Origin of the sequence: Pyxidicoccus caerfyrddinensis, assembly GCF_010894405.1 — a bacterium.
GTDB lineage: Bacteria > Myxococcota > Myxococcia > Myxococcales > Myxococcaceae > Myxococcus > Myxococcus caerfyrddinensis.
Genome location: NZ_JAAIYA010000009.1, coordinates 401,142 through 457,169, shown reverse-complemented (window position 1 = coordinate 457,169; position 56,028 = coordinate 401,142). Strand labels below are relative to the sequence as shown.

The window sequence follows — 56,028 nt, the reverse complement described above, 5'->3', positions numbered from 1 at the left end:
AGCAGAACCCACCCCGCCGCTGGAGGACGACCTTCTCGAAGAGGGCGTCCTCGTCGAGCCGGATGGGGCGCTCGAGATGGATGTCGAGGTTCTCGAAGGGAACGGCCTCGAGGTGGGCCCGGTGCAGCCGTGCGAGCGGTGCGCCCGCTTCCGCGCCGAAGCGCTCCAGGTAGCGAGTGGCGTCGAACATCGTACTCACCGCATACGGGTGGGGGCGGGCACCGTGGGGGGCGCGCGCAGGAAGGTCTTCACGCCCTCGCGGTGGAGGCGGTCTGCCTCGGCGCACAGGCGGATGGACTCCTCGGCCCGGGCCAGCGCGCGCGGCGCGTTCTCCAGGCGGGGGACGCGTGGCGCGAGGAACGCCTGCACCTCCGCGTGACGCTCGGAGTCGCAGAGGTTGCCCACCAGGCTGACGAGCCAGCCCAGCTCGTCCGAGCGCAGCCGCTCCGCGAGCGCGTCGAAGTTCTCACGGTAGAAGGCCCAGGCCAGCTCGCGTGTGTCGGCCGTCATGAAGGCGCCGGTGAGGATGACCTTCGTGTCCCGCAGGTCCATCTCGGTGCTCGTCACCAGGGGCAGCGCCTGCTTCACGAGCGCCGGGTCGCGGAAGCTGGCAATCGTGGTGAGCAGCTGGCTGCGCTCGTTCCGGTCCTCCGTCTTGCGGGCCCGGGCGAGGAGGGTGTCGAACAGGGCCTTGTCCCCATGTTGTGCGGCCACCGCCAGCACCAGGGGCACTGCCTCCGGGTCGAGGGACTTCCGGTCCGCCAGCCATCCCCTGGCGAGCTGACCTGCCTCCTTGCTCAGCACGGGGTCCTCTCCCTGCATCGTCGCCAGCTCCAGCAGCCGCGCGCGCTCCTGCTTCACGTCGTCGCTGTCGCCCGGCTTCGGCTCCCAGCCCAGCTTGCGGGCGCGAGGGCCATAGACTCCGCCCACCCAGGCGCGGAAGCGGGCACGGTCCTCCGTGGACAGTCCGTCCTCGTTGACGAGCTGGAGGAGCCGCGCGCCGCGCTGGACGATGAGGCGGTCCTCGTCATGCGCGGTGGCGGGGACGAGCCGCAGCGCCTCGCCGAGCGGCAAGTCCCCCCGGCTCACCGAGCCCTCCACGTCCGCCAGCAGCGCCAGTCGCTCCTCCACGGTGAGGCTCTTCGGAGGCGCGGCCAGCACCTGGGCGAGCTGCTCGCGCGTGTAGCTGGCGCGGTAGTAGCCCATGCCGCCCGCGTTGAGCAGCACCCACTTCGGGCAGTCGCGCATGGGCAGCGACAGCTCGCCCGTGGCCTCGCTGAGCATCGTGCAGACCCGGTGTGAGCCGCCGCCCGTCCCCGCGCGCACGCACACGGGCACGGACCACGTCTGCTTCGTGCTGCCGGTGGAGCCGGCCGGCAGGAAGCGCTCCTGCGACAGCTTCAGCCGCGTGGGCGTGCCCGGCTTGCACTGCAACTCGGCGGAGATGCGCGGGGCGCCGGGCTGGTCGATGAAGCTCCGGAACGAGCGGGCGAGGTCGGGGCTCGCGGCCTCGGACAGTGTGGTCGCGAAGTCCTCGGACGTGGCCACGCCCCAGGCGTGCTTGCGGATGTGGACGCGCAAGAGGTCCCGCATCTTCTCCGGGCCGAGCCACGCCTCGAACATGGCGATGACGGCCGAGCCCTTGGCGTAGGTGGTGCCATTGTCGAACGCGCCGAGCACGTCGTCATGCGTGTCCGCCGGCTTGCGCACGGGGAGCGCGGCCGAGAGCGTGTCCGCGTCGAGCGCGAAGGACAGCGCGTGCATGCTCGCCTCGCGCGAGAAGCCCCAGCCCGGGTCGAACCCGTCCATCTGCTTCCTGTCCAGCCACGAGGTGAGGGACTCGTTGAGCCAGATGTCGTCCCACCACTTGCAGGTGACGATGTCGCCGAACCAGTAGTGGCCCAGCTCGTGGCCCGCGATGGTGACGTACCACTTGCGGCGCGCGAGCGTCTCTTCGCCGGGGCGGATGAGCGTGAGGGGCTGACCGAGCGCGACGATGCCCGGGTGCTCCATGGTGCCCCAGTAGCGGGGCACCACCGCCACGTCGAGCTTCTCGTACGGGTACGCCTGGTCGAAGAAGTCCTCCAGGCTCTTCACGATGCGCGGGGTGGCGCTGGCCGCATAGGCCGTCTCCGGGCCGCGGCCCTTCGGGACGATGAAGCGCAGCGGCGCGGCGTTGCGGCCCACGGTGCCCGCGTCCACAACGTCGAAGGGGCCCACCATGAAGGCCACGAGGTAGCTGGGCATGGGGCGGCTCTCCGCGAAGGTGACGCGCTCGAGGCCCTCCGGCAGCGGCTCGCGGGAGACGACGGGGTGGTTGGCGAGCGCCACGTGCCCGGCCTTCACGGTGAAGCGCAGGCGCCAGGGCACCTTGAAGCCCGGCTCGTCGAAGCAGGGGAAGGCGCGGCGCGCGTCCACCGGCTCGAAGAAGGTGTAGAGGTAGGGCTCGCCGCGCTCCTCCACGCCGTAGATGCCGCGGCTGCGCTCACGGTCGATGTGGCCGGTGAAGGACAGGTGGATGACGGCCTTGCCCGCCGGGAGGGGCTCGGGAAGCAGCAGCCCGAGGCGTCCGTCGCTGGCGGTGGTGGTGCGGGCCTCCAGCGTGCGCGAGCCCGTCTCCACGCGGGCCTGCGTTATCTCCAGGTCCTGGCCGTGCAGCCACACCTGGCGCACGGGCTCGCGGACCTCCACGTCGATGGCGACGGCGCCGGAGAAGGTCGGCTCGGCGGGGAGGAGCTTCAGGTCCAGCGCGTAGTGGGTGGGCCGGACGGTGTCGGGGAGCCGCAGCGCGGGCGGTTGCGGCTCGGGATACGAGGGCGCCGCCGCCACGGGAGCGGGAGCGGGCGTCGCCGGCTCGGGCGCGTGGGCGCAGCGGAGGGCGACGAATGCGAGGAGGAGGGGGAGGGGCCAGCGCATGCCGCGAAACTAGCGCGCCTCCCCGGTGGATGGGGGATTGGGAAGCGGGAGGCGGGCTGTGTCATCCCGCCTCCCTGCAACCTCCTGGAGCGTGCGCGCGGGCGCCGGTGCTCCAGCCCGGCCTCAGAACCGGATGAGGAAGGCGTCGTAGCTGCCCGCGCTGGTGTTGCCGCCGAGGCCGCCGTACGTGAAGCCCGTCATGTACGTGTTGCCGCTGGCGTCCACGGCCACGCCGCGGCCCTGGTCGGGGCGGGAGGTGCCCACCACGCGCGTGCCGAGCTTGGTGCCCAGGGCGTCATAGCGCGCGAGGAACGCATCGCTCAGCCCGGCGGAGGGGTTTCCGTCGAACACGCCGCTGGTGTAGCCCGTCACCTGCACGGTGCCATCCGCGGCCACGGCCACGCTCTGGGCGTAGTCCGGCTGGGTGCCGCCCAGCAGGCGGCTCCACTGGCGGTTGCCCTGGTTGTCATAGCGCGCGAGCAGCGCGTCGTAGGTGCCGGCCTGGGGATTTCCGTCCAGCGTGCCGAAGGTGTAGCCCGCCAGGTACACGCCGCCGTCCGGGCTCACCGCCACGCTGGTGGCGTAGTCGAGGTCGGACGCGCCCACCTGCCGCACCCACTGCTGGGTGCCGAGGATGTCCAGCCGCATCAGGAAGATGTCGGTGCCCACCGGGGTGGTGGTGCCGTCGAGGCTGCCGAAGGTGTAGCCGGTCACGTAGACCTCGTGCGTGGGCGTCACCGCGATGCCCTGCGCCACGTCGCTCTGGCTGGAGCCGAGCTGCTGCAGCCAGTAGGGGTTGCCGGCCGTGTCGTACAGGGCCACCACCACGTCGTAGTTGTTGGGGTTGCCGCCGTTCGCGTAGCTGCCCCCGGTGTAGCCCGCGACGTACAGCGTGTCGTCCGTGCCCACGGCCACGCCCGTGGCGAAGTCATCCATGACGGTGCCGCGCTGGCTCAGCCACAGGCGGTTGCCCTGCGCGTCGTACTTCGTGACGAAGAAGTCGAGGCCGCCCGCATTCACGTAGAAGTCGAAGCCGCCGAAGGTGTGGCCGACCACGTACACGTTGCCGTCCGCGTCGGTGGCCACCGCCGTGGCGCGGTCGTCCTCGCTGGTGCCGAGCTGATGCACCCACTGCAGCGCGCCGGCGGTGTCGTACTTCGAGATGAAGACGTCCTGGCCGCCCGCTCGCGGCTCCGGCCCGAGCTGGCCCGTGGTGTTTCCCACCACGTACACGCTGCTGCCCGAGACGGCCACCGCCTGGGCCTGCTCGTCCAGGTTCGACCCGAGCTGCCGCACCCAGGCGGGCGCGGGAACCTGCGCCGAGGCGGGAAGTGGTGCGCCCAGGGCCGTCACGACGCCCGCCAGACCGAACATGCTCCACAGGGACTGCTTCATCACGCGACTCCATTCACGGAAGAGGAAGAGCAGCGCCGTGGATGTCGCGCACGCGACGCACAACGGCCCACGCGGGGACGGCGTGTCCCACGGCAGTTGTTGCAAGAGCACACCAGTGGCGCGGACGGAAGTGGGTAAAACGAGACTTCACCGGACAGACAAATAAGGCTGAAGGCCCGCGCTATCGTCAGCACCTCCACCCGCACGGCGCCGGCTCCCAACCCGCTTCAGGTAGGTCGGTGAACCCGCTCACCGCGCAGGCAACTCGCGGAAGGTGATGCCGGGCAGTTCCAGGTGGTGCACGGCCTCCATGAACCGCTCCGTGCCGACAATCACCGTGGCGAAATTGCCGACCCGGAAGAGGTCGAGGTCCATGGGCAGGGAGGCAACGTCCAGGGTAGCGACCTCTGGCAGCCGGAACCCGACCCGGCCGCAGGTGACGCACGGTGGAGGCAGGTCGGGAGGCATACAGTCCGGGTGCAGCCGGCCGTGCGGCTCTATCTGCAGCTCCAGCAACTCCGGCGCGTCCTTCTTGCGGAATCGCAGCTCCGTGCGACAGCCGAGGAGACCGCGCACACCTTCCGCCTGGAGGCGCTCCAGCGCATCCCGGTGCGCCAGCCACAGGATGTCACCCTGCGATGTGAACGGGCCGAACTTCCCGGAGGCCGTGCCAACCAGCGGCCCAAAGCTTGTGCCGGGGGGCAGCTTCGCGTTTGGAGGGGCCAGAGGACGCACCAGCTCCCGAAGTCGCTCGAACTCCGCGACAGGGACCGGCCTCGAGCGGAAACTCTCCTGCTCCGAAAGTTGCGACAGGTCCACTCCCGGATACTGGTGTCCTGCACTCCCCCACGTAACTCCGCATGTGTCGCACTTCACGCCGGGCAGGTGCCACTTATGTGCGGCGTCGAAGTCTCCTTTGAAGCGCGCCCACATCGTCCTGTCCCGCGTGAGTTCAAAAAAACGGGTCATCTGCTCTGGGGTCCTCAGGCGCCTGGACGGGAGTAGTAGGGCTGAATGGGGCCGCCGCTGAGCTCGAAACGATGGATGAGCTCCCCTGCGTGTTTGTAGATCTCCGCTGGTGAGGGAGTCTCGTTCTTTCGCCTGAACTCGCGCCAGGCTTCGTTCCAGAGACCTCCCGAGGGTCCTCCGTCATGAATCCGCCTGTGCATGTCGCGCGGAATCGGCATGGTGTAGTCGTGGATTTTGACCCCCCTCGCCTCGAACCACTCCGCCAGGTCCCGAGCCTGGGGGAAGATGTGGTGCTTCTCCCAGCGTCCGGGAGTGAGCTGGCGTGACGGCGGAATGAGCCTGTCAGGGGCGCCATTCCAGTTGGGGAAGACCATGACGGCCCCCCGGGGGAGGTTCTGCGCGCCTCCCCAGTTCCTTCGGGGACCACTCCCCGGCGCCGCAGCTACGGGAGGGCGTGCAGGAGGGAAGCGCGCCAACTCGACTTCACCGGGCGCGTCCTCGCAGCGGTAGAAGCCGCAGGCGTCACCCAGGCACAGCATGGTGACGCACTGGTCGTCTTGAAGCTCATCGCACTCCACCGCCGCCAAGTGAGCATCCGGAGTCGTGGAGCAGCCCAACGACGCGGCCAGCAGCGAAAGCCACAAAGCGAGAATAGTTCGCATAGATGGTGAAACCTAACATCGCGGCAGCTACTTCGCGCTGAGGGCCGCTGCGCGAGGTGCCGCACGTCGGCGGCGGCCCGTGCGCGGCCTCGCCTTCAGCCCGTGCGTGTTGTCGGGCAGCATCTGCATTGAGACGTGCCCCTGCCGCCAACCGCGTGTCAGGGCACGTCCGTTGTCCCGGAGGACTCTGGGAACTGGACGTTGCCCAGGATGACCGGGCGCTTGCCGTCCGTGGCCCAGATGGTCAGCGTGTACGGCCCCGGGCTGGTGGTGTTCGTGGCTTCGGCCTCCACCACCACCTTGCCCTTTTTGCCCGGCTGATGCGGCGCCGTTTGCCACACCCTCAGCACCCGGAGCGCGGTGCCATCCTTCGCCTGCAAGGCCGCGCCCTCCGCCCGCCATGTCTCGGTTCCGCGCGCGCCTTCCAACCGCACCGCGAGCGCGAAGCTCCTGGCGGCTCGGTAGGTGACCACATTCGTCGCTGTCAGCGCGCTTCGCCGGTGAAGAACGAAATCACGCGCCGACAAGCGCACCTGGACGCCTTTGTCGTCCATGTGCTCGGCGGCGAGCAGGCCGGTGAGGCCTTCTGGCCGGGACTGGGCCGCCTGCAACCGGGCGACCTCCTCTTTCAGACGCCGCACTTCCGCCTCTTTCTCCTCCAGCTCCGCCTGGAGGTTGGCGGCAGGACGCGGGTGGCGGAACACCTCCACCTGCCGCTCGGCCAGTGTGGCGTGCACCACCAGGAGGAAGTCCGCGCTCGTGGGCACCGCGTCGTCCTCGAAGTGAACGGTGAGCTGCAGTTCCTCCTCCGCCTCGAGGTTGGAAGCGGGCAGCAGCGTGAGCGTGTCCTCATTCAGCCGCACCCGCCCGAAGCGCTCACGCTCCTGCAGCTCCACGCGCGCCACCGCCGTGTCGAAGACCAGGACCGTCCCCACGCCCGGGCTGATGCGCACCTTCGGAGGCGGGCTTGCGCGCCTCGGCCCGAGGGTGATGCGGCGCGTGCCCGGCGTCCACGGGTCGACTTCCGGCTGAGCGGTGGCAGGGGGCACGACAAGCAGGGCACATGTCAGCAGGACCGCGCCAAAGGGACTCAGCACGAAGGCGTACCTCCAGAGTGGGGACTCAGCGAATGGGCCGTGCCGCCGCCACTCCATGCGCCTGTGTCATGAGAACAGTCACGGCATCACTCGAAGTGGTCCACCGCTCTCAACGCCACGGTGGAAATGATGCGCGCGGAGTCCACGGCGGTACTGCCTGGCTCGCGTCGCACGCCCCGGACCCTCTCTTCAAAGTCACGCAGCTCCAGGCAGACGGGGAAGACGTCCCCCTGCTCCGTCCGGCCCTCGGTGAAGCGGCCGTAGACACGCTCACCCACGATGAGCCGCCCGCTCACGGTTCCATTGTCCAACTGCCCAAGCTCGCCCACTTCGACGCGGATCCAGCCGTCGCGCACGGGGACCACGTCCACTCCCTTGTCGGGATGGCGCCCGGGCAAGATTCCGGAACCCGAATCGCCTACGTAGATGCCCAGCTTCTTCATGGACTCCACGGCCCCCACGGGGCACGGCTCGGCGGGAGGTTTCTCGCGAAACTGCGGTCCCCCGGGGCAGGCCAGGGCGGTGCAGGCGGCCGCGGCGGCGGCAACGCGCGCCAGGGAGCCGGAGAGGCGGGCCGGGCGGGGCTGCGCGGGAGTGGCGGGAGGAGGAGTTGCAGGCTGCTTCACGGGTGACTCTTCTTTCTGCACGTGCGCCGCCGGCGGGGCGACGACCGCGGGAGTGGAGGCCGCCAACAAGGGGGCGGCTGCGGCCCGCTCAGCTTCTGGCGGCGCGGCGGACGGCGCCATTTCCCTACCGGAAGACAGAGATGGAGGCGCGTGTGCCCGCATCATCAGCGTCGCTCCCGCGACGAGGCTGGCCACAAGGCCCATGAGGACAGCCCACTTGAAGCTGCTCCGCGTCCCCACGGGCGGCTCGGCGGAAGGAGCGGGCGGTGCCACCGTGCCAGCCGCGGCGGGGACGGGCCCATCGGGCACGATTCCGTCAGGCAGCCGGCCCCGGCGTGGCACGTCCCCTCCGGCCTCGCCCTCCAGCATCCATGCTTCCTCGTCGTCCTCCGGCATCTCGGGTGGCGCGGCGGGAGCGGAGGCCTTGCTCTCGCAGAGCGGCACGTCCCAGGCGTCGTCCGCTTCGGCCAGCTCCGCCTCCAACGACTCGGCCAGTGCGCCCGCGCTGGAGAAGCGTGCTTCCGGCTGTTTCTCCAGCAGCCGCATGCAGAGCGTCCCCAGCGTTGGGGGCACGCGCGGGTTCGCCGCGTGCGGAGCCGCGGGCGTCCTCGAGATGACGGCTTCCACCTCCGTCGCGGACGAGGGCGCGGCGAAGGGGTGCCTGTCCGTGAGCACCCAGTAGAGGAGGACACCCAGGGCATACAGGTCGTCCGCCGCCGTGGAGACGTAGTGCGCGTCGGCGCCTTCCCCGTGTGCCCGGCGGAAGGCCAGCGCCTCTGGGCTGCGGTACTGCGGCGTGCCGGGAGGCAGCACCTCCCGTGTCAGGCGCGGCGCCCCCGGATACGAGCCCACGCCGAAGTCCACCAGCACCGCCTGTCCGGTGGCGTCGCGCACCACCACATTGCTCTCCTTCACGTCCCGGTGCAGCACGCCACTGTCGTGGGCCGCCGCGAGTCCAAGCGCCAGATCCAGCACGAGGCTTCCCGCGCGGCGTGCGCTGGGGTTCTCCTCCGCCACCCAGTCGTTCAGCGTCCGCCCCTCCACCAACTCCATGGCGATGTAGAACCACTGGGGCGCCCTGTCGGGCCAGAGCCCGCAGGCATGGAAGCGGACCACGTTGGGGTGGCCCAGCCGCGTGAGGATGGCCACCTCGCGTTGCGCCCATCCACCCAGCGCGGAGAGCGACTGCAACTTGAGCGCGAAGGAGTGGCCCCCACGGCGCGCGCGGAAGACGGCGCCGCAGCCGCCCCGTCCCAGTAGCCCCTCCACCGAGAAGCCACCCACATCCGCGCCAGGCTCCACGTCCGCGAAGAGTGGGTCTCTCATGGGGCCGTCTCCCGGCGGCCGGCGACACCCTTGCCTTCCTCATGAATACCGGCGCCGACAAGGCGCATCAGGACTTCCTCCAGGAGTGGATGGGCGGCAGCAAGCCCAGGAGCGAGGCTGCGCACGACCCCAGGCAGCCGCACCACGGGGCGGCAGCGGGCGGCGCTACCAAACGGGAAGTCTATCACGCGCTATACCTCGCTGATATAGCTCGCGCCCCAAGAAAAGAATGCCCGGCGGATGAAGTCACGCGGGTGGCAGTGCGCTACCTTCACTCGCACGCATGGACGAACAACTGGGAATGATGGTGGGCAAGGCGATGCGCGAAGCGCGGGCGCGCCTGGGGCTGACACAGGTGGAGGTCGCCGCCATGGTGGACATGCACCCCATGGTCTACAGCCGCGTAGAGCGCGGGAAGATGGTGCCCAGCACGGGCATGATGCGCCGTCTGAGCATGGCCCTGCGCACCCCCACGGACGAGCTGCTGGGGCTGGCCCGTCCCGACAAGGAGGCCCGGCGCGGCGCGCAGAAGGAACCGCCGCTGCTGCGCCGGCTGGTGACACTGGCGCGCGAGCTGGATGAAGAGCAACTGGAAGCGCTCGTCGTCATGGCCCGCGCGCTGTCACGCTAGCCGTCGCCCCAAGCGCCTCCAGAGAGCCACTGGAGCGCAGCGAGCGTGGCGGCCCGCTAGGTCCGGCGCTTCCTGCCTCCCGCGGAAACGTCCGGCTCATGTGACTCCAGCCCCGCGGGGAACAGGCGCTCATCCTCCAGGTCCACCTCGCCCCGCGCGGCGCTGGCCTCGCTGATGAGCTGCGCGAGTTCCGCAGCCGCTTCCTGGCGCCCGTAGGGGCTGGCCTGCCATTCGCGCGCGAGACATGCGCGCAACGCGTCCCGCATCTGTCCGGCCGTGGCGTAACGGCCAGTGGGCTCACGTCGCAGGACACGTTGGAGGACGGCCTGGAAGTCCTGGGGCAGACCGGCCACCGCCCGGACGACTGCGTCTGGCTTGCAGGCCGCCATGAGCGCGAGAAGCCGGGTCAGTGGCAGCGAGGGTTGCTCTTCCACATCCACCTTCGCCAGCGCGCCTTCCGGTGCTTCGGCAATCTCCTCCATGGCTTCCTGGAAGAGGTGGCGCCCTGTAGCCAATTCCAGCAGCACCAGCCCCAGCGAGAAGAGGTCGGCGGCGGGCGTCAGTCTCCGCAGGCTCAGATACTCCGGTGAGGAATAGGCGACGTCCCCTTTGCGGAGGGCCCCTTGCGTTACTTCGCGCCCCACCAGACGCGAGTAGGCGACCCCGAAGTGCGTCAGCTTCACGGCCCCGTTCCTGCTGATGCTGACGTTGCGAGGGCTGACGTCCCTGTGCACCAGGCCCAGCGGACGGCCCGCGTCGTCGGTGAGCTGGTGGGCATGGTGAAGCGCGTCGGCAATCTCCGCGCCGACGTGCAGCGCGAAGGGAATGGAGACAGGCCGGTGCCGCATCGCCATGAGGCACAGGACGCCATCCAGGGTGGGGCCGTCCACGTACTCCATGATGACGTACGGCTTGCGCTCATGAATCTTGAAGTGGTGCACCTGGGCAATGGCCGGGTGATTGAGCCGGTAGGCCAGTTGCACCTCCTCCACCAGTCGCTGCCGCCGCTCGAAGGTGGAAGGGCTGCGCACCCGCCGGATGACGACGGGGCCCGCCAGCCCGTGTTTCTCGTGACGCTCGGCCAGCATCAGCACCTCGCCGTCATCCCGCCGCTCCAGGACCCGGACGAAGTCGTAGCGCGTGTCATTCACGTGGAAGAGCGTATGGCGCCCGCCCGGCGCTTCCAGTGCTTCCTCTTCCTCGGTGATGAAGGTGGGCGCAGTGAGCGGCGCAGCTACAGGCGTCACAGGGGGCTTCATGCAGACTCCGGAAGCGGGGTGTACTTCCGGAGTCTATCTACAGCTAAGTCTATGGGATACGCATTTGCGGCATCACGGCTGCGGATGTCCGGCCACTCCACCGGTCTCAGGACGTCTCAGGCCAGGCTGAAGGCCCGCGCCACGGTCAGCACCTCGACTCTGACGGCGCCGGCTTCCCGAAGTGCCGTGGCAGCGGCACGCGCGGTGGCGCCCGTGGTGAAGACGTCATCCACGAGCAGCACCTCGCGGCCCTTCACGATGGGGGACGCGGTGAATGCATCGGCCACGTTGTGCGCGCGCTCGGACTCCGTCAGCCCCACCTGTCGCTGTGTCTCCCGGGTGCGCGTGAGCCAGCCCACCGGTGCCTCACGCCCCGTGGCCTTCGCCAGCGTTCCCGCGAGAAGCTGTGCCTGGTCGTACTTGCGTGAGTGATAGCGGCGCGTGTGCAGCGGCAGCGCCACCACGAACTCCGGTGCCCCACCCAGGAACGTCCGGGCCTCACCCGCCAGCAATTCCCCCAGCGGCGCGGCCAGCTCCGGATGGTCCTCGTACTTGAACCGATGGATGGCCCTCGCCACGGGCCCTTCGTGGGCGAACGGAGCCCACCCCCGGGAGAACGGAGGTGGCACCGCGCGGCACCGGGGACAGGCTCCCCCGGGAAACGTCCCGGGCTCCGCGCAGGTGCGGCAGCACGCGGGCGGCAGTCGCTCCAGCGCGGTGTCGCACGGCTCGCAGAAGAATGCCCCCGGGCCCGGCAACACCTTCGCGCAGGCGATGCACGAAGGTGGGTAGAGCAAATCCAGCAGCGCCTTCAGCACCGGCACGCCTCCGGCGCGCTGCTCAAGGGAACAGCCCCATCCGGTTCATCTCCTTCGACTGCGGCAGCCCCATCACCTTGCACAGCGTGGGGGCGATGTCCGCGAGGATGCCGGGGCGCAGCTTCTGCCCCCGGAAGTCCGGGTGGATGAGGTGGAAGGGCACCGGGTTGAGCGTGTGCGCGGTGTGCGGCTCGCCCGTCACCGGGTCCACCATCTGCTCGCAGTTGCCGTGGTCGGCGGAGATGGCCATCACCCAGCCGTTGCGCTCGCACGCCTTGCCCAGCACGCCCAGGCACTCGTCCACCACGCGCACCGCCTTCATCGTCGCTTCCAGTTGGCCGCTGTGGCCCACCATGTCCGGGTTGGCGAAGTTCACCAGCGCGAAGTCGTACGTCCCCGCGTCGAGCCGCCGCACCAATTCCGCCGTCAGCTCGCGCGCGGACATCTCCGGCTTCAAGTCATATGTCTTCACGTCGCGCGGGCTGGGCACCATGTGCCGGTCCTCGCCCGGGTACACCACCTCGCGGCCGCCGTTGAAGAAGAACGTCACGTGCGCGTACTTCTCCGTCTCCGCCGTGCGCAATTGCCGCAGTCCCTTCTGCGACAGCAGCTCCGGGAAGATGTCCTGCGGCTGGTCGGGCGCGAAGGCAACCGGGAGGTCGAACGTCTCGTCGTACTGGGTCATGCACACGTAGCGCCCCAGCCGCAGCCCGCCCCGGTCGAACTCCTTGAAGTCCGGGTATGCGAGCGCCTTCGTCAGCTCCCTCGCCCGGTCCGCGCGGAAGTTGAAGAAGACCACCGTGTCGCCGTCCTGGATGCGGCCCACCGGCGTGCCGTCGCCGCTGGCCAGCACCGTGGGCTTCACGAACTCGTCCGTCACCTTCTCCGCGTAGGACGCGCGGATGGCGCTCAGCGCGTCCGGCGCCTTGGGGCCGCGGCCGTACACCAGCGCCTCGTAGGCGAGCTGCACCCGGTCCCACCGCTTGTCGCGGTCCATGGCGTAGTAGCGCCCGCTCACCGTGGCGATGCGGCCCGCGTGCGTCTCGTGGAGGAAGCGCTCCAATTCCTCCACGTAGCCCAGCGCGCTCTGCGGCGGCGTGTCGCGCCCGTCCAGGAAGGCGTGCACGTAGACGTGGGGGACACCCCGCTCGCGCGCGGCACGCAGCAGCGCGTACAGGTGCTCCATGGACGAGTGCACGCCACCCGGAGACACCAGCCCCAGCAGGTGCAGCGCCTTGCCGTCCGCCTTCACGCCGTCCATGGCCGCGCGCAGCACGGGATTCTGTCCCAGCTCACCGGACTCGGCCGCGCGATTGATGCGCACCAGGTCCTGGTAGACGATGCGGCCGGCGCCGATGTTGGTGTGGCCCACCTCCGAGTTGCCCATCTGCCCCTCGGGCAGGCCCACGGCCAGTCCGGCCGTCTGCAGCTCGGTGAAGGGGTAGGGGCTCGCCAGCTTGTCGAGGTGGGGCGTGCCGGCCAGGAGGATGGCGTTCGCATCTCGCTCCTGGCGGATGCCCCAGCCGTCCAGGATGCAGAGCAGGACCTTGTGCGCGGGAGTCATGCCCGAACCCTAACCATGGGGGCGGCGGGCGGAGAGGACAAAAAGCGGCTGCCCCTCAACCTGGCGGGCAGGAAGCCGTCACTCCCCCCGGGCGCGCGTCTTGTACGTCAGCACCGGGGCCAGCGTGGCCACCACCCGCACCAGGCCCGCCTCCACCAGGTCCGTCACCACCCGGTCGATGGCCTTGTACGCGTGGGGCGCCTCCTCGAAGAGGAGGTCCTTGTTCTCACACACCACGTGGCTCTTGAACGACGTGCGCGTGAGGGACTCCGCGGTGAAGCGCTCCTTGATGCGCTCTCGGGCGGCGGTGCGCGTCCACTTGCGGCCGGCGCCGTGCGCCAGGCTGTGCGCGCTGACCGTCCCGTCTCCCACCGGCGCCACCAGGTAGCTCAGCGCGCCGCGACTGCCGGGAATCACCACCGGGCCCTCGTCCGACGGCGCCGCGCCCTTGCGGTGCAGCCACTGCGTGCGCCCGTCGACCTTCAGCGGGGTGACGCTGTTGTGGCAGACATCCAACACCCGCCGACCCAGCGCGCCAATCCCGTCCAGCATCCGCCTTGCCACCAGCGCCCGGTTGGCCCGGGCCCACTCCACCGCGTGGTCATGCCGCGCCAGGTACGCCCGCGCCTCCGCCGAGTCATCCCCCAGCCCGCCCGCGGCGTGCCGGTCCACGTGAGAGCGGAGAATCGCCTCGCCCAGGCCGCGCGAGCCGGAGTGCACCAGCAGGAGCAACCGGTCCGCCGCCAGCCCCAGCGCCGCGAAGGCCTCCGCGTCGTGCACCGCGTCCACCCGCTGCACCTCCGCGAAGTGGTTGCCACCGCCCACCGTGCCCAGGGCCGCCTCGAAGCCGGTGGCCTTCACCCCCTGCTCCGAGAGAAAGCCCTCCGCGTCACCGCTCCACGGCCCCTCCAAATCCAGCTTCGACGCCCACCGCTCCGCCTTCGCCTTGCGTGCCAGGAGGTCCACGTCGAAGAGCCCCATGCCACAGCCGATGTCGTTGCCGACGAGGTAGGGATAGAGGAAGCCCTCGGAGGTGAAGGCGGCGCCCACCGGTGCGCCCTTGCCGGGGTGCAGGTCCGGAAGCCCCACCGCCAGGCGCATGCCGGGCAGGCGCGCCATGGCTTCGAGTTGTCGCACCGCCTCGCCCTCCACCCACGACTGGGGCGAGGCGATGATGCGGACGTGCGCCGTGGGCGCGGAGGAAGGGGTTGCGGAGGCGGCGGTGCTCATGAGCCCGCAGACGCCACGCCCGGCGCCGCCCTGACGGGCAGGCTCGCTGTCCCCGAGCCTGCCCGGCTGCCTACTTGTGGTAGGGCTCGCCCTTGAGGATGGTGAAGGCGCGGTAGAGCTGCTCGATGAGCACCACCCGCGCCAGCCGGTGCGGCAGCGTCATCTTCGACAGCGACAGCGTGAGGTTCGCCGCTTCACGCACCCGCGTGTCCAGCCCCTCGTCGCCGCCGATGATGAAGAGCAAATCCTTCGCGCCCGTCTGCGCCTTGGCCACGTAGCGGCTCAGCTCCACCGAGTCGAGCAGCGAGCCGCGCTCGTCCAGCGCAATCAGCCAGTCCTGCGGCTTGCGCCTGGCGAGAATCGCGTCGGCCTCGGCGGTCTTCGCCTCGCCCGGCTTGAGCTTCTTGCCGCTGGCCTCGGGCAGCTCCACCAGCTCGAAGCGGGTGTAGTGCCCCAGGCGTTTGGCGTACTCCTGGACCGCGGGCTCATACAGGCCCGAGCGGTCCTTGCCGATGGAGAGGAGCCTGACTTTCAGGCCACCTTCTCCCGCGCCGCGTCGGCCCAGAGGCCCTCGAGGTCATAGTGCGCGCGCAGGTCCGAGAGGAACAGGTGCGCCACCACCTCGCCGTAGTCCAGCAGCACCCACTGGCCCGTCTCCAGGCCCTCGGTGCCGATGGGACGGTGGCCGCCCTCTTCGGCCGTCTTGAGCTGCACCTGGACGTTCTCCGCCATGGCGCTCACCTGACGGTCGCTCTCGCCGGAGGCGATGATGAAGTAGTCCGCGTAGGACGTCATGCCCCGCACGTCGAGGATGACGACGTCCAGCGCCTTCTTGTCCACGAGGAGCTGGGCGATGCGCTGGGCCAGCGCCTTCGCCTGGGGGTTCTCCGCGGGGCCCGCCTTCTGCTGCGGGGCGGGTGGCAGCCTCGCCTTCTTGCTGCGCAACGGGGCCCGGCCCGCCGTCTTCTTGCGCGCGGGGGCCTTCTTGCCGGCAGGCCCCCTGCCCGCGGGAGCCTTGCCCGCCGTCTTCTTCTTCGCCGGTGTCTTGCCGGCGCTCTTTTTCGCGCTCGTCTTCTTCTTTGTGGCCATGTGCCGCGCACCCTACCGCACCCTTGGCAAGGGGACAGCGGTCCTCTATCTCCTGTTGTCCATGAGCGACGCCCGGCTGGAGCAGTTCAAGAAGATGGTGGCCAACTTCCCAGACTCCCCCATGAGCCATTTCTCACTGGGGAAGCTGTACCTGGAGCGTCGGGAATACGCCGAGGCGGCCCGGGCCCTGGAGTCCGCCGTCAGGCTGGACCCGGGGTACGCCGCCGCCCTCGTGGCCCTGGGCGACGCCTGGGCCGGGGCGGGGGAGACGGCGAAGGCCCGGGAGGTGCTCGGCCGGGCGAAGGCGCACGCCCTGTCCCAGGGACACCCCGGTCTCGCCGAGGAAATCGACGAGCGCATCGCCGACCTGGACTGAAGTCACCCCGTCAGTCGCGCCAGGTGAAGCCCACGCCGAAGACCTGGCGCGTGTAGGTGAGGCCATTGCGGGGCAGCCGCGTGCTCCACAGGCCCCAGGACACCTCCGCGTCCACCTTCTCCGTCACGGGGCGGGCCAGCTTCAGGGAGAGCGAGTTCTGCCCCTCGTCCTCCTCCACGAGGATGATTTCGGGGGAGAGGAAGATGCCGTCCGGGTAGGTGCTGAAGCCCAGCGAGCCCTGGGCCAGCAGCGTCATCCGCCAGGGCAGGCGCAGCCCGGCGTTGCCCGTGACGCGGTGCCGCAGCACCGTCTCCCCGAAGCTGTTGGAGGAGGACTCCTGGTAGGCGTACGTCAGGCCCAGCGCCACGGGGCCCCGGTAGTTGTACGAGGCGCCGGCGGTGAGGGCCCCGTCCTCGCGCCGGCCCGGGGAAGGAACCGTCGTTCCGGGCCGCGTCCGCGCCTGGGTGCCGTAGCCCCGCGAGCCCCAGTCTCCGAAGAGGGACATGCTGTGCCGGCGGTCGAAGCGGTAGCGGCCCAGCACGCCCACCTCCGCGCCGCCGAAGTTGGCGGTGGCGTCCGGCCGGTACACGAAGCGCCGGGCCCCCGCGCGCAGCCGCAGCGCCAGGCGCACGTCGGGTGCGTATTCGACGAAGGCGCTCGTCCCCAAATCGGAGTACGCCCGCGAGCCACCGCGCCTGTCCTTCGCGTGGCCCTCCAGGCCGACGCCGAACTCGGAGCCCAGCGCGAGCGAGCCCTCCAGGGCGCCGGCCTGCACCAGCGTGTCCTCGTCCGTGAAGCCCAGGTACTTGCGCACGCCCAATTCGTAGCGGCCCACCAGCTGCGAGCGCTCGAAGGTGCCGCGGCCCTCCGCGGAGCCGAGCAGGCTGAAGGCCCCGTCCAGGCCGTTGTTGGCCCCGGTGGCGGCGTCGGAGAAGTCGCGGGACGCGTTGGTGTCCACCAGCATCCGGCTGGTGGCCTTCAGCGCGCCCTCCCACTCGGCCGCGGGCGCGGGGCCGGCGGCGAGCACGCAGAGGGCAAGCAGGAGGTGTGGGCGGGAGCGGGCCACGACGCGCGCACCATAACCGGCCCGGCGCCTGCACGCCCCACTCGCGGGAGGGCGCGCCCGTCCGGCAGGTCGGCCTCGACGGTGACGGGCCCCCCTGCGGCCCGATACACTCGAGACATGCGCCTCGTGTCCCTCCTGGCGGCGGCGGGCCTCGGGCTCGCCGCCTGTGCCCCCTCTTCCTTCATCACCGAGCTGAAGGGCGAGTCCACCGTGCCCGCGGGGCCCCCCGGCGCCACCACCGACCTCAATGCCTTCCCCAGCATCAGCAGCTTCGCGGGGCTGGACTTCGACAAGAACCAGGACTTCAAGAACCAGGGCATCAGCAAGGGCGACGTGACGTCCGCGAAGGTGAAGTCCCTGACGCTCAAAGTCCTCAGCCCCAATGACCAGGACCTCACCTTCCTGGACTCGGTGGAGTTCTTCGCGCGGGCCGGAGACCGCGAGGAGCGCATCGCCCGGAGGCAGGACATCTCCCGGCTGAACCTCCGGCCGCCCAACCCCGTCCTCACGCTGGACGTGGACGACACGGAGCTGCAGCCCTTCGTGTCCGCGCCCACCATGAGCATCATCGTCCGCGGTCGCGGGCGCATGCCGGAGCGTGACGTGCGTCTGCAGGCGGTGGTGACGCTCGAGGTGGAGGGCGGGCTGCTGTAGCAGCGGCCCGCTTCAGCGCTTCTCCAGCTCCTGGGCGCGGTGCTCCAGCGTGGAGGCACGGCCGTCCAGCTCGCGGGCCAGGGCCTCCAGCTTCGCGGCCTCGGCCTCCAGGGAGGCCAGGTCCACCGGCCCGCCCGCGGCCAGCGCCTGGGCGCGTACCGACTCCACCTGCGGCCGGCGGTCGCTCGCGCGCGCCGAGCTGGCGGGCGAGATGGGGCCGGGGCCACTGACGTCATCGGGCGTGCTGATTTCCGGAGGCGGCGCGGGGTCCCCGACGGGAACGGGGGCGCCCGCCGAGTCCTCCTGGAAGGTGGGGCTGCCACCCCGGCTCCCGCTGCGGTCCACCTGCACGCGGTCGCCGGACAGGCGCACGCGGAGCCGGCGGTCCTGCTCGTCGAACATCGACTCCTCGCCGAGGAAGTCGTTCATGCGCCGGTCCAGGTCGCGCTCCTCGCGCACCTCGGTGATGCGCCCGCGCAGGGCCTTGAGCCGCTCGCGCACCTTGTCCTCGGTGTCGCGCAGCGTGTCCGCCTGCTCCAGCAAATCCTCGGGGTCATCCCCTCCGGAGGTCGCCCCGTCCAGCGCCGGCACCCGCGAGGCAGGCAGCGCCGCGCGCACGGCCTCGCGCTCGGCGCGCGCGGTGCGCATGGCCTCCAGCAGCTTCGCGCGCTGGCCCCGGTCCGTCGTCGCGTCCCAGGCCGAGCGCAGCCGCGAGAGCTCCTCCGACAGCGCGGTGTGCAGCGCCAGGTGCGCGCGCTCCGACTCGCCCTCCGCCGCCGCCACCGACTGCGCCAGCCCGGTGAGCGAGCCGCTCAGCTCCTGCGAGCGCCGCAGCGCCGCCTCCAGCTCAGTGCCCGCCGTCAGCCGCCCCTGGCGCGCCGACTTCAGCGCCTCGATTCGCGCCGCCAGCCCGTTGAGCTCCTCGCGCAGCGACTGCTGCTGGCCGCGCAGCGAGCGCACCTCCGTGCGCGCCGTCTGCGCCCGCCCGCGCACCGCCTCCAGCCCGGACGCGCCCCATGCGGGCACGCCAAGCAGCAGGCACAGCAGGAGGGCGGAGAGGCGGGGGTTCATCGACGGGGCTTCCTGAGCAAGGCGGATGCCAGACCACCCCTGTCCTCCGGTACGAGTCCGGCGGGAAAAGCCGGGCGATTCCAGGGGCTTGGAGCCACCGGGAGGGAGTGGGAGGGGGTGGGACGGCGGTGGAAAGTCATGGTTGCGGGTCGGGGTGTCACGGATTTTCGAGGCTCAACCCTCCTCGGGGGGCGTGCCTTTCGGGAGGAAGCCGTACTTCTCCAGCTTGTAGTACAGCGCGGACGTCTTGATGCCGAGCAGGCGCGCGGTCTCCGTCTTCACGCGGCCGGCCTTCTCGTACGCGCGGGCGATGAGCTGCCGCTCCAGGTCCTCGAGGATGTCGGGGAGGGGCCGGTCTCCATGGGGCACGGGCAGGCCCGCGTCCATGCGCGGCGTGCCGCCGGTGAGGTGCGAGGGCAGGTCCACGTCGGTGAGCACCTCGCCCTCGGCGAAGACGAGCGCCTGCTCGATGACGTTCTCCAATTCGCGCACGTTGCCGGGCCACGCGTGGCGGGCGAGCGCGCGCAGGGCGCTGTCATCCAGCCCGGTGATGCGGCGATTCACGCGGGCGGCGTGCTTGGCCACGAAGTGGCGGGCGAGCACGGCGATGTCCTCGGGCCGCTCGCGCAGGGGCGGCAGTATCAGCGGGACGATGTGCAGGCGGTAGTAGAGGTCCTCGCGGAAGCGGCCCGCCTTCACCTCGGCCTGCAAGTCCCGGTGGGTGGCGCTCACCACGCGCACGTCCACCTTGAGCGTCTCCTCGCCGCCCACGCGCTGGATTTCCTTCTCCTGCAGCACGCGCAGGAGCTTCGTCTGCACGGAGGCGGGAATCTCGCCAATCTCGTCGAGGAAGAGGGTGCCGCCGTCGGCGAGCTCGAAGCGGCCCAGCTTGCGCTTCACCGCGCCGGTGAAGGCGCCGCGCTCGTGGCCGAACAGCTCGCTCTCCAGCAGCGTCTCCGCGAGCGCCGCGCAGTGCACGACGACGAAGGGTCCGTCCTTGCGCGGGGACATCTGGTGGACCATGCGGGCGACCAATTCCTTGCCGGTGCCGCTCTCACCGCGCACCAGCACGGTGGCCTCGCTCGCCGCCACCTTGCGCACCTGGGCGACGAGCCGATGCATGGGCTCGCTGTCGCCCACGAGGCTGCCGTGGGTGAGGGCCGCGTCCGCGTCGTGCGCGGCGGTGCGCGCGGTGAGCTTCTCCACCTGCCGGCGCGTGGTGGACAACTCCAGGCCCTTGTCCACCTTGGCGCGCAGCACCTCGGGCGGGAAGGGCTTGGTGATGAAGTCGTAGGCGCCCTCCTGCATGGCGCGCACGGCGGTCTCGATGGTGCCGAAGGCCGTCACCACCATGACGACGGCGGCGGGGTCCAGCGCCTTGAGCGCCTTCGTCACCTCGATGCCGTCCATGCCGTCCATCTTCAAGTCGGTGACGACGAGGTCGAAGGGCGTCTTGCGCCAGGCGGCGAGCCCATCCGCGCCGCTGCGGACCGCGGAGACGGTGTGCCCGGCGCGGGTGAGCGTGACGGCCATGCCCTCGCGCAGGGTGTCGTGGTCATCGATGACGAGGATGCGCGCCATGGCGTTGCTCGAATTCTCCATGCACTGCCGGGGACCGGCCGCCCCGGGTGCGCCTGCATGAGAACACACCCGGGCGGCACCCTACACCGGCTCGTGCCGCCTGCACGCCTGCCGTGCGAAGGCACTGGCGCGTGCCGTCGCGGGACGGTACGTGAATGGCATGGATTCCCAGGCCCCCACTCCCTTGCAGGCCCTGCTCGCGCGCCATGTCGCCACGGACGACAAGGAGCGCGACGACCTGGAGCGCATGCGCCACTTCGCCGTCACGCTGGAGCAGCCCTTCTCCCGCTCGCAGGCCACCGCCCACTTCACCGGCAGCGCGGTGGTGGTGGACCCGGAAGGCGCACGCGTGGTGATGCTGCACCACGGGAAGCTGAAGCGCTGGCTGCAGCCGGGCGGGCATGCGGATGCGGCGGACGGTGGGGACATGATGGCCACAGCGTTGCGCGAGGCGCGAGAGGAGACGGGCTGCCGTGTCCACGTGCACCCCGCCGCCCCCCGGCCGCTGGACGTGGACATCCACACGATTCCGGCGCGCCGCGACGAGCCGGAGCATCACCACCTGGACGTGCGCTACCTCCTGGTGGCGGTGAATCCGGAGGCGCTGGTGCACGACCCGGCCGAGTCCACCGGCGTGCAGTGGCTCACCTGGGACGAGGCGCTAGCGCGCGCGGATGAGGCGCCGCTGCGGCGGATGCTGGAGAAGGCGCGGCGCGCGGTGGCTCCGGCCTCTCGCTAGGGGCTTTGCGCTGGAGGTGGGGCCTCCGTGTCATCGGTCTGGCCGTGCTCCGACGTCGGACCACGGTTCGCGGCATGCGTGCGTCTCTCTGAACCCGTCCTGGACGTGGCGGCCGGTGGAGTCGGCTCGACGTCACGGCCATGATGGAGCTCCGCCATGAGGCACAGCAGGGCCGCGAGATTTCCGTAGACCCAGGCGGCTCCCGCTCCGAAGAGGAGCGCGAACTGCACATGAAGACGGGTGATGCGGTGGGAACCCGAGAAGAGGAACACCAGTTCCACGGTGACCGCGAGCATTGCCAGGACGGAGACGCATGAGACGACGTTCCTCGTGCGCCAGAAGCCCCGTGCGTGCCGCGGCCGGAAGCGCGGGCCGTACACGAACCGGGCGGTGACGATGGCCGCCACGGTGGGTACCGCCTGCATGAACACGAAGACGGGGATGATGAACGTGAAGAGGGGGTAGGCGACCCAGTTGCTCTCCGGGAACACGAGCCCCGCTGTCTCCATGCACGCAGAGGGAAGCGCCAGAAAGACCGTCACGCACAGGCAGAGGAAGAACCGGCGATCACGCATGGGAGACCTCTGCCCACGCACCCGCGTGTCATGTCGCGCGCGTTCGGGCACGACGAGATGGAGTGCACGGAAGATGCCGCACCGTTGAGGTGCTCATGTGTGGTGCCCATCCGAGTGGACAGCGGCCTCACGCACGGCGAGCCTGTCCACGGTGTTGGCGCTCACCGTCAATGCCGTTGACGGGAGGGACTACGTTACCGGGGTCGGCTCGCGCGTGAAGCGCTGGAGCGTCCCGTCGAGATACCGCGCGCGGCAGGCGGAGCGCTGGAGCTTTCCGCTGGACGTCTTCGGCAGCGCGCCCGGGCGGACGAGCACCACGCACGGAGGGAAGCCGAAGTGCTCCTGCGCCGCCCGCTGCACCGTCGCCTCCAGCGCCACCGGGTCCGCGCCTGCTTCCGGAGTGACGGCGAGGACGACTTCCTCCGTGCCCTCCGAGCCCCGCACGCTGAAGGCCACCACCGCGCCACTGCGCACCCCGTCCAGCGAGCCCACCACACGCTCCACGTCGGCCGGGGCGTGTTTGCGTCCGCCCACGACGAGCAGGTCCTTGAGCCGGTCGACGATGAACAGCTCGCCCTCCGCGAGGTAGCCCAGGTCTCCAGTGCGCAGCTCCGTGCGCGGCGCTGAGCCCTCGCGAAGCTCATGGAAGTAGCCGGGCGTCACGGACGGGCCCGACACGGCCACCTCGCCCAGGTGCCGCTCGGGCAGCTCGCGCCCGTCGTCCGTCGAGAGGATGCGCACCCGATGACCGGGGACCGGCCGGCCCACGCTGATGAGGGTGGTGCTGTCGGCGCTTCCGCTTTCCACCGCGCGCGCCTCACCCCGGGCCGTGAGCGCCTCGCGCTCCACGGTGTCACAGCGCAGGGGCGCATCCGGTGGCGCGAAGGAGACAGCCAGGGTCGCCTCGGCCAGTCCGTAGGCGGGGCGGAAGCTGGTGGCGCGGAAGCCCGCGGGTTCGAAGCGGCGGATGAAGGCCTCGGCCGTGCGCGGGTCGATGGGCTCCGCGCCGTCGAAGGCGAGGCGCCATGAGGACAGGTCCAGCTCGCGCAGCGCGCTCTCGGGGATGCGGTGCGCGAGCAGGTGATAGGCGAAGTTGGGCGCGGGGCTGAACGTGGCGCGGAAGCGGTGGATGGCTCGCAGCCACGAGTCCGGGCGGTACACGAAGCTCTTCAACGGCGCGACGTAGGCGGGGATGCCCAGGTACACGCCGAGCAGCAGCCCGGCCACCAGCCCCATGTCGTGGAATACGGGCAGCCACGAGTAGACGGCGTCGCGCCCGTCCATCCGCCCACCCTCGATGATGGCGCGGAGGTTGGCGACGAGGTTGTCGTGCCGCACCACCACCCCCTTCGGTTCGCCAGTGCTGCCGGACGTGTACTGCAGGAAGGCGAGGCCCTCCGGCCGGCAGCCCCAGTCGAGGGCGCGCTCCAGGAGCACGGACTCACCGTCGAGCTCCGCCACCTCTACGACGCCGAGCGTCCCATCCTCCAGTGCATCGGCGACGGCCTGCCGCGCGCGCGCGTCGTCCACCACGAGGGCGCGAGGCTTGGCGTCACGGGCCACGGAGCGGAGGCGGGACTGGTACGACTGCATCTGCAAGTCCGCCATCGACGGCAGCGGGGCGGGGATGGCGCCGAGCACCTGCGTGGCGACGAGGAAGGAGAAGAACGCGTCCGCCCGGGACACGCACAGCAGCACGGTGTCTCCCGGCATCACGCCCGCGCGAACGAGTAGTGCGGCTGCTTGATGAACTCCGTTCGCGAGCGCCGCGTAGGTGAACGGGCGCGCCTGGGGTTCGCGACCGACGAAGCTGACCACCTGGAGCACGGGCTGGTCGGGCGTCAGGGCCACGCGCCGCGCGAAGGCTTCGGGGAAGGTGAGGGCCGGGTCGGGTAGCCAGGCCGCGGCCGTGGACCCGGGCTCGGCGTGCGGGCTGGCCGGGCCATGAGCCCACGCTGCGTTCACGGCACCTTCATCAGAGGTGGACCCAGCCGGGGCGGGGGCCGAGTCGTGAATCCGCGTCGTGTCCTCCGTCGGGACCGTGAAGGCGGGCTTGGCCGACATGCAGACCTCCGTGGGTGGATTCGTCCGGGACAGGGGCCGAGTCGTGAAGCCGCGTCGTGTCCGCTGACGGGGTCGCGAGGGCGGGCTCGCTCAAGGTGAAGTGGCGCCCGGCACTCCGCTTCGCCCCTTGGGTCGGAGGACTCGCGGAATGAACGTTCCTTCCACGGTCGTCGGTCGCCGGAGGACACCGCTGAACCCCTCCGGGCGGAGGACTCGCGGAATGAACGTTCCTTCCAGTGCTGCCTGCCGCCAGGAGTCGCCGCTGAGCACCTCGGCGCGGGCGACTCGTGGAATGAACGTTCCTTCCGCTGCTGGCACCCGCCGGAGGGTACCGCTGCATGCCCCCGGGCGGAGGGCCTGCGGAATGAACGTTCCTTCCACCGGTGTCGGCCGCCGGAGGGCGCCGCTGCACCCTCCGGGGGGAGGGCTCGCGGAATGAACGTTCCTTCCACGGTCGTCGGTCGCCGGAGGACACCGCTGCGCCCCCTGAAGCGGGTGGCTCGTGGAATGAACGTTCCTTCCACGGCGGTCGGCCGTCGGGGGCGCCTCACTTCGTGCAGGTTGCCCCCACGGACCGAATCAGCCGACATGCAGACCACCATCGATGGGGATGGCCGCGCCCGTCAGGTAGGGCGTCTTGCAGGTGGCGAGGAACTCGATGACCTCTGCGACCTCGTCCGGCTGCGCGAAGCGGCGCAGGGGGACGCGAGGCATGACGAACTGCTGCAGCGTGGCGCGCATCGGCGCGGACATGGGCGTGTCGACGTAGCCCGGGAGGACGGCGTTGACCGAGATGCCGTGGGGCGCCAACTCACGCGCGTGCGACTGCGTGAGCGCCACCATCCCCGCCTTCGATGCCGCATACGGCCCCGCGAGCGCGGCCCCGGTGAGCCCGGCGATGGAGCTCACGTGGACGATGCGCCCACCGGTGCGCGCCATGATGGCGCCGAAGTGCGTGGTGGTGTGGAGCGTGCCGGTGAGGTTGATGCGCAGCACGCGCTCCACGGCCTCCGCGTCGTCCTTGAGCGCGGAGACCTGCTGGAAGACGCCCGCGCAGGTGACGAGCACGTTCACACGGTGGTGGGCTGCGTCGATGCTCGCGGCCACGCGGCGCACGGACGACACGTCCCCCACGTCCATCACCTCGCAGCTCAGCCGCGGCTGGTCCTTGCTGACCTCCGCCAGCTCGCGCAGGGACTCCGCCGCGTGGTCGGTCGCCACCACGTGCAGCCCGGCGCGCAGCAGGCGCCGCACCACCGCTCGACCGATGCCACCCGCCGCCCCCGTGATGACGGCGACGTGTGGCTCAGACATGCAGGTCCCGTGAGGAGGACGGAGACTCGGAGGCTTGTGGCTCGGATACGGGCCGCGCGGTGGAAGGGGCCTGCGCGGCAGCCGCCAGGGCCACGGCCGGTGCCGAAGTGACGGGACGTGCCGCCGGCTTCGCCTGCGGATAGAAGTCGCGCCCCGCGGACACGAACGCCTCCAGCGCCAGCATGGGGGCCCGGGGGAGCAGGGCCCGCACCGCCTCCGACGTCAGCAGTCGCGCGGCCCGCTCGCGCGTGAGGTAGCGGCAGAGGCTCCCGTACCCGAGCGGGAAGTCGATGAGCTCCCGCGCCAGCACATCCACCACGGTGGGGTGCCCCAGCGTGCGCTCCGCGAGCGCGCGGGTGGTGAAGCCCAGCAGCGAGATGAGCACCGCGTCCGCGAGCGGAGCGGAGCCCTTCGCTCCCCGAGGGTCGGCGTTGGCGAGCGTCTCCAGCGCCCGGTCGATGCGCTTGAGCAGGGTGACGGCCGGCAGGTGCGGCGCCACGACCTGGGCCAGCGTGGCGCGAGGCAGGGCCCGGATGAGCTCCGCCGGAGAGCGCACGAAGCCGATGGTGCGCACGGTGGCCAGGGCGTCACGCGCCCCTCCTCCCGCGAGCACGTGCGCCACCAGCGGGCCCAGGTACGCGCCCAGCAGGGCGTTGAGCACCGGCTCCTCCGTGGAGCGCGACAGCACCGGGTGGAAGCCCGCGCGGTGCAGCAGGGCGAAGACGCCGCGCGCCGCGTCCGGGGGCTGGTCCTTCCCCGCGCGCACCTCCACCACCGGCAGCCCCGCCTCCAGCAGGGGCGCGTACATCACCAGGTCCGAAGCCCCCAGCAGCACGCGCTCCACCAGGTCCACCGCCAGGGACACCGTGCCCTCCGGCAGCGGCCCACGCTCGGGAGCGTAGCGGGCGACGTGCACCGCCGGAGCGCCCGGAGGCGGCGTCCTCGGCGCCACCTCCACCGACAGGCCACGCACGCGGCGGGTGCGCAGCTCCTCGGCGAAGGCCGCGAGCCGCGCGTCCTCGGTGTCGATGACCCAGTGCGTGAGCGGCGGCAACTCGTGCTCGCGCAGGCTGTGGTGCTGCGCGAGCCGCTTCACGAAGAAGATGGAGAGCGCGGCCTTCGCGATGGGGTTCACCACCGAGCGCCCGCAGGCCTCCACCTCCCGCTGGTAGTCCGCCGCGTCCGCCCGGGCCCGCCGTGAGGCGTGCATCATCAGGTCGAAGCACTCCGTGTACACGGGCTGGTAGCTCGGCGGCAGGCTCGCGATTCGCGCGCGCGTGTTCGCCTCGAAGTCGGCTGGCACGGGTGCGCGGGCCGGCGCGTCCACCTGCCAGCGCTTGGGTGCGCCGCTCTCCAGCAGCGCGTCCACGAAGCGCGTCACGCTGCCGTCGAAGTCCGCGTCGTCGAAGCAGGCATCCACCAGCCCCCGGCGCATCGCCTCCGGCGCGGACCAGCGCTGGCCCCACAGCAGCGCCTCCGTGGCGCTCTCCAGGCCGATGAGCCGGGGTAGGTCCTGCGTGCTGCCGAACGCCGGGATGAACAGGTACTCGGCAATCTCCGTCATGTAGAAGTGCGTCTCGTACGTGCGCGCGGCGACCCGGTAGTCGCAGTGCAGCGAGAACTCCACCCCGCAGCCGTAGCAGTTGCCGCGGATGGCGGCGATGGTGGGCGCGGGGAACTCGCGCACCGCGCGGTAGGCCCGCGTCACCGTCTCCGTCATCCGGGGGATGTCCTCGGGCGCCTGGGCCGTGCCCGCCATCATCAACCCCACGCCGTTGATGAAGCTGCCCGGCTTGGCGCTGCGGATGACGAGCGCGCGCACCCGCTCGCGGTCCACGCCCTCCAGCAGCTCCAGCAGCTGCACCGCCGCCTCGTGGCTGAAGATGTTGAAGTCACAGCCCGGGGTGTCCAGCGTCAGCACGAGGACATCACCCGCCCACTGCGTCCCGAAGAGCTTCGTGGTGGACATGGGGCTACCCGAGCGCGGCGACGTAGTTGCAGAGCGAGCCCACGGTGAGCGCGGACGGGTCCGGTTCGCTGGCAATCCAGTCATCCAGCAGCACCGGTTGCTGGACGCGGTCCTCCAGCTCCAGCGCGAGCCGGGCAATGCTCATCGAGTCGAAGCCCAGGTCCGTGACGAAGCAGTGCCCACGGCCAATGACTTCGGGCAATGGCAGTCGGCAGGCAGCACGCGTCGCGGCCACCACGGCATGAAGGATGGAATCGGTGTCGCTCCCGGTCAGCATCGCGGAACCCCCCGTCACTGGGCCGCTGGAACCAGGGCCCGGTTGGTCAATCCAGGAGCAGCACTGCGCCCCAATCCGGGAGACCTCCGTCCACCATGCCGAACCCACCCCACCCGGCTTGAAATCAACGAATGATAAAAAGATACAGGGATGGTCTAAACAAGAGAAGCGGGTGTGGAGTGACTCTGTATCATTCCTCGTTTCTTGCGCACTGACAGACAGATGGGGTCCCCAAGCGACGCGCAGGGGACATGCGAGGTGTTGACTCCCCTGGCTGTCGGGAAGACCCCTACCGGGCCTCACGAGGCCGCGGGGGGCCTGGGGGAGTAGCGTCAGGGGTTCGGGGGGAGCTTCTACATGCAGACTGTCAGCCCACTGCCTCCACGCGTCGAGCTTCCAGCGGTGCAGCAATCCCTGCTGTGGCGCGCGCGTCCGTATGACTTGCTGCGAAGCTGCCGCGAGAAGCTGGGGGACGCCTTCACGTTGGACCTCGGCAGTCACGGCACGTACGCGATGTTCTCCCACCCGGACGCGCTGCGGGACATCTTCTCCGCGGACCCCGCGGTGCTGCACGCGGGCGAGGGCAACGTGGTGCTGCGGCCGCTGCTCGGCGCGCACTCGCTGCTGCTGCTGGAGGAGAAGCCCCACCAGCGGGAGCGGCGCATGCTGGGGCCCGCCTTCCACTCGAGGCGAATCGAGCAGTATGGCGCGCAGGTGCGCGACGCCACGCTGTCCGCGCTCCAGGACTGGCGCCCCGGGCAGCCCGTCGTCATCCAGGACGTCATGCAGCGCGTGTCGCTGCGGGTCATCCTCACGGCGGTGTTCGGCCTGGACGGCGGCGCCCGCGCCGACGAGCTGAGCGAGCGCATCCAGGCCTTCCTCAACGACTCCAAGTTCAACCTCGGCAACCTCGGCCAGCTCCGCGAGGAGCACCAGTCCGAGGCGTGGGTCGCCTACAAGCGCAGCCTGGAGCGCATCGACGAACTCCTCCTGGAGGAGGTGCGCCACCGCCGCGAGGTGAAGGACTGCGAGCGCGGCGACATCCTCGGCATGCTGCTGGCCGCTACCTATGAGGACGGCGCACCCCTGGAGGACGGCGTGCTGCGCGACGAGCTGATGACCCTGGTGGTGACGGGCTACGAGACGACGGCGACGGCCATCGCCTGGGCGCTGCACTGGCTCCACGACTCACCCGGCGCGCTGGAGCGGCTGCGCGAGGAATTGCGCGGGCTGGGCGCCGAGCCGGAGCCGGCCGCGCTCGCCGGCAGCGCCGCGCCCTGGCTGAAGGCCGTCTGCCAGGAGACGCTGCGCCTGCACCCCATCATCCCCGTCGTCGCGCGCCGCACCCGGGTGCCCTTCCGCGTCCAGGGCCACGAGGTGCCCGCGGGCGTCACCGTGGCCGCGTGCATCTACCTGGCCCACCACCGCCCGGAGACCTTCGCCGACCCGGACGTATTCCGCCCGGAGCGCTTCCTGGAGCGCGCCTGGTCTCCTTTCGAATATCTGCCTTTTGGAGGCGGTGTGCGCCGATGTATCGGAATGGCGCTGGCGCTGTATGAGATGAAGGTGGTGCTCGGGTTCGTGCTGTCGCGCTTCGAGCTGGTCCCCCTGGACACCCAGGTACGGCCTCAACGTCGTGCGGTCACCATTGCCCCGTCCGGCGGTCTGCGCATGCGCGTCGAGCGACTGCGTGCATGATTTGTTACTGAAGTGCTGGGAGTGCGGGGATTCCATCCCTTTCTCACAGTTGTGAGCACTCTCGATGGACCCGGTGGCTGGTATCCGCGAGGCGTTGCTCATTAAGCTGCATTGGGTGAGCGCGGGCATGCGCGGCCGCGGAAGTACTGCGGTTACATGCCACGTCCGGGGGGACAGCCACGCTGGGGGCCGCGCTCACGTCCGGGGGGACACGAGTCATGGGCAACTTGGATGAGCAGGTCATCGGTGATTTCGCCAGGAAGGGCGCGCTGACGTTCATCAGCTGGGTGGCGTTGCCCGGCCTGAACTGCGCGTACCTCATCGCGCTGTCCATGGGGCTCAACAGCGAGGAGGGGCTGTGGGCCACCACGCGCATCGCTCCGGCGCTCATCTTCTTCTTCGGTACCGTCTATCCCTACATGGCGCTGCGTGTGCTCGCGGCGCGGGCGCTGCGGCACCGCCCGGGGGACGCGCCGGGTGAGCGGCTGGGCCGCATCCTCCGGCTGCCGTGGCAGAGCACCGTCTTCACCACATACGCGGCGTGGACGCTGGGCGGGCTGAGCTTCAGCATCCCGGTGTGCCTCGAGTTCGACAAGGAGGTGCTGCGCGTGGTGCTGGGCTCCACCATCGCCTTCTGCTTCGGCGTGGTGATGTCGTTCCCCATCGCGCTGAGCCTGGAGAAGCAGCTCGTCCCGCTCGCGATGGAGGAGCAGCGCCTGCACCCGGGCGTCGCGCCGCGCGGAGGCGGCTTCTTCTGGCCGCGCCAGTCCTGGTTCCTGCCCTTCACCTTCGTGGCGTCCATCGTCTCCACGCTGCTCCTGAGCGGCTGTGTGATGACGGTGAAGATGCTCGGGTTGCGAGACGTGCTCCGCGCGGAGTTGGTGCACGACGGGGCCATCACCTCCCGGCAGGTGCTGGACTCGCTGGGCGGCTCGCTGGTGACGGAGGTGCTGGGCTCCATGGCGTGGGTGGCCGGCCTGGTGCTCATCCTTCCCACCATCACCACGTACATGCTCGCGCGCCGGCAGGCGCAGGGCACCGGCGCGGTGGGCGTGGCGATTGAGGCGCTGGCGCATGGCCGTACGACGTCGCCCGAGTGGGTGTCCACGGACGAGATTGGCACCCTGGCCTCGGGCATGAACGCAGTGCTGGCCAAGCTGCGCAAGCTGCCCCTGGCGCTGCAGGCGTCCGCGACGCAGCTGGGCGACGCGGGCAGCCACCTGCGCGCGGCCAACGACGAGCAGCAGCAGAGCCTGGTGCGTCAGGCGGCGGCGCTGCATGAGGCGCAGGTGACGTCAGAGGAGATCAAGCGCACGTCCTTGATGGCGGCCGACCGCGCGGACGCGGTGTTGCAGGTGGCCCGCCGTGCGGAGGAGCTGGGGCAGAAGGGTGAGGCCGCGGTGGAGCAGAGCGTCACCGGGCTCGCGGACATCCGCCGCGCGGTGGACGGCATCCAGCAGCGGCTGGCGCGGCTGGCGGAGAGCACCACGCAGATTGGCGACATCACCGAGACGGTGAAGGACCTGGCGGACCAGTCGCACCTGCTCGCGGTGAACGCGGCGATTGAAGCGGCGCGCTCGGGCGAGCAGGGCAAGGGGTTCGCGGTGGTGGCCCGGGAGATTCGCGGGCTGGCGGACCAGTCCATCCAGTCCACGCGGCGCATCCGCGGCATCCTCCAGGAAATCAGCCAGGGCATCCGCGACGCGGCGCTGATGGGCGAGCAGGGCGTGCACACCATCGGCACCGGCCTGGACCAGATGCGTGCATCCGGAGACTCGCTGCGGGAGCTGTCGCGCATCTCGCAGGAGAACTCCACGGCGGCCCGTCAGATTGCCGCGGCGGTGACGCAGCAGAACGCCGGCTTCTCGCAGATCTTCACGGCCATCGGCGACCTGTCGCAGATCATGGACTCCACCTTGAAGCGCCTGGAGTCCACGCAGGAGGCCACCGCCACGCTGTCCAGCGTGTCCGAGGAAGTGGGGCGGATGGCGGGGCAGTTCACCGCGGCGAGCTGAGCGCGTTGCTTCCTGAAGGCAGCGTGGGCAGGAGGTGGAGCCGTTCACCGCGACGCACGCGGCGGTGCTTCCTGGCGGCAGCGTGGGCAGGAGGCGGGGGCGCTTCACCGCGACGCGCTGACGTCTCCACTTCCCAGTGGCAGCGTGAGGATGAAGGTGGTGTCGCCCGGCGCGGAGGCGAGTCGCAGCTCGCCTCCGTGCGCCAGCGCAATCTTCCGCGCCAGCGGCAGGCCCAGGCCGGTGCCCTTCTCCCGCGTGGTGAAGAAGGGCTCGAAGATGCGCTCGCGCTCGGACTCCGGGACACCGGGCCCGGCGTCGCGCACCTGGATGGTGTAGCGGCCATCACCCGCGACGCCGGACACGCGCACCTTGCCTCCGGCGGGCGAGGCCTGCACCGCGTTCTTCACCAGATTCACGAGGGCGGCGGTGAGCAGGCTGCCATCCGCCTCCAGCAGCGCGGGCGCGGCGTCCACTTCGACAGCGACGCCCCGGGTCTCGGCCTCGACGGCCAGCAATTCACAGGCGCCGGAGAGCAGGGAGGGGGCCTCCACGGGCGAGCGCGCCAGGGGTTGCTCGCGGGCAAAGGCGAGGAAGTCCTCCACGATTCGTTGGAGGTAGGCCACCTCGCGCTGGATGCGCTTCACGTGCTCGCCGGCCTCGGAGTGGGCGCCGGCCTGGAGGTCCTCCTGGAGGATGCCGGAGAAGAGGGCGATGCCGCCGATGGGGTTGCGCACCTCGTGGGCCACGCCGGCGAGCATCATCTTGAGCTGCCTGTCGCGGCTCTCCAGCGCGCCGCGCATGACCTCCAGCTCGCGGGCCAGCACGCCGATTTCGAGCGTGGGCTCAGGCGGCACGGGGGTGGTGAGGTCTCCCCGGCCGATGCGCAGCGCGGAGTCCATCAGCCGCCGCAGCGGGCGGGCCAGGCCGCGCGCGGTGAGCAGGGCAATGACGGCGAGCGCGGCCAGGGCCCCCGCGCCCATGATGATGAAGGTGCGCGACAGGGCCTGGAGCGGGCCGAAGAAGGCCGCGCTGCCCTCCACGCCCACCGCGCCCACCACGCGGCCGTCCTGGCGCACGGGGGCATAGCCCGTCTTGTAGAGGTGCCCGTCGGTGCCGGTGAAGAGCACCTGGCTGGCGGCGCGCTCCCCGGCGAAGACGCGGGCGAGCTCCAGCCTGTCGCGGGCCAGCTCCGGCATCTCCACGCCCACGGGCAGGCCGCCGCCCACGTCCACGCGTACGCGGCCCTGCGTGTCCACGGCGTAGACGCGGCGCACGCCGCTGGCCTCGCGCACGCCCTCCAGTGCCCGCACCAGGTTGCGCCAGGTGCGGGTGCCGGTGACGTCGTCGCCGGGCTCCACGGTGAGCATTCGCTCGCCGTTGACCTGGCTGGCGGTGGCGGCGGCGACGGCGGAGAGGCTGGCGCCTAGCTCCTCCTCGAGGATGGCGCGCGCGAGCTGGTACACCGCCGTGCCCGCCACCGCGACGAACAGCAGGGTGGGGACGAGGAACGCCACCAGCAGCCGCGCCGAGAGCGAGCCCAGTGCGTCCCTCCACCTCGAGGTGTTTCCGGCTCCGTCGGCCATGTGCGCGACGGACTCTACCCGAGCCCCGCGACTTCCCGCGCGTCAGTGCGTGACGGGCGGGGACTCGGACTCGCGCGCCAGCCCGGCCTCGCTGGGCGCGTCGGTGGCGCCGCTCACCTCGGGTTGTCGCATGCGCATCTGCGGCGCTCCCATCGGCATCTCCCGAGTGGTGCCGTCCACCGAGGGCAGCTTCAGCCAGTACACCGTCGCGCCCGAGTGGTAGCGATTGGAGGACGAGAACCGCACGGTGTACGGGCCGGACTCCTCGCCGTGGGAGATGAGCAGCGGGTCGCTGCCCTGCTCGCTGACCATGGCCACGTGCTCACCCTTGCCGTTGCGCGCCCAGAGGCAGAGGTCTCCCGCCTTCACCTGCGACTGCGGAATGGAGGTCAGGTAGCCCAGCAGCGTCCCCGTGTAGCCCTGGCCGTTGAAGCCGAGCCCGTTGGGGTCTCCGGCGCCGGCCCACTTGTAGCAAAGCGTGACGAAGCCCGAGCAGTCCGTGTTCAGCGGCAGCTTGTGGCGCTGGTTGATGCCGTCCATGGGCCGCAGTTGCTGGTAGTGGATGCCGGCGGCGTTGGAGAGGCCCCACTGCGCCTCCGCCACTATCTTCTCGCGCAGCCCGCTCACGGGCACGGGGGCGGGGGCTCGTAGCGCGGCCCAGGTGACGGGACCGACGATTCCGTCCGCCGTCAGCCCGCGTGCACGCTGGAAGCTCATCACCGCGGACTTCGTCTTCGCGCCGAAGTCACCGTCCGCGGCGCCGGGACTGAAGCCCGCTTTCGTGAGCAGCGTCTGCAGCTCGACGACGGCGGGCCCCGTCGAGCCTTGCTGGAGGATGGGGTCGGCCTTCGCGGGCCGACCCATGCTTGGGATGTAGGATTCCTGTTCGGGCATGGCGTCTCCTGTTCGGGGAGGCGCCAGTGCCCCCTTCGAGATGGACGGCGCTGGCCTCACATGTGACGCCGGCCCGGCCACCTCGGGCGACTACTGGGCGGACATGACCTCGATGTAGTCCTCGCCCGTCAGGGAATTGTTCCACTTGGAGGAGAAGCCCAGCGCGTGCTGCGGGTTCACCACGTGGGGCGCCGCGTTCTTCGCCACGTCCAGGCGGGTGAGCTCGTTGTTGAAGAGGTCCAGCACCTGGCCGAACTGCTTCGCGGTGAGGTAGTTCCGCTTGAGCATCTTCTCCGCCATGTCCTCGCGGGTCAGCTCGTTGGACACGGCCTTGAGGGACTTCATGACGCCCTGGAAGGTCTCCGCGTCCATCGCGAGCTGGCCATCACGCCGCATGGTGCAGCCCGGGTCCTCGCCGGTGCCACAGTTGCGGAACGCCGGCTCCGACGCGAAGCCGCGCGCGGGAACAGCCTGGGGCTCCTCGTGACGGACCTCTTCCCGGCGCTCGCGGTGCTCGCGACGCTCCCGCTTCTCCGTGCGCTCGCTCGTCTCGTTGTTCACGTCCCCCTTCACCTTGATCTGCATGCGGGCACCGCCGGCCTGGACGTCCATGTCCACGCCTTCCTCGCTCGAGCCGGGCGCCGCGCCCTTCACCTGGATGTGGGCCGAGGGCATGTCCGAGTCATCGACCTGGACGTTCATGTTCATCTCGACGTCCTGGGCGGAGGCGACGGAGGCGGCGAACACGGACACGGCAATCACGGCACGGGCAATCGGGTTCATTCGAGATTCCTTGGGGTTTTGACGAGCGGCGCCAGGCTCCGCGGCAGGTAGCGGAGCAGGCGCGCGAAGCCCTGGACGCACCCTCACTGCAGATATTCACGATGCGTGCGCGCCAAAGACAGGCCAGGTCAGGACTTTCCAGCCCGGTGGCTCCTGGGGCCCATCAAACGCAGGCATCACGTCGAGGCTTGCGAGCGTGGTGCGGGTCTGCTTAAGGTCCGCGTCGGCGCCTCACGGCGTCGCCCCATGATCTCCACTCGCTGACCCACTTCCCGAGACTTCCTTGCGTCGCCCCGGCAGCCTGGCCGTGGTGCGTCGAGGATTGCCGTCCGGACGTGTGGGTCTCCCCGAGTCCCCGCCGCGAAGTTCATTCCCATCCGCCCGGTGCTCCGGGCGTACGCGCTGCTCTGGAGATTCTGTATGCGAAAGCTCAAGTACCACGTTGCTTCCACCGCCGACGGCTTCATCGCCCACGAGGACGACACCTACGGGGCCTTCATGCAGGAACGGCTCGTGAAGGACAGCGAGCACATCACCGACTACCTCGCGTCCTTCGCGACGTACGACACCGTCCTGATGGGGCGCCGCACGTACGAGCAGGGCCTGAAGGTGGGGGTGACGGACCCCTATCCGATGATGGAGCCCTACGTCTTCACGCGCTCCATGAAGGAGAGCCCGAACCCACGCGTGAAGCTGGTGGCTGACGACGCCCTCGGTGTCATCCGGCAGCTCAAGGCCCGGCCGGGCAAGGACATCTTCCTCGCGGGCGGCGCGGACTTCGCGTCGAAGGTGCTGGATGCGGGGCTCGTCGACGAGGTGGTGCTCAAGCTGAACCCGTTGCTGCTCGGCTCGGGTATCCCGCTCGTCACGCGGCTCCAGGCGACGCGGAGCCTGGAGCTGCTGTCCACCAAGGCCTACAAGAACGGCGTGCTGCTGCTGCGCTACGCCGTGCTGCCTGAAGGCGCCCCGGGGACGAACATCATGCCCCCTCCGGGCATGCCCCCGGCGGAGTGAAGCAGGAGGGAGGAGCGTGGCGGGTGGCCCCGCTCCTCCCTGCTGTCGTCCCGCTACTGCAGGAAGGCGCTCTTCACCGCGTCCAGCAGCGGGTTGGCGCCGGTGGCGGGGTCGGTGCAGCCCTGGTTGATGGTCCAGATGATGGTGCCACCGAAGCCGTTGTCGCGGGTGTACGCGCCCTTGGCGGCGATGGTCTGCGGGGCGTCATAGGAAATCCACCGCACGGTGCCGTCCTCCACGGGCGTGCTGAAGGTGACGTAGCTCGCGGCGGCCGCGGCGTCCCAGTGATACGTGCCGGACTTGGAGAGCTGGAGGATCTTCTTGTACGTGAAGGAGTTGTCGCTGCCCACGTAGTCCGACCAGTTGGTGAAGCTCTGGTACGGGCCGGTGATGTTGCGCCACGCCATGCCGTAGAAGGGGATGCCCATGCCCAGCTTCGCCTTGGGGATGCCCGCGTTCACCCAGCCGTTGAGGCTGGCGGAGACGGACGTGGGGTGGTTGCCGGTGTGGCCGTACAGCGCGGACGTGTACCAGGACTGCCAGCCGTCCCACGGGCCAATCATCTCGTAGGACATGACGTTGACCTGGTCCAGGTACGGCGCGAGCTGCGCGTACCAGGGGTCCACGTCGGACGCGAAGTTGGTGTTGATCCACCCGATGGGGAAGGTGAGCAGCATGCCCGGCCGCGCCGTGCGCAGGTCCTTCACCAGCGCGAGCAGGTTGGGCTTGTCCGCCGTCTCCACCGGCTCCCAGTCGATGTCGAGCCCGTCGTAGCCGAGGCTGTCCATGGCGGAGAGCAGGTTCTGCACGAACTTCGCGCGGTTGGCGCTGCTGGCGGCGCCCACCCAGTTGGCGTGCTCACCGGCGCCGCCCACCATGATGATGGCCTTGCGCCCGGCCGCGTGGGCCCGCGTCGCCAGGGTGCGCGCCATGGCCGGGCCGTTCGAGTTGTCGAACGCCGTGCTCACCGTGCCGTCCGTGCGGGGCGTGGCGCGGCCGACGATGATGTGCGTCATCGCGCTGAAGTCCACCTTCTCCGGCGGGTACAGGTCCGCGTTCCAGCCGGTGTAATAACCAGACACCCACTTGCCGGTGGCCGGCGTGGACGCGGTGACGGTGACGGTGGCCGTCGCCTTCTTCGTGGTGTCCGCCATGCTGGTGGCGACGACGTGGTACGTGCCCGTCGTCTGCGGCGCGGTGTACAGGCCCGCGTTGGTGACAGTGCCACCGGCCGAGCCCTCCTGGACGGACCACGTCACGCCCGTGTTGGTGCTGCCCGTCACGGCGGCGGTGAAGGTGCGCGTGGCGCCCTTCAGCAGCGACGCGCTGGTGGGCGTCACGGAGATGGCCACCGTCGGCACCGGGGACTGCACGGTGGCCGAGACGGCCGAGGAGCGGGCGCCCTCGCCGCCGGTGCCCACCGCGGACACGGCGTACCAGTACGTCGCGCCAGCGGTGACGGCGGTGTCCGTGTACGCGGCGGTGGTGGCGGGCGTCACCGTGAGCTTCGTGTACGTGCCCGCCTGGGTGGTGGCGCGGTACACGTGGTAGCCCGTCGCGCCGCTGACGGCGGTCCACGTCAGGGCGACGGACGTCGAGGCCGGCGTGGCCTTCAGCCCGGTGGGCGCGGCCGGCGTGGCCGCGGAGGTGCCCAGGCGGAGGTTGTCGAAGGTCATCACCGGCAGCGAGCGGCCGGCGCCCTCCTGGATGACGAAGCCGTCCATCGTGACGTTGGAGACGCCGAGCGCGGACAGCGGCACGCGGCACCGCGTCCAGGCGTTGGCCTTGATGGTGCCGCCGTCACAGTACCGGTTCACCCCCACCGTGGGCCGGTTGGCGTTGGCCACGGTGGCATACGCGGAGAGGGCGGGGTTGGCCGTCACGCCGCCGTGGACCTGGAACTCCACGAACTCGAGCCCCGTGGTGGGGACGCCGGTGTGGTGGAAGTACAGCCCCGCCCAGGCGCCGAACGTCGCGGACACGGCGCGCGTGCCGGACGCGACAGGGGAGGTGGCCGCGAGGTTGTGCGTGGCCCAGGACCAGTCCACCCAGCCCGCGCCGAGCGCGTCCGCGTAGATGCTGTTGGGGTCCACCGCGGTGGCGCCAGCATCGGCGTCGATGGGCGCGGACTCGGAAGGCGTGGGGGCCTCGGGGGCGGTCACCTCGGGAGTGGTGAGCTCGGGCGTGCTGCCTTGAAAGTCGGACGCGCCACCGCACGCGGAGGCCTGGACGCCGACTGCCAACATGAACCACTTGAGCTGCTTTCTCATGGTGCTCCAGCAGCCAGGGAATGAGAGCCGACAAAGGGCCCCGCTTCTCCGAACACGACGGACGGAAGGGGCCCTCGCCTGCTCAACCGCCGCGTCGGAAATGACCGGCGTGCAAGGGGTGCCTGGCAAGTGGGGGCACAAACATCAAAAGCCGCCGTCGACTTTCAAGCCATGTTGTGAGTCATTTCGGCACTCCACGAGGACGTCGGGCTGGTGGGGTACCGGGAATGCAAGGCATTGGTTCCCAGAGGAGAATGCGCCTGGGGCCTGGGCGGGAAGCCAATCCCTTGCATGGAAGGCGTTCCTGTTTCACACCGGCGGGGCGGCGGCTCGCTTCCTCGCGGAGCCCGGGGGCTTCAATCGTACACCGGTGACGTCATCACCCGCGATGTGGCCTGGAGGCCTACCGCCAGGGTGTCACATGTATCTCGGTTGCCTGCCCGCCTGGTCTACGCTGCTGGCGCCCGCCCCGGAGGGCGGCGCGCACCCGAGACAATGAGGAGGGGGACATGCGACTCGACATCTTCTCTGAGATGCAGCACCCGAAGGAGCACTGGACCGGCCCGGACCACGAGCATCGGCTCATCCAGGAGACGCTGGAGCAGGCGAAGCTGGCGGATGAGATGGGCTATGGCGTCTGGTGGCAGGTGGAGCACCACACCGCCGTGGAGTTCAGCTACAGCTCGGCGCCCGAGGTGATGCTCACGGCCATCGCCATGAACACGAAGAAGATGCACGTGGGCCACTCGTCGGTGCTGGCGCCGGGGCGCTTCAACCACCCCATCCGCATCGCGGAGCGCGGGGCCTTCATCGACCACCTGAGCGGGGGCCGCTTCCAGCTCGGGCTGGCGCGCAGCACCATTCCCGAGTGGCGCACCTTCAACATCGACCCGGACTCCACGCGCGGGCAGATGCAGCAGGCCTTCGAGATGGTTCCGCAGATGTGGACCCGCGAGAAGTTCTCCTGGGACAGCCCGGACTACCGGCTCAAGGACATCAGCGTCATCCCCAAGCCGTACCGCAAGCCGCACCCGCCGCTGTGGCAGGCGTGCTCCAGCCCCGCCTCGTTCGAGCAGGCGGGACGCAACGGCGTGGGCGCGCTGGGCGTGACGCTGTGGGCCTCGCCCGAGGAAGTCGCGGAGATGATTCACATCTACCGCGAGGCGCTGCGCACCCGCTGTGAGCCGGTGGGCGAGTTCGTCAACGACCAGGTCGCCTTCTTCACCTTCGTCCACTGTGCGGACAGCGAGCAGGAGGCGATGGAGAACGGCGCCGCGAAGGCCGCGGCCTGGTACACGAATGGCTCCTTCACCTTCTTCGAGGCGAAGGAGGCCTTCATCCGCACCGCCGCCGAATTGGAGTCGCTGGCCAAGGACCCGGCGGGTGGGGGACTCACGGGGCAGCTCATGCGCAAGAAGGACCCGAACGCGCCGCAGTCCCGGGCCCAGCGGCTGCTCGGCCGCATCGTCGGGGGCGAGGACGTGCCGGACGGGCAGGTGTGGGAAGTCTTGAGCGAGCAGGACTCGCTGATTGTCGGCACCCAGGACCAGGTGCGGAAGCGGCTGAAGCGCTACGAGGCCCTGGGCATCGACGCCCTCATGTCCTTCCACCAGGTGGGCGCCCTGCCGCATGACAAGGTGATGAAGAGCATCCGCCTCACCGGCGGGCTCATCCCCGAGTTCAAGACGCCCGCGGCGCCGTAGTCACGGCATGGGGTGCTGGCGCGCGGAGCTTCAGTCGAACATCGCCGCCAGCGCCTCGCCGAGCGTCTCCACGCCCACCACCTTCATCTTCCCGGCGCCCTCGAGCCGCCGGGCGCTTCCGGCGGGCATCACCACCCGCTGGAAGCCCATCTTCGCGGCCTCGGCCAGGCGCGGCTCCATCTGGCCCACCGCGCGCACCTCGCCCGCGAGGCCCACCTCGCCCAGCACCAGCGTCTTCGCGTCCAGCGGCCGGTTCTGCAGGCTGCTCACCAGCGCCGCGCACACCGCGAGGTCACACGCGGGCTCGTTGAGCTGCATGCCGCCCGCGACGTTGACGAAGAGGTCGCAGCCCACCAGCGGAATCTCCTCCTTCTTCTCCAGCACCGCCGCCAGCAACGCCACGCGGTTGCCGTCCACGCCGATGGCCGTGCGCCGCGCGGTGCCGTAGCCCGTGGGCGCCACCAGCGCCTGCACCTCCACCAGCAGCGGGCGCGTGCCGTTGAGCGTGCTCGTCACGACGCTGCCGGACTTGCCCACCGGGCGCTCCGAGAGGAAGAGGGCGGAGGGGTCGGAGACTTCCACCAGCCCCGCGCCCTTCATTTCGAAGACGCCAATCTCATTGGTGGAGCCGAAGCGGTTCTTGTGCGCACGGAGAATCCGGAACGGGTGGCCGCGCTCGCCCTCGAAGTAGAGGACGGTGTCCACCATGTGCTCCAGCACGCGCGGGCCCGCGATGGAGCCTTCCTTCGTCACGTGGCCCACGAGGAACGTGGGCACCCCCGTGCGCTTGGCGTACGCCATCAGCCGGCCCGCCACCTCGCGCACCTGGGTGATGCTGCCCGGCGCGTTGCCCAATTCCGGCAGGTACATGGTCTGGATGGAGTCCACCACCAGCGCCTGCGGCTTGAGCGCCTCGGCGGCCGTCAGGATGCGCTCCGCGTCCGTCTCCGCGAACAGGTGGAGGGCATCCCCTTCCACCCGGAGCCGCTCGGCGCGCATCTTCGTCTGCCGCAGGCTCTCCTCACCCGACACGTAGAGCACCGGCCCGTGGCGCGCCAGCCTGTCCACTGCCGCGAGCAGCAGCGTGGACTTGCCGATGCCCGGGTCTCCGCCCAGCAGCACCAGCGAGCCGCTCACCACGCCGCCGCCCAGCACGCGGTCGAACTCGGCGATGCCCGTGCGGCGCCGCACCTCTGTCTCGCTGGTGACCTCCTTGAGGAGCACGGGCTTCGAGGCCCCGCCCGAGGCGCCCCACGCCGGGCGCTTCTCGTCGTCCTTCGCTCCCGCCTCTTCCAGCAGTGAGCTCCACGCGCCGCAGTCCGGGCACTTTCCAAGCCACTTCGCCGTCTGATACCCGCAGGCCTGACAGGTGTAGTGCGTCTTCGCCTTCGCCATGCTTCGGGCATAGCGCGGAACCCTGACGTTTTTACGCCCTTACAGGTTGGACAGGCAGGAGAGCAGGCAAGCACGGTGTCAACCCCCCTGTCGTCAAGTTGTACGGGAAGGAGGGGCAGCCCACCTTGAATCCACGTGAGCAGCGCAAGGCGCGCCGCTCCCAATCAAGGGAGGTAGTCATGGGGATCATTGCTTTCCTGGTCATCGGTCTTCTCGCCGGCCTCATCGCTCGCGCTGTCATGCCGGGCAACCAGTCCATGGGGCTCATCGCCACCACGCTGCTCGGCGTCGCCGGCTCGTTCGTGGGTGGCCTCGTCGCTTCGCTGTTCCACCGCGACGGCCGTCTCTTCGACCTGCACCCGACCGGGCTGCTGTTCTCCGTGCTGGGCGCCCTCCTGCTGCTGTTCCTGGTGGGCATGGCCGGTGGCCGGCGCCGCGTCCGCGTCTAGCGGCCGCTTCGACTGAGGCAGTCAGGGCCGGCGCCCCGGGGCTTCCCCGCGGGCGCCGGCCCGTTTCTGTTTCGTGGGAAGTCGTCAACCTGTCCGCTCAGCGACGTTGACAACTTCCCGCCGCCCGCGCACCTTCGCGCTCCTCATGCCTGCCGAGGAGCCCATGCCCGACACCTCCGCCCCCAGCGAGTCCTTTCACGGCCATTCCCACACGGCCGCGCCGCCGCCTCCGGGCGTCGAGCTGCGCCATGACTGGGCGCTCGCCGAGGTCCGCGCCATCTACTCCATGCCCCTGCTGGACCTGGTCCACCGGGCGCAGACGGTCCACCGGTCCGTGTTCCAGGACAACAAGGTGCAGCTGTGCTCGCTCCTGTCCATCAAGACGGGCGGCTGCTCCGAGGACTGCGCGTACTGCCCGCAGGCGGCCCGCTACAAGACGGGCGTCAAGGCGGAGAAGCTGATGGCGGTGCCGGAGGTGCTGGCGGCCGCGACCAAGGCCCGTGCCGCCGGGGCCACGCGCTTCTGCATGGGCGCCGCGTGGCGCGAGGTGAAGGACGGCCCGCAGTTCGACAGCGTGCTGGAGATGGTGCGCGGCGTGCGTGCCCTGGGCATGGAGGCGTGCGCCACGCTGGGCATGCTCACCGACAGCCAGGCGAAGCGCCTGCGCGAGGCGGGCCTGGACGCGTACAACCACAACCTGGACACCTCGCCGGAGCACTACGGCGACATCATCTCCACCCGGACGTATGACGACCGGCTGAAGACGCTCAACCGCGTGCGCGAGGCCGGCATCTCCGTGTGCTGCGGCGGCATCATCGGCATGGGCGAGTCGGTGGACGACCGCTGCAACCTGCTGCGCACGCTGGCCAACCAGGAGCACCACCCGGAGTCGGTGCCCGTCAACGCGCTGGTGGCCGTGGAGGGCACGCCGCTGGCCGAGCAGCCGCGCATCGAGACGGTGGACATGGTGCGCACCATCGCCACCGCCCGCGTCCTGATGCCGCAGTCCATGGTGCGCCTGTCCGCGGGCCGCCAGCAGATGAACGAGGAGGCGCAGCTGTTGTGCATGATGGCGGGCGCCAACTCGCTCTTCTTCGGCGAGAAGCTGCTCACCACCGGCAACCCCGAGTACGGCCAGGACATGGCCCTGCTGGAGAAGGCCGGCATCCGCCCGCTGGAGCCCCGGCGGGAGGGGTAGGACGGAGCGCACGTGAGCATCACGACCTCGACGGCCCGGCGCGAGGCCGGGGAGGGGAGTGCGCAGGAGGGTGTCGCCTCCACGTGGGCGCGGGAGGACCTGTCGGCCCTCTCCGCGCGCGGCCTGCGCCGGCACCTGGAGCCGCTCGACTCGCCGCAGGGCCCGGTGGTCCGCGTGGGCGGGGAGACGCTCGTCAACTTCTCCTCCAACGACTACCTGGGGCTTGCCGCCTCGCCGTCCGTGCGCGCCGCCGCCGCCGCCGCGCTGGAGCGCTACGGCATGGGCACCGGTGCCAGCCGGCTCGTCGTGGGCGACACGTCCGCGCACCACCGGCTGGAGGCGCGCCTGGCCGCCTTCGAGCGCGCCGAGGCCGTGCTCCTCTTCAACAGCGGCTATGCCGCCAACACCGGCATCCTCCCCGCCCTCGTCGGCCCCGGGGACGCCGTCTTCTCCGACGCCCTCAACCACGCCTCCCTCGTGGACGGCTGCCGCCTGTCCCGTGCCCGCGTCGTCGTCTACCCGCACGCGGACGTGGAGGCGCTGTCACGCGCCCTCGCGGACACGCCCGCGCGTCGCAAGCTCGTCGTCACCGACACCGTCTTCTCCATGGACGGCGACGTGGCTCCGCTGCGAGACATCGTCGAGGCCTGCGAGGCGCACGGCGCCGCGCTGATGGTGGACGAGGCCCATGCCACCGGCGTGCTGGGGGCCCGCGGCGCCGGCCTGTGTGAGGAGCTGAGCCTGGAGGCGCGCGTGGACCTGCGCATGGGCACGCTCAGCAAGGCGCTGGGCGGCATGGGCGCGTACGTGGCCACCTCGCGCGCGGTGGCGGACCTGCTGGTGTCCCGCGCGCGGCCCTTCGTCTTCTCCACCGCGCTGCCCGCCGCGCTGTGCGCCGCCGCCGAGGCCGCCGTGGACGTCGTGGAGGGTGACCCGGCCCTGCGCGAGCGGCTGTGGCGCAACATCCGCCGCTTCGCGGCCGGCCTGCGCGCCCTGGGCCTGCAGGCCGAAGCCCGCAGCGCCGTGTTCCCCATCGTCCTCGGAGAGCCCGAGCGCGCCCTGGCCGCCGCGAGCCGCCTGCGCGAGGCGGGCGTGTTGGTGAAGGCCATCCGCCCGCCCACCGTGCCCGAGGGCACCAGCCGGCTGCGCTTCTGCCTCTCCGCCGCCCACACCCTGGGCCACGTGGACCTGGCGCTGGACGCCCTGCGCCGGGTGGGAGTGCACCATGGCTAGCCGGCCCTTCCAAATCTTCGTCACCGGCACGGACACCGGCGTGGGGAAGACGCAGGCCTCGTGCGCGCTGCTGTCGCTGTTGGCGGACGCGGGCCTCCAGCCCCAGGGCTTCAAGCCCTACGAGAGCGGCTGCGCCTCCCTGCGCGCCCCGGCGGACACGCTGGCCCTGCGCGAGGCGGCGCGCAGCACGCTGCCCGTGGAGGCCCTCTGTCCCCACCGCTTCCGCGCCCCCCTGGCCCCTGGCGTGGCCGCGCGCCGCCTGGGCCGGGAGCCGGACTGGGACGTCACCCTGGCCGCCTGGAAGCGGCTCTCCCACGGCACCACGGTGGTGGAGGGGGCCGGCGGCCTCTTCGTCCCCCTCGACTCGCGGCACGACGTCATCGACCTCATCGCCACCCTGCGCCTGCCCGTGCTGCTGGTGGCCCGCGCGGGGCTGGGCACGCTCAACCACACGGCCCTGTCGCTCCAGGCGCTGGCCGCGCGGCGCATCCCCGTGAAGGCCGTGCTGCTCTCGCGCGGCACCGCGGCGAAGGACCCGTCCGAGCGCGACAACCGCCAGCTGCTGGAGGAGCGCCACGGCGTCCCGGTGCTGGGACCGGTGCCGTACCTTCCTGACGCGCGCCGACGGCACACCGCGTTCCGGAAGGCCCTGCGCTCGCTGGTGCCCTGAACGCGCGGAGGCCGGAAAATCGGCCTCCGGCGCGTTTTCGCCAAAGGACGAGTGCTACAGGTCGCGCAAGTTTTTCGGTCACGCGGTCGTGAAATGGACGGGCCGTTTTTTCCGCGCGAGAACGCGTTGCGAATGGCGGACATCATCGACCTCACGTTCCACGCGGACGTCCGGCGCTTCTTCACGAAGCTCATCGACCAGAGGGGGCTCAGCTACTTCCTCCAGAAGGAGGGGCCTCGGCTGTTCCACATCGAGCCCTCGAAGGTCGAGCTCGTCCTCCGGACCGCGCTGCGCACCCGAGACCCCGCGTTGCCCCGGCCCCACGAGAAGGCCATCGAGCACTGCCGCAAGGAGGTGCGCAGGGAGCTCATCCGCCGCGTGGCCAACGCCATGCTGCAGACGGGCCTGTGAGCGGCTTCTCCGCCCGCTCCGACTTCCCCCGCACCCCGAACCCGCTGGCGCAGGCGCTCGCCCGGCACCGCGCCCGCGGGCTCCCCCTGCTGGACGTCACCGAGTCCAACCCCACGCGCGTGGGGCTGCCCGCCCCCGCGGAGGCCCTGCTCGCCCCTCCCGGCGCCTGTGGCTACGCGCCGGAAGCCCTCGGCCTTCCTTCCGCGCGCCATGCCCTGGCCACGCACCTGACGGCCCACGGCGCGGCCGTGTCCCCCGAGCACCTCGTGCTGACGGCCAGCACCAGCGAGGCCTACGGGTGGCTCTTCAAGCTGCTGTGCGAGCCTGGGGACAACGTCCTCGTTCCCGCGCCCAGCTACCCCCTCTTCGAGCACCTGGCGCGCCTGGAGGGCGTGGAGACGCGGCCCTACCACCTGCCCCGCGCGCACGGCTTCGGCCTGGACGTGGACGAGGTGGAGGCCGCATGCGACGCCCGCACCCGCGCGGTGCTCGTCGTCAACCCTGGCAACCCCACCGGCCACTACCTGCACGAGGGCGAGCTGGCGGCGCTGGCGGACGCGTGCGCGCGCCACGGGCTGGCGTTGGTGTCCGATGAAGTCTTCAGCGACTTCGCCTGGGACACCGAGCCCTCGCGCGTGCCCACCGTGGCCGGGCGCACGCTGCCCGCGCTCACCTTCGCCCTGTCCGGCCTGTCGAAAGTGGCCGGCCTGCCCGGCCTCAAGCTGGGGTGGATGCACGTGGGCGGCCCGCCCGCCTTGCGCGACGAAGCACTGGCCCGGCTGGAGTGGGTGGCGGACACGTACCTGCCGGTAGGCACGCCCGTGCAGCTCGCGCTACCTGCGTTGCTGGCCCACGTGCCCCGCTTCCAGGCGGCGGTGCTGGAGCGCGTGAGGGGCAACCGCCAGCGCCTGCTGAAGGCCCGCCCGGCGGGCGCCACGTGGGACGTGGTGCCCGCGCACGGCGGGTGGAGCGCGGTGCTGCGGATTCCGGCGGAGCCCGGCGAGGAGGCCACCTGCCTCGCCCTGCTGGACGCGGGCGTGCTGGTGCAGCCGGGCTGGTTCTACGACTTCGGCGGCGGCGCCTTCCTCGTGCTGTCGCTGCTGCCGACGCCCGAGGTGTTCGCCGCCGCCGTGGAGCTACTGGCGCGGGTGCTGGGGGAGGGCCCCGTCAGTCCGCGGACGGCTTGATGAGCTGCACCGTCTTGAAGGCGCCGTTCTCCACCTTCCACAGCTCGTACTCGGACGGGGCCTCGCCCGTGTCGTTGTTGAAGTCCAGGTCGCCGCTAGCGCCCTTCACGTTGATGATGGTGCCGGTGCGCATGGCATCCCGGGCGCTGATGAAGTCGGTGAAGCCCAGGGCGTAGACCGGGGCGGAGACTCCCGCGCCCGGCGTCACGTGCGTCAGCCCCTCGGCGATGCGGGCGCCGGTGATGGGCTGCGGCTTGGTTGCGTCCGGGCCCGCCGCGTAGGCGGTGCCCAGCGCGACGAGGTACATGGCGTCATAGGCGTGCGCGGTGAAGGAGAACTGGCCCGGGTCCTTGCTGTACGCGGCCTGGAAGCGGTTGCGGAACTGCCGGTACTCGTCCGCATCGACGCGGGCCTGCGCCGGGGCGGTGCCGTAGGAGCCATTCACCTGGTCCTTGTTGGCACCCAGGTTGGTGAACAGGCCCGGGTCCTTGCCGGCGTCCGTGAAGAACCACTTCCGCCCCTTGGTGCCCTGGGTGGCGAGCTGGTTGATGACCTTCGCGTTGTCCTCGGAGAAGCCCACCATCACCGTGACGTCGGGCAGCTGGGTGCTGATGGCCGTCACGACCGGAGTCACGTCCGCGTTGCGGTTGTACTTCGCGGAGGTGACCTGCGGCTGCGTCAACCGGCGGAGCACCACCCCGGACAGGCCCTGGCCGTACGGGTCGTCCACGTAGGACAGCACGACCTTGTTCGTGTTCGCGAAGGCCGTCGCGTTGTCCGCCACGGTGACGGTTCCCTGGAGCAGGTCGCCGATGATGCGGCCCTGCAGCGTGTCCGAGGGCGCCGTCCGCCACACCAGCCCCGCCGCTCCTTGAGTCTTGTCGGGCAGCGTGGCGATGTCCGGGCTCGTCGACGTGTGCGTCATCATCAGCGCGCCGGCGGCGATGGTGACGCTGGAGGCGGCAATCGTCTGCGCGCTGCCGGAGGTGAAGACCACCGGCACCGCCTTCTCGTTCACCAGCCACTGGGCCTGCTCGCGGGCGCGCGCCGCATCCGAGCCGGTGTCGCAGATGTAGAGGATGAAGTTGCGGCCGTTGATGCCCTCGCGCTGGTTGACCTCTTCAATCACCAGCTTGATGGAGTTGAGTGCCTGCTCCTCGGACTCGTCCCTGCCCTCGGACGTCGTCAGGGGCAGCGCCGCGCCCAGCGGAATCGTGTTCGGCTTGGAGACGGGGCCGAACACATCGCCACAGCCCACCGGCTGCGGCAGGCAGAAGCCCTCGTTGCACACCTGCGCGGAGTCGCAGTCCGCGCTCGACTCGCACTCGGTGAGGCCACCGGCGGTGGTGAAGCTGCAGCCGGCCAGCAACAGGGTGCAGCACGTCATCAGTCCCAGCGCGCGCATCAGAAGCTGACCTCCATTCCGGCTCCGGCGCCCCGCGGCGCCAGCGTCACCCGCACCTCGCCCTCCACGGGCGGCCCATCCTTCGGGTAGAGGATGATGGCTGTAATCGCCCCGGCCAGCCCCACGCCGAAGCCGATGTCCGCGAGCAGCGCCTTGCTCTTCGTGTCGTCCGCGCGGGCCTGCTTGTCCTCCAGGTTCCGGGCTTCGTCGAACTGCGTGCGCGCGTCGCGCGCCTGCATGCCGAAGAGCACGCCCGCGCCCACGCCGGCCACCGCCACACCGCCCACGGCGAAGGCGGCGATGCGCTGGCGCTTGTAGGACTTCATCGCGCGCTCGTGCTCGGCCTGCTGCCGGCGCAGGTTCTCCTCCTCCGCGCGCCGGGCCGCCAGCTGCTCCTGCTCCGCCCGGCGGCGTGCCGCGTCGGCTTCCGCCTGGAGCTTCTCGCGCTCGGTGTCCGCGCTGGCCTGCGCCTGCTCCTCCTTCTTGATGAGGACCTGGAGCCGGTCGATGCCGCGCGCGCTGCGCTTGAGCAGCGTGGGGTCCGTGCCCTCCGTGTTGCCGACGTACTGCTGGTACCAGGAGAGCGCCTCGCGCAGCTCGCCCGCGTTCTCCAGGGCGACGGCGATGTTGTAGATGAGCTTCGGGTTGGGCGACAGCTCGTGCGCCTTCTTCAGCGACTCGGCCGCCTCGCGATACTTCCCAGCCTGGTACAGCCGCTCACCCTCGCGGATGAGGACCGCCGGATTCCGGGCGCCGCCGCGCTGCGCGAGCGCCACCGGTGGCGCCAGCGCGAGGGCCACCGACAACACAAAAGCCAGTCTCATGGTGACCCCGAGCCTAGCCCGGAGCCGCCCGCACGGCGAAGAGGCCGCCTTCACTTCCCGTGAAAAGACACCGGGGCCGCCCCACGCCCGGCATGAGCAGGCGGGTAGCGGCCCCGAAAGGAAGCCCCGGACGACGGCTTCAGCGCGCTACAGGGCGGCTCAGGTCTCCAGGCGGGAGATGAGCAGCTTGCGCTGGAGCATGAGGGCCTCGGGGGCCTTGGTGCCCAGCTGCTCGAAGAAGACCTCCTGGCTCTTCAGCTCGGCCTTCCACTCGTCCTCCTTGATGGAGGTGGCCTCGGCGACGGCCTCGGCGGAGATGTCCAGGCCCTTGAGGTTGAGGCCCTCGTCGGAGCGCGGCACCCAGCCCAGCAGCGTCTCCTTCGTGGGGACGCGGCCGTGGACGCGGTTCACGATCCACTCGAGCACGCGCATGTTGTCCCCGAAGCCCGGCCACACGAACTTGCCGTTCTTGTCCTGCCGGAACCAGTTGACCTGGAAGATCTTCGGCAGCTGGGGGATGGCCTTCTGCATGTCCAGCCAGTGCTGGAGGTAGTCGCCCATGTGGTAGCCGCAGAAGGGCAGCATGGCCATGGGGTCGCGGCGCACGACGCCGACCTTGCCGGTGGCGGCGGCCGTCGTCTCGCTGCCCATGGTGGCGCCGAGGAACACGCCGTGCGTCCAGTTGAACGCCTGGATGACGAGCGGGACGGTGTTGGAGCGGCGGCCGCCGAAGATGAGGGCGGAGATGGGCACGCCCATCGGGTCATTGGCCTTGGAGCTCAGCACCGGGTTGTTGGACATGGGCGCGGTGAAGCGGCTGTTCGGGTGCGCCGCCTTCTCCGTGCTGCCCTTCTTCCAGGGCCGGCCCTGCCAGTCGGTGAGCTCGTCCGGCACCTCGCCGTCCTTGCCCTCCCACCACACGTCACCGTCGGCCGTCATCGCCACGTTGGTGAAGAGGGTGTCCTTGGCGATGGTCTCCATCGCGTTGGGGTTGGTCTTGTAGTTGGTGCCGGGGACGACGCCGAAGTAGCCGGCCTCGGGGTTGATGGCGTACAGGCGGCCATCCGGACCGGGGCGCATCCAGGCGATGTCGTCGCCGACCGTCTCGATCTTCCAGCCCTTGTACTCCTCGGCCGGAGGAATCAGCATCGCGAAGTTCGTCTTGCCGCAGGCGGACGGGAAGGCGGCGGCGACGTAGGTCGTCTCACCCTTGGGGCTGGTGACGCCGAGGATGAGCATGTGCTCGGCGAGCCACCCCTCCTCGCGGCCCAGGTAGCTGCCGATGCGCAGCGCGAGGCATTTCTTCCCGAGCAGCACGTTGCCGCCATATCCCGAGCCGAAGCTCCAGATGGTGTTGTCCTGGGGGAAGTGGCAGATGTAGCGGCGGTCCGGGTTCACGTCGCCGGTGCTGTGCAGGCCGCGGTTGAAGTCGTCGCTGTCGCCCAGCATGTCCAGCGCCTGCTTCCCCATGCGGGCCATGATCCGCATGTTGAGCACCACGTAGACGCTGTCGGTCAGCTCCACGCCAATCTTGGTGAAGGGGCTGCCGATGGGGCCCATGGCGTAGGGCACCACGTACATGGTGCGGCCCTTCATGGCGCCGTCGAAGTGCTGGCCCAGCTTGGTGTACGCCTCGTCCGGGTCCATCCAGTTGTTGGTGGGGCCGGCGTCCGTCTTGTTGGGCGTACAGATGAACGTGAGGTGCTCCACGCGCGCCACGTCATTGGGGTTGGAGCGGTGCAGATAGCAGCCCGGGCGCTTCTGCTGGTTCAGGGGGATGAGGATTCCCTCCTTCACCGCCTGGTCCGTCAGGCGCTTCTTCTCCTCCTCGGAGCCGTCGCACCAGACGATGCTGTCCGGCTGGGTCATCTGGGCCATCTTGGCCACCCAGGCCAGGAGCGTGGGGTTCTTCGTGGGGGCCTTCTCACCCACCGCCGCCGCTTGCGTCGAAGCCATCGAAGTATCCTCGTGTCGTCTCGAAATAGGGATTCCCGCGTACGGTCCCAAGGGGGCCGGAACCTACCAACGGGAGAGACGACAAACCTTCTGGAAGGAGGCCGGGAATGCAACTGGCGTCCGGCAGTCAACCGGGCCACCAGACAGGGCTCTCCTAATTCCACTTATCAGCGACCGGGCTTCCAGTAGTTGACGGCGCAGTGCGCCAGGGGCTCACCGCGTACGGAGAGCGCGTCAGCGGCTACTGCATGTCGTCGAACACCGCGGCGAGGGTGGTGGCGTTCAGGGACTTGTCGAACCAGCGGTCCAGCGTGGCCATGTCCGCGCAGGTGAGGATGCGCTGCCGGGCCGCTTCGTCCAGCGGCACGCCCCGCGCGGTGAGGATCCTCAGGATGTCCTCGGCACGTGCGCGAGTCACTCCCTGTGCCAGTCCCTGCTGGCGTCCCCGCTCGATGAGTTCCTCGCCGTAGCCCCGCATCAGTTCCTCCGTGCGCTGCTCACCCAGCACCGAATGTAACACCTGCCTGGTTGCTTCACGCGCGGCCTCGTTTCCTATCAACAAGAGGTACCGGATGAGCACCACCAACCCCTCGGTGCCTTCGGGACCTGCCTGCACCTGCGCGAAGAGCGCCACCCACTCCGGCAGTTTCCGCGCCAGCGTCCTGCTGCGCCCGTACCGCAATGCCAGCCACGCCAGCCGGGCCAGGGGCGGCCCGGGGCGCGAGCTCAGCGCTTCCTCGCGCTCCGCTGTCAGGTCATCGAGCAGGTACTCGAAGCGCGGTACCAGCGCTCGCCACCGTGCCCGCCCTTTCTCCGGCAACGCGAAGAGCTCCTCCACCCGGCGTGGCGCCGTCCAGGCCCCTTCCGGCCCGTGGTACATGACGAGCGGGAGGATGGGCGGGAGCTCGGTGCTGTCCGGGTGCTCCTGGCGCCAGCGCTCCAGCTGGCGCACCACGTAGCGCAGCATGCGCAGCGCCATCCACCGGTCCACCGTGGACTGGTGCTCCAGCAGCACGTACAGCAGCAGCGGGTGGCCGGTGCGCAGGCGCGCCGTGAAGAGCAGGTCGCTCTCGGTTTCTCGCAGTTCCGGGTCCACGACGCTGCCGGGCTCTCTGCGCAGAGACGTCCAGTCCACGGCGGAGACGACGTGCGCGGGCAGCACGGCGCGCAGCTCGGCCGCGGCCCGCTCGGGATGGCCAAAGGTGTAGCGGACGAAGAGGTCGTGCGGGCCGGACATGGTGGCCGGGCCCAAAGCACGCGTCGGGCCAGACGGGAGACCTTCGGGTGGCTGTGCTCGCGAGGGGGCGTCCGGCGGTGAAACGGCCTTCCGGACAGGGCTCTCCTGATTCCACGTATCAGCGGCCGGGCTTCCAGTAATTGACGGTGCAGTGCGCCAGGGGGCTCACCCCGCGAGGGGGGAGAACACAGGTTGGTGGTGGGCCCATGACCATCGCCATCGTCCTCGGCATCGTCGTCGTCGCGCTGGTGCTGTTCTCCTTCGACACCATTCCCATCGAGGTCAGCTCGCTGGTGGTGGTGTGCCTGCTCGCACTGACGGGCGTGCTCACGCCGCAGCAGGCCTTCGAGGGCTTCAGCAACGACACGGTCATCTTCATCTTCACGCTGCTGGCCATGACGCAGGGGCTCGCCTCCACGGGCGTGGTGCAGCTCATCGGGCAGCGCCTGGCCTTCTTCGCCCGCTTCGGCCACCAGACGTTCGTCATGGCGATGATGGTGGCGGTGGCGGCCTTCTCCTCCATCATCTCCAACACAGTGACGACGGCGGCCTTCCTGCCGGTGGCCATTGGCGCCGCGCATCGGGCCAAGGTGCCCAAGAGCAAGGTGCTGCTGCCGCTGGCCTACGCGTCGATGCTGGGCGGGATGATCTTCCTCTACGGCACGTCCACCAACCTGGTGGTGTCCGCGGCGCTGCAGCGCATGGGGATGCCGCCCATCGGCGTGGCGGAGCTGGCGCCGGTGGGCCTCCCGCTGTGTGTCATCGGCATCCTCGTGGTGGTGCTGCTGGGGCCGCTGCTGCTGCCGTCTCGCGAGGGGCAGGGGAGCGTGGAGGACTGGACGCTGCGCGACTACCTCACGGAGGCGATGCTGCCAGCGGACTCGCGCTACGTGGGCAAGGAGCTGGCGGACATCACGGAGGGACTCGGCCTGCGCGTCATCGGCATCATCCGCGATGGGCAGACGTTGCCGGCGGTGCCGAACTACCGGCTGCACGGCGACGAGCGCCTCATCGTCGAGGGCAACCGCGAGGACATCCTCCGGGTGAAGGACCTGCGCGGCATCGAAATCCGGCCGGACGTGAGGCTGTCGGACACCGAGCTGAGCGACAAGGACACCGTCCTGATTGAAGCCAGCGTGCCGCAGGGCAGCCCGCTGACGGGGCGCAGCCTGAAGGAGACGCTGTTCCTGGAGCGCTACGGCCTGGTGGCGCTGGCGCTGCACCGCAAGCCGGCCATCCAACGCGTCACCAAGCTGCAGCTGCTGGGGCGCATCTTCGGAGAGCGCTCGCTGTCGATGATGCCGCTGTCGGTGGGCGACGTGCTGCTGTTGCGCGGGCCGAAGGAGAAGGTGTCGGAGCTGGCGAAGGGCGCCAACCTGGTGGTGCTCGGCGGCCATGAGTACCAGCCTCCTCGTCACCGCAAGGCGCTCCTGGCGGTGGTGCTCTTCCTGGGGGCGCTGGGGGCGGGGACGCTGGACGTGGTGCCGCTGTCGGTGGCGGGGCTCACCGGCATGCTGGCGATGATTGCCACCGGGTGCGTGGACGCGCGCATCGCCTTCCGGGTGGACTGGCGCGTGGTGCTGCTCATCGGCTCCATGATGGCGCTGGGCCTGGCCATGGAGGAGAGCGGTGCGGGGAAGTTCATCGGCAACGCGGTGGCGGAGCTGGGGGCGTACGGCGGGCCGCGCACGGTGATGGCGCTGCTGATGGTGCTGACCATCGTCCTGTCGGCGCCCATGAGCAACCAGGCCGCGGCGCTGGTGGTGCTGCCGGTGGCCATCAACGCCGCGCAGCAGCTCGGCGTGGACCCACGCCCCTTCGCCATGGGCGTGACGCTGGCGGCGAGCTGCTCGTTCATCACCCCGCTGGAGCCCAGCTGCGTGCTCGTCTACGGCCCGGGGCACTACCGCTTCACGGACTTCTTCCGGTTGGGCACGCCGCTCACCGCACTGCTCGTGGCCGCGCTGGTGGTGGCCGTGCCCTGGGTGTGGCCCTTCAAGGCCGCGAGCCGCGAGGCACCCGCGCGGGGAACGCCGGTGAGTGTCGTGGCTCCCGCGAGCCCGGGGCCGTGAGGATTCAGTGGATGGCGGCGCGCAGGCCCACGTCGGTGATGACGCGGGCCTCGTGCTCCAGCATCCACTCCAGCCGCTCGCGCACGGTGGCCTCGTCGCCGTTGGCGGCGGTGACGGCGAGCCGGAAGAAGAGGGACTGGTGCCCGTCCTCGGACTGGGCCAGCTCCCCGTAGAAGCGCGCGAGCGCCGGGTCGGTGAGCCCCTCTGCGAGCAGTGAGAGGCGCTCGCACGAGCGGGCCTCGATGACGGCGGCCACCAGGAGCCGGTCCACGCGGCGCTCCGCGGACGGCGTGCGCACCAGCTTCTGCAGGGCCTGCGCGTACGGGTCCCCGGAGTCCTTCGTCAGCGTCAGGCCGCGCGCTTCCATCAACTCCAGCACCTTGGCCAGGTGGGCACTCTCCTCGCGGGCCAGGCGGGCCATCTGCGACGGCAGCCCCGGCAGGTCCGGGTACATCTGGAGCAGGGACAGCGCGTTGGCGGCGGCCTTCTTCTCGCAATGGGCGTGGTCCACCAGCACCTCGTCGAAGCGATCGAGCGCCAGCGGCAGCCAGCGCGCGTCGGTGGCGGCGTGGAGGATGACGGGACCCTCTCCGGAGAGGGGACGGCGGGAAGGCGTGGGACGGCTCATGGACGGCCGCGGACTGTAGGGCAGCCGGGGCTAGTCGACCAGGACGAGCCGCTGGGTGCGGCCGGCCAGGTAGCCGACCTTGCGGGCGATGCGGGCGGAGCTCTCGTCGCGCTCGTCGATGCGCATCGTCAGCCGCGGCAGCGAGGACAGCAGGTGCCGGGAAATCTGGCCCAGGCACAGCGTGGCGTGGCCCTTCTTCCGCTCGGCCGGCAGCGTGTAGAGCCCCTCCAGCTCCGCGCCGTACTGGGAGCGGCTGCCGATGTCGACCTTGAACACCAGCCCGCCCGCCTCCTCCAGCACGTACGTGCGGCGCTGGCGCACGCGCTGGATGACGCGGGCCTCGTAGCCGCGCGGGTCCTCCGCCAGCGGGTCTCGCTCCAGGGCCTCGCGCACGAAGCCCTGGGCCAGGGGCAACAGCCGGGGCAGGTCCTCCTCGCGCGCCAGCCGCAGCAGCGGGTTGGTGAAGGGGCCCAAATCATCCGCGGACACGCTGAACAGCCGCTGCGTGCGCGACAGGCGCGGCTTGCCCTGGCACAGGCTGCGCACCAGCGCGTCCACCGCGGACTTGTCCCCCACCGTGCCGCGCAGCTTCAGCGACGAGGCCAGCGCGTCCGCGATGACGCTGGTGGCGCTGGCGTCGCTCGCGCTGGGCACCACCAGCCCGCCCTCGCCACCTACGAAGACGGCGGCGGTGAGGACCTGGTTGTCGAAGCGCCCGTAGAAGGCGAAGGGCACCCGCCCGCGCGGGGCGATGCCGAACTCCTCCAGCAACCCCAGCAGGTAGAGGTTGTGGACCGGGTCCTTCGAAAGCAGCGCCCGCAGGGCTTCCGCGTCCTGGGTCCCAAGCTGTTCGACGGTGACAGGCATGAAGGGTGGGGGAGCGCCACCTTACGCAAAACCCGGCCCTACCGGCCAGCCTCCCCCAGTACGCGGAACTCGAAGGGGTAGACGACCGTTGCCTTCCCCCCACCCGGCGGGGCGGGAAACCGGGCGTCCAGGAGCGAGTCCAGCACACACGCCTGCACCATCGGGTCCGGAATGGTGCTCGCCAGCAATTCCCCTCCCGTCATCTGCCCCTCCGCCTCTTTCCCCTCTACCGTGAAGCGCAGCCGCACCGTCTGTGGGCCCCGGTTTCGCTGTGCTGCGTCCTCGAAACATTGCTGCACGAGCGGAGTCACGGCCCGGATGGCGGCGCGGACGTCGTCGGGGCTGATGCGCCCGGTGGTGGCCTCGATGACGGGTTCGACCTCCACCACGCGCCGCGTGCCGGGTGCCTCGGGCGTCTCCGGAGCGGGGGCCGTCGTCGTCGGGAGCTGGCTCGGGTGGGAGGGGAAGGGCGGGGGCGGGACGACGGCGGGGGGCTCGATGGGGGGAATCGAGGGGTCGGGAGGGCGCTCGGCCTCGACGGAGGGCGGCGAGGCCGGCTCGGGGCGGGGCTCCACGGGCCGGGTGAGCCAGAACGACAGCGCGGCGGCGAGCACCAGGATGCCCAGGCTCACCAGGGGGATGACGGCCCAGCGGATGACGGAAGGGTTGGCCATGCGCTCACGCGGGGGCCCGGGAAGGGCGCCCACCGGAAGGATAAGTCTCACTCCACCGTCAGGGTGCACCCGACGCTGTCGAGCACGCGGCGGATGGGCGTGCACACGCTCAGGCCCTCGGCGCCCGCCTGGTGGAGGCCCACCGCCGCGCCCGCTTCGTCCACCACGAGCGCCCCCGAGTCTCCCGGGTGGGTGCAGGGCGTGACGCCGAGCTGGTCCGCGAACCAGAGCACCTGCTCGCCGCCGTCCCCCGTGGGGTAGGGCAGGCCGATGGTGAGGTGCAGCGCCGCGATGGTGCCGGACACCTTCTCACTGGTGGCGCCCACCAGCCGCACCGGCAGCTCCAGGGGGACGTCATCCCTGATTCGGATGGGCGTCAGGTCCAGCACGGCGATGGACGTGCCGAGCAGACCGGGTCTGTCCGGGCGCACCGTCGCCGCGTCCACGTTGGTGGCGGCCTGCTCCCGGCCGGGGACGAGCGGCCCCATGCGCACGAGCGTGCCGAACCGGGCGGCCGCGAGGCCTCCATGGTCTCTCGCCTCCTCCTGCGATGGGACGAGCACGCGGTCCCCGGGGACGCCGCGGCCGTAGTTG

The 56,028-nt window shown here is 70.6% G+C and carries 49 protein-coding genes (2 of these 49 running past the window's edge); 15 read left to right on the top strand and 34 right to left on the bottom strand.

All coding sequences use genetic code 11. The features are described from left to right. From G4D86_RS24045 to G4D86_RS24015, 7 genes are all read right to left on the bottom strand, one after another. A protein-coding gene (locus tag G4D86_RS24045) for an arylamine N-acetyltransferase family protein (protein ID WP_163996329.1) crosses the window boundary here: on the bottom strand, window positions 1–190 show its 5' portion. 557 nt of this gene lie to the left of the window's left edge; 190 of the gene's 747 nt are visible here — the first part of the coding sequence; the start codon lies at window positions 188–190; its stop codon lies off the left edge, out of view. A gap of 5 nt (window positions 191–195) precedes the next feature. Beyond that, window positions 196–2,916, bottom strand: coding sequence for a M1 family metallopeptidase (locus tag G4D86_RS24040; protein WP_163996328.1), 2,721 nt, complete (start codon window positions 2,914–2,916; stop codon window positions 196–198). Between the two features lie 123 nt (window positions 2,917–3,039). Then, window positions 3,040–4,311, bottom strand: coding sequence for an SBBP repeat-containing protein (locus G4D86_RS24035; protein ID WP_240360440.1), 1,272 nt, complete (start codon window positions 4,309–4,311; stop codon window positions 3,040–3,042). Between the two features lie 249 nt (window positions 4,312–4,560). Next, the gene (sitI6, locus tag G4D86_RS24030) at window positions 4,561–5,280 is read right to left on the bottom strand and encodes a SitI6 family double-CXXCG motif immunity protein (RefSeq protein WP_163996327.1); all 720 of its coding nucleotides are present in this window, start codon (window positions 5,278–5,280) and stop codon (window positions 4,561–4,563) included. A 14-nt stretch (window positions 5,281–5,294) separates the two neighbouring features. Continuing rightward, window positions 5,295–5,942 carry a SitA6 family polymorphic toxin lipoprotein gene (gene sitA6, locus G4D86_RS24025; protein ID WP_163996326.1) on the bottom strand — a complete coding sequence of 216 codons (648 nt, stop codon included), beginning with the start codon at window positions 5,940–5,942 and terminating at the stop codon, window positions 5,295–5,297. A gap of 158 nt (window positions 5,943–6,100) precedes the next feature. Then, window positions 6,101–7,039, bottom strand: coding sequence for a DUF2381 family protein (locus G4D86_RS24020; protein ID WP_163996325.1), 939 nt, complete (start codon window positions 7,037–7,039; stop codon window positions 6,101–6,103). Between the two features lie 86 nt (window positions 7,040–7,125). Next, window positions 7,126–8,991 carry a serine/threonine-protein kinase gene (locus G4D86_RS24015; RefSeq protein WP_163996324.1) on the bottom strand — a complete coding sequence of 622 codons (1,866 nt, stop codon included), beginning with the start codon at window positions 8,989–8,991 and terminating at the stop codon, window positions 7,126–7,128. A gap of 283 nt (window positions 8,992–9,274) precedes the next feature. Between G4D86_RS24015 and G4D86_RS24010 the strand changes: the two genes are divergently transcribed. Beyond that, a complete protein-coding gene (locus G4D86_RS24010) occupies window positions 9,275–9,622 on the top strand; it encodes a helix-turn-helix domain-containing protein (RefSeq protein ID WP_163996323.1) in 348 nt (115 codons plus the stop codon). A gap of 56 nt (window positions 9,623–9,678) precedes the next feature. Here the strand turns inward: G4D86_RS24010 and G4D86_RS24005 are convergent, their stop codons facing one another. The 6 genes from G4D86_RS24005 to rsfS all read right to left on the bottom strand — a co-directional run bounded on the left by G4D86_RS24005 (window position 9,679) and on the right by rsfS (window position 15,582). Continuing rightward, window positions 9,679–10,881: a serine/threonine-protein kinase gene (locus G4D86_RS24005; RefSeq protein ID WP_163996322.1), complete on the bottom strand. Its 1,203-nt coding sequence runs from the start codon at window positions 10,879–10,881 to the stop codon at window positions 9,679–9,681. A gap of 116 nt (window positions 10,882–10,997) precedes the next feature. Then, window positions 10,998–11,699: a ComF family protein gene (locus G4D86_RS52200; protein ID WP_205519712.1), complete on the bottom strand. Its 702-nt coding sequence runs from the start codon at window positions 11,697–11,699 to the stop codon at window positions 10,998–11,000. A 22-nt stretch (window positions 11,700–11,721) separates the two neighbouring features. Next, window positions 11,722–13,263 carry a 2,3-bisphosphoglycerate-independent phosphoglycerate mutase gene (gene gpmI / locus G4D86_RS23990; protein ID WP_163996321.1) on the bottom strand — a complete coding sequence of 514 codons (1,542 nt, stop codon included), beginning with the start codon at window positions 13,261–13,263 and terminating at the stop codon, window positions 11,722–11,724. A gap of 78 nt (window positions 13,264–13,341) precedes the next feature. Further along, window positions 13,342–14,493, bottom strand: coding sequence for an RNA ligase RtcB family protein (locus tag G4D86_RS23985; RefSeq protein WP_163996320.1), 1,152 nt, complete (start codon window positions 14,491–14,493; stop codon window positions 13,342–13,344). A gap of 70 nt (window positions 14,494–14,563) precedes the next feature. After that, window positions 14,564–15,028 carry a 23S rRNA (pseudouridine(1915)-N(3))-methyltransferase RlmH gene (locus tag G4D86_RS23980; RefSeq protein WP_163996391.1) on the bottom strand — a complete coding sequence of 155 codons (465 nt, stop codon included), beginning with the start codon at window positions 15,026–15,028 and terminating at the stop codon, window positions 14,564–14,566. Continuing rightward, window positions 15,025–15,582 carry a ribosome silencing factor gene (rsfS, locus tag G4D86_RS23975; RefSeq protein ID WP_205519702.1) on the bottom strand — a complete coding sequence of 186 codons (558 nt, stop codon included), beginning with the start codon at window positions 15,580–15,582 and terminating at the stop codon, window positions 15,025–15,027. Before rsfS ends, G4D86_RS23980 begins: the two co-directional genes overlap by 4 nt. Between rsfS and G4D86_RS53870 the strand changes: the two genes are divergently transcribed. Beyond that, a complete protein-coding gene (locus G4D86_RS53870) occupies window positions 15,581–15,958 on the top strand; it encodes a tetratricopeptide repeat protein (RefSeq protein WP_163996319.1) in 378 nt (125 codons plus the stop codon). The genes rsfS and G4D86_RS53870 overlap by 2 nt on opposite strands. A gap of 10 nt (window positions 15,959–15,968) precedes the next feature. On the opposite strand, the gene G4D86_RS23965 is transcribed toward G4D86_RS53870, so the two are convergent. After that, entirely contained in the window at window positions 15,969–17,024 is a 1,056-nt protein-coding gene (locus G4D86_RS23965; RefSeq protein WP_163996318.1) for a hypothetical protein, read from the bottom strand. A gap of 117 nt (window positions 17,025–17,141) precedes the next feature. Between G4D86_RS23965 and G4D86_RS23960 the strand changes: the two genes are divergently transcribed. Then, window positions 17,142–17,678, top strand: a complete 537-nt coding sequence (locus G4D86_RS23960; protein WP_205519701.1) for a hypothetical protein — start codon at window positions 17,142–17,144, stop codon at window positions 17,676–17,678. A 12-nt stretch (window positions 17,679–17,690) separates the two neighbouring features. Here G4D86_RS23960 and G4D86_RS23955 read toward each other — a convergent pair whose 3' ends face one another. Both G4D86_RS23955 and G4D86_RS23950 read right to left on the bottom strand, forming a co-directional pair. Further along, window positions 17,691–18,749, bottom strand: a complete 1,059-nt coding sequence (locus G4D86_RS23955; RefSeq protein WP_163996316.1) for a coiled-coil domain-containing protein — start codon at window positions 18,747–18,749, stop codon at window positions 17,691–17,693. 174 nt (window positions 18,750–18,923) lie between these two features. Beyond that, window positions 18,924–20,330, bottom strand: coding sequence for a sigma-54-dependent transcriptional regulator (locus G4D86_RS23950; protein WP_163996315.1), 1,407 nt, complete (start codon window positions 20,328–20,330; stop codon window positions 18,924–18,926). Between the two features lie 160 nt (window positions 20,331–20,490). Here G4D86_RS23950 and G4D86_RS23945 point away from each other — a divergent pair, with 160 nt between their 5' ends. Beyond that, window positions 20,491–21,069, top strand: coding sequence for an NUDIX hydrolase (locus G4D86_RS23945; protein WP_163996314.1), 579 nt, complete (start codon window positions 20,491–20,493; stop codon window positions 21,067–21,069). Here G4D86_RS23945 and G4D86_RS23940 read toward each other — a convergent pair. The 5 genes from G4D86_RS23940 to G4D86_RS23920 all read right to left on the bottom strand — a co-directional run bounded on the left by G4D86_RS23940 (window position 21,066) and on the right by G4D86_RS23920 (window position 27,268). Further along, window positions 21,066–21,644 carry a hypothetical protein gene (locus G4D86_RS23940; RefSeq protein WP_163996313.1) on the bottom strand — a complete coding sequence of 193 codons (579 nt, stop codon included), beginning with the start codon at window positions 21,642–21,644 and terminating at the stop codon, window positions 21,066–21,068. The two genes, G4D86_RS23945 and G4D86_RS23940, sit on opposite strands and share 4 nt — an antisense overlap. A gap of 189 nt (window positions 21,645–21,833) precedes the next feature. Next, entirely contained in the window at window positions 21,834–23,609 is a 1,776-nt protein-coding gene (locus G4D86_RS23935; protein WP_163996312.1) for a fatty acyl-AMP ligase, read from the bottom strand. Window positions 23,610–24,287: 678 nt separating this feature from the next. Then, the gene (locus tag G4D86_RS23930) at window positions 24,288–25,022 is read right to left on the bottom strand and encodes an SDR family NAD(P)-dependent oxidoreductase (RefSeq protein ID WP_163996311.1); all 735 of its coding nucleotides are present in this window, start codon (window positions 25,020–25,022) and stop codon (window positions 24,288–24,290) included. Then, on the bottom strand, window positions 25,015–26,991 hold the full coding sequence (locus tag G4D86_RS23925; RefSeq protein ID WP_163996310.1) for an enoyl-CoA hydratase/isomerase family protein: 1,977 nt from the start codon (window positions 26,989–26,991) through the stop codon (window positions 25,015–25,017). Before G4D86_RS23925 ends, G4D86_RS23930 begins: the two co-directional genes overlap by 8 nt. A gap of 4 nt (window positions 26,992–26,995) precedes the next feature. Further along, complete coding sequence (locus G4D86_RS23920; protein WP_163996309.1) at window positions 26,996–27,268, bottom strand: hypothetical protein; 273 nt, start codon at window positions 27,266–27,268, stop codon at window positions 26,996–26,998. A 357-nt stretch (window positions 27,269–27,625) separates the two neighbouring features. On the opposite strand from G4D86_RS23920, the gene G4D86_RS23915 reads away from it, so the two are divergent. Then, window positions 27,626–28,966, top strand: a complete 1,341-nt coding sequence (locus G4D86_RS23915; RefSeq protein ID WP_163996308.1) for a cytochrome P450 — start codon at window positions 27,626–27,628, stop codon at window positions 28,964–28,966. 218 nt (window positions 28,967–29,184) lie between these two features. Next, on the top strand, window positions 29,185–30,981 hold the full coding sequence (locus G4D86_RS23910; RefSeq protein WP_163996307.1) for a methyl-accepting chemotaxis protein: 1,797 nt from the start codon (window positions 29,185–29,187) through the stop codon (window positions 30,979–30,981). Between the two features lie 104 nt (window positions 30,982–31,085). Here the strand turns inward: G4D86_RS23910 and G4D86_RS23905 are convergent, their stop codons facing one another. The 3 genes from G4D86_RS23905 to G4D86_RS23895 all read right to left on the bottom strand — a co-directional run bounded on the left by G4D86_RS23905 (window position 31,086) and on the right by G4D86_RS23895 (window position 34,241). Further along, the gene (locus G4D86_RS23905; protein WP_163996306.1) at window positions 31,086–32,564 is read right to left on the bottom strand and encodes a sensor histidine kinase; all 1,479 of its coding nucleotides are present in this window, start codon (window positions 32,562–32,564) and stop codon (window positions 31,086–31,088) included. Window positions 32,565–32,606: 42 nt separating this feature from the next. Continuing rightward, a complete protein-coding gene (locus tag G4D86_RS23900) occupies window positions 32,607–33,458 on the bottom strand; it encodes a C40 family peptidase (RefSeq protein ID WP_163996305.1) in 852 nt (283 codons plus the stop codon). 90 nt (window positions 33,459–33,548) lie between these two features. Beyond that, window positions 33,549–34,241 carry a proline and serine-rich protein 1 family protein gene (locus G4D86_RS23895; protein WP_163996304.1) on the bottom strand — a complete coding sequence of 231 codons (693 nt, stop codon included), beginning with the start codon at window positions 34,239–34,241 and terminating at the stop codon, window positions 33,549–33,551. 420 nt (window positions 34,242–34,661) lie between these two features. Between G4D86_RS23895 and G4D86_RS23890 the strand changes: the two genes are divergently transcribed. Then, the gene (locus G4D86_RS23890) at window positions 34,662–35,255 is read left to right on the top strand and encodes a dihydrofolate reductase family protein (RefSeq protein WP_163996303.1); all 594 of its coding nucleotides are present in this window, start codon (window positions 34,662–34,664) and stop codon (window positions 35,253–35,255) included. Between the two features lie 53 nt (window positions 35,256–35,308). On the opposite strand, the gene G4D86_RS23885 is transcribed toward G4D86_RS23890, so the two are convergent. Beyond that, a complete protein-coding gene (locus tag G4D86_RS23885) occupies window positions 35,309–37,525 on the bottom strand; it encodes a glycosyl hydrolase family 18 protein (RefSeq protein WP_163996302.1) in 2,217 nt (738 codons plus the stop codon). A 509-nt stretch (window positions 37,526–38,034) separates the two neighbouring features. On the opposite strand from G4D86_RS23885, the gene G4D86_RS23880 reads away from it, so the two are divergent. Further along, the gene (locus G4D86_RS23880; protein WP_163996301.1) at window positions 38,035–39,228 is read left to right on the top strand and encodes an LLM class flavin-dependent oxidoreductase; all 1,194 of its coding nucleotides are present in this window, start codon (window positions 38,035–38,037) and stop codon (window positions 39,226–39,228) included. Between the two features lie 30 nt (window positions 39,229–39,258). Here G4D86_RS23880 and radA read toward each other — a convergent pair whose 3' ends face one another. Beyond that, window positions 39,259–40,623, bottom strand: coding sequence for a DNA repair protein RadA (gene radA / locus G4D86_RS23875; RefSeq protein WP_163996300.1), 1,365 nt, complete (start codon window positions 40,621–40,623; stop codon window positions 39,259–39,261). A gap of 179 nt (window positions 40,624–40,802) precedes the next feature. Between radA and G4D86_RS23870 the strand changes: the two genes are divergently transcribed. From G4D86_RS23870 to G4D86_RS23845, 6 genes are all read left to right on the top strand, one after another. Next, window positions 40,803–41,072, top strand: a complete 270-nt coding sequence (locus tag G4D86_RS23870) for a GlsB/YeaQ/YmgE family stress response membrane protein (RefSeq protein WP_163996299.1) — start codon at window positions 40,803–40,805, stop codon at window positions 41,070–41,072. A gap of 163 nt (window positions 41,073–41,235) precedes the next feature. Continuing rightward, window positions 41,236–42,270: a biotin synthase BioB gene (gene bioB, locus G4D86_RS23865; RefSeq protein WP_163996298.1), complete on the top strand. Its 1,035-nt coding sequence runs from the start codon at window positions 41,236–41,238 to the stop codon at window positions 42,268–42,270. An 18-nt stretch (window positions 42,271–42,288) separates the two neighbouring features. Next, a complete protein-coding gene (gene bioF, locus G4D86_RS23860; protein ID WP_163996389.1) occupies window positions 42,289–43,503 on the top strand; it encodes an 8-amino-7-oxononanoate synthase in 1,215 nt (404 codons plus the stop codon). Beyond that, on the top strand, window positions 43,496–44,173 hold the full coding sequence (bioD, locus tag G4D86_RS23855; RefSeq protein ID WP_163996297.1) for a dethiobiotin synthase: 678 nt from the start codon (window positions 43,496–43,498) through the stop codon (window positions 44,171–44,173). The genes bioF and bioD overlap by 8 nt, the downstream gene beginning before the upstream one ends. Window positions 44,174–44,305: 132 nt before the next feature. Continuing rightward, window positions 44,306–44,584 (top strand): hypothetical protein, encoded by a 279-nt coding sequence (locus G4D86_RS23850; RefSeq protein WP_163996296.1) that lies wholly within the window; start codon window positions 44,306–44,308, stop codon window positions 44,582–44,584. Then, window positions 44,581–45,771, top strand: coding sequence for a pyridoxal phosphate-dependent aminotransferase (locus G4D86_RS23845; protein WP_163996295.1), 1,191 nt, complete (start codon window positions 44,581–44,583; stop codon window positions 45,769–45,771). The genes G4D86_RS23850 and G4D86_RS23845 overlap by 4 nt, the downstream gene beginning before the upstream one ends. Here the strand turns inward: G4D86_RS23845 and G4D86_RS23840 are convergent. The 4 genes from G4D86_RS23840 to G4D86_RS23825 all read right to left on the bottom strand — a co-directional run bounded on the left by G4D86_RS23840 (window position 45,752) and on the right by G4D86_RS23825 (window position 51,193). Then, a complete protein-coding gene (locus tag G4D86_RS23840) occupies window positions 45,752–47,176 on the bottom strand; it encodes an ABC transporter substrate-binding protein (protein WP_163996294.1) in 1,425 nt (474 codons plus the stop codon). The genes G4D86_RS23845 and G4D86_RS23840 overlap by 20 nt on opposite strands. Beyond that, a complete protein-coding gene (locus G4D86_RS23835; protein ID WP_163996293.1) occupies window positions 47,176–48,000 on the bottom strand; it encodes a tetratricopeptide repeat protein in 825 nt (274 codons plus the stop codon). The genes G4D86_RS23840 and G4D86_RS23835 overlap by 1 nt, the downstream gene beginning before the upstream one ends. A gap of 159 nt (window positions 48,001–48,159) precedes the next feature. Then, window positions 48,160–49,956, bottom strand: a complete 1,797-nt coding sequence (locus G4D86_RS23830; RefSeq protein ID WP_163996292.1) for a phosphoenolpyruvate carboxykinase (GTP) — start codon at window positions 49,954–49,956, stop codon at window positions 48,160–48,162. A gap of 241 nt (window positions 49,957–50,197) precedes the next feature. Next, window positions 50,198–51,193, bottom strand: coding sequence for an Rpn family recombination-promoting nuclease/putative transposase (locus G4D86_RS23825; protein WP_163996291.1), 996 nt, complete (start codon window positions 51,191–51,193; stop codon window positions 50,198–50,200). Between the two features lie 206 nt (window positions 51,194–51,399). On the opposite strand from G4D86_RS23825, the gene G4D86_RS23820 reads away from it, so the two are divergent. Further along, complete coding sequence (locus tag G4D86_RS23820) at window positions 51,400–53,265, top strand: SLC13 family permease (protein WP_163996290.1); 1,866 nt, start codon at window positions 51,400–51,402, stop codon at window positions 53,263–53,265. Between the two features lie 4 nt (window positions 53,266–53,269). Here the strand turns inward: G4D86_RS23820 and G4D86_RS23815 are convergent, their stop codons facing one another. The 4 genes in view from G4D86_RS23815 to G4D86_RS23800 are tightly spaced (at most 47 nt apart) and all read right to left on the bottom strand, a layout consistent with a single transcriptional unit that may run on beyond the window. Then, window positions 53,270–53,893 (bottom strand): MiaE family protein, encoded by a 624-nt coding sequence (locus tag G4D86_RS23815; RefSeq protein ID WP_163996289.1) that lies wholly within the window; start codon window positions 53,891–53,893, stop codon window positions 53,270–53,272. Window positions 53,894–53,923: 30 nt separating this feature from the next. Beyond that, entirely contained in the window at window positions 53,924–54,760 is an 837-nt protein-coding gene (locus G4D86_RS23810; RefSeq protein WP_163996288.1) for a GNAT family N-acetyltransferase, read from the bottom strand. A gap of 38 nt (window positions 54,761–54,798) precedes the next feature. Further along, complete coding sequence (locus G4D86_RS23805) at window positions 54,799–55,434, bottom strand: AgmX/PglI C-terminal domain-containing protein (protein ID WP_163996287.1); 636 nt, start codon at window positions 55,432–55,434, stop codon at window positions 54,799–54,801. Window positions 55,435–55,481: 47 nt separating this feature from the next. Next, window positions 55,482–56,028: the 3' portion of a hypothetical protein gene (locus G4D86_RS23800; protein WP_163996286.1), read on the bottom strand. Its footprint extends 506 nt past the window's final position; the window shows 547 of its 1,053 coding nt (coding positions 507–1,053); the start codon falls outside the window, past its right edge; it ends in the stop codon at window positions 55,482–55,484.

Excerpts from the sequence above, each read along its gene's own strand:
- bioD (WP_163996297.1), top strand. The coding sequence starts at position 43,496 with ATGGCTAGCCGGCCCTTCCAAATCTTCGTCACCGGCACGGACACCGGC.
- G4D86_RS23835 (WP_163996293.1), bottom strand. The coding sequence starts at position 48,000 with ATGAGACTGGCTTTTGTGTTGTCGGTGGCCCTCGCGCTGGCGCCACCG.
- G4D86_RS23885 (WP_163996302.1), bottom strand. The coding sequence starts at position 37,525 with ATGAGAAAGCAGCTCAAGTGGTTCATGTTGGCAGTCGGCGTCCAGGCC.
- G4D86_RS23910 (WP_163996307.1), top strand. The coding sequence starts at position 29,185 with ATGGGCAACTTGGATGAGCAGGTCATCGGTGATTTCGCCAGGAAGGGC.
- G4D86_RS23840 (WP_163996294.1), bottom strand. The coding sequence starts at position 47,176 with ATGCGCGCGCTGGGACTGATGACGTGCTGCACCCTGTTGCTGGCCGGC.
- G4D86_RS23950 (WP_163996315.1), bottom strand. The coding sequence starts at position 20,330 with ATGGCGCGCATCCTCGTCATCGATGACCACGACACCCTGCGCGAGGGC.
- G4D86_RS24040 (WP_163996328.1), bottom strand. The coding sequence starts at position 2,916 with ATGCGCTGGCCCCTCCCCCTCCTCCTCGCATTCGTCGCCCTCCGCTGC.
- G4D86_RS23930 (WP_163996311.1), bottom strand. The coding sequence starts at position 25,022 with ATGTCTGAGCCACACGTCGCCGTCATCACGGGGGCGGCGGGTGGCATC.
- sitI6 (WP_163996327.1), bottom strand. The coding sequence starts at position 5,280 with ATGACCCGTTTTTTTGAACTCACGCGGGACAGGACGATGTGGGCGCGC.
- G4D86_RS23940 (WP_163996313.1), bottom strand. The coding sequence starts at position 21,644 with ATGCGTGATCGCCGGTTCTTCCTCTGCCTGTGCGTGACGGTCTTTCTG.
- rsfS (WP_205519702.1), bottom strand. The coding sequence starts at position 15,582 with ATGGCCACAAAGAAGAAGACGAGCGCGAAAAAGAGCGCCGGCAAGACA.
- G4D86_RS23815 (WP_163996289.1), bottom strand. The coding sequence starts at position 53,893 with ATGAGCCGTCCCACGCCTTCCCGCCGTCCCCTCTCCGGAGAGGGTCCC.
- G4D86_RS23925 (WP_163996310.1), bottom strand. The coding sequence starts at position 26,991 with ATGTCCACCACGAAGCTCTTCGGGACGCAGTGGGCGGGTGATGTCCTC.
- G4D86_RS23880 (WP_163996301.1), top strand. The coding sequence starts at position 38,035 with ATGCGACTCGACATCTTCTCTGAGATGCAGCACCCGAAGGAGCACTGG.
- G4D86_RS23960 (WP_205519701.1), top strand. The coding sequence starts at position 17,142 with ATGCGCCTCGTGTCCCTCCTGGCGGCGGCGGGCCTCGGGCTCGCCGCC.
- G4D86_RS23820 (WP_163996290.1), top strand. The coding sequence starts at position 51,400 with ATGACCATCGCCATCGTCCTCGGCATCGTCGTCGTCGCGCTGGTGCTG.
- G4D86_RS24005 (WP_163996322.1), bottom strand. The coding sequence starts at position 10,881 with ATGAAGCCCCCTGTGACGCCTGTAGCTGCGCCGCTCACTGCGCCCACC.
- G4D86_RS24010 (WP_163996323.1), top strand. The coding sequence starts at position 9,275 with ATGGACGAACAACTGGGAATGATGGTGGGCAAGGCGATGCGCGAAGCG.
- G4D86_RS23870 (WP_163996299.1), top strand. The coding sequence starts at position 40,803 with ATGGGGATCATTGCTTTCCTGGTCATCGGTCTTCTCGCCGGCCTCATC.
- G4D86_RS23915 (WP_163996308.1), top strand. The coding sequence starts at position 27,626 with ATGCAGACTGTCAGCCCACTGCCTCCACGCGTCGAGCTTCCAGCGGTG.
- G4D86_RS24015 (WP_163996324.1), bottom strand. The coding sequence starts at position 8,991 with ATGAGAGACCCACTCTTCGCGGACGTGGAGCCTGGCGCGGATGTGGGT.
- G4D86_RS23945 (WP_163996314.1), top strand. The coding sequence starts at position 20,491 with ATGGATTCCCAGGCCCCCACTCCCTTGCAGGCCCTGCTCGCGCGCCAT.
- G4D86_RS23900 (WP_163996305.1), bottom strand. The coding sequence starts at position 33,458 with ATGCCCGAACAGGAATCCTACATCCCAAGCATGGGTCGGCCCGCGAAG.
- radA (WP_163996300.1), bottom strand. The coding sequence starts at position 40,623 with ATGGCGAAGGCGAAGACGCACTACACCTGTCAGGCCTGCGGGTATCAG.
- bioB (WP_163996298.1), top strand. The coding sequence starts at position 41,236 with ATGCCCGACACCTCCGCCCCCAGCGAGTCCTTTCACGGCCATTCCCAC.
- G4D86_RS23890 (WP_163996303.1), top strand. The coding sequence starts at position 34,662 with ATGCGAAAGCTCAAGTACCACGTTGCTTCCACCGCCGACGGCTTCATC.
- G4D86_RS23830 (WP_163996292.1), bottom strand. The coding sequence starts at position 49,956 with ATGGCTTCGACGCAAGCGGCGGCGGTGGGTGAGAAGGCCCCCACGAAG.
- G4D86_RS23905 (WP_163996306.1), bottom strand. The coding sequence starts at position 32,564 with ATGGCCGACGGAGCCGGAAACACCTCGAGGTGGAGGGACGCACTGGGC.
- G4D86_RS23850 (WP_163996296.1), top strand. The coding sequence starts at position 44,306 with ATGGCGGACATCATCGACCTCACGTTCCACGCGGACGTCCGGCGCTTC.
- G4D86_RS53870 (WP_163996319.1), top strand. The coding sequence starts at position 15,581 with ATGTGCCGCGCACCCTACCGCACCCTTGGCAAGGGGACAGCGGTCCTC.
- G4D86_RS24035 (WP_240360440.1), bottom strand. The coding sequence starts at position 4,311 with ATGAAGCAGTCCCTGTGGAGCATGTTCGGTCTGGCGGGCGTCGTGACG.
- sitA6 (WP_163996326.1), bottom strand. The coding sequence starts at position 5,942 with ATGCGAACTATTCTCGCTTTGTGGCTTTCGCTGCTGGCCGCGTCGTTG.
- G4D86_RS23805 (WP_163996287.1), bottom strand. The coding sequence starts at position 55,434 with ATGGCCAACCCTTCCGTCATCCGCTGGGCCGTCATCCCCCTGGTGAGC.
- G4D86_RS23895 (WP_163996304.1), bottom strand. The coding sequence starts at position 34,241 with ATGAACCCGATTGCCCGTGCCGTGATTGCCGTGTCCGTGTTCGCCGCC.
- G4D86_RS23810 (WP_163996288.1), bottom strand. The coding sequence starts at position 54,760 with ATGCCTGTCACCGTCGAACAGCTTGGGACCCAGGACGCGGAAGCCCTG.
- G4D86_RS23985 (WP_163996320.1), bottom strand. The coding sequence starts at position 14,493 with ATGAGCACCGCCGCCTCCGCAACCCCTTCCTCCGCGCCCACGGCGCAC.
- G4D86_RS23955 (WP_163996316.1), bottom strand. The coding sequence starts at position 18,749 with ATGAACCCCCGCCTCTCCGCCCTCCTGCTGTGCCTGCTGCTTGGCGTG.
- gpmI (WP_163996321.1), bottom strand. The coding sequence starts at position 13,263 with ATGACTCCCGCGCACAAGGTCCTGCTCTGCATCCTGGACGGCTGGGGC.
- G4D86_RS23920 (WP_163996309.1), bottom strand. The coding sequence starts at position 27,268 with ATGCTGACCGGGAGCGACACCGATTCCATCCTTCATGCCGTGGTGGCC.
- G4D86_RS23825 (WP_163996291.1), bottom strand. The coding sequence starts at position 51,193 with ATGTCCGGCCCGCACGACCTCTTCGTCCGCTACACCTTTGGCCATCCC.